Consider the following 56429-nt stretch of genomic DNA (forward strand, 5'->3'; position numbering starts at 1 on the left):
CGAAACCGTACCCAAAACCGACACAGGTGGTCAGGTAGAGAATACCAAGGCGCTTGAGAGAACTCGGGTGAAGGAACTAGGCAAAATGGTGCCGTAACTTCGGGAGAAGGCACGCTGGCGTTAGGTGAAGGTCTTTACGACTGGAGCTGAGGCCAGCCGAAGATACCAGGCCCCTGCGACTGTTTATTAAAAACACAGCACTCTGCAAACACGAAAGTGGACGTATAGGGTGTGACGCCTGCCCGGTGCCGGAAGGTTAATTGATGGGGTTAGCTTAGGCGAAGCTCTTGATCGAAGCCCCGGTAAACGGCGGCCGTAACTATAACGGTCCTAAGGTAGCGAAATTCCTTGTCGGGTAAGTTCCGACCTGCACGAATGGCGTAACGATGGGGGCGCTGTCTCCACCCGAGACTCAGTGAAATTGAAATCGCTGTTAAGATGCAGTGTATCCGCGGCTAGACGGAAAGACCCCGTGAACCTTTACTACAGCTTCACACTGGACTTTGAACTTGTTTGTGTAGGATAGCTGGGAGGCTTAGAAGCGTGGACGCCAGTCCATGTGGAGCCGACCTTGAAATACCAGCCTGGCAAGTTTGAGGTTCTAACTCAGCCCTGTGATCCAGGGCGAGGACCGTGTGTGGTGGGTAGTTTGACTGGGGCGGTCTCCTCCCAAAGAGTAACGGAGGAGCACGAAGGTACCCTAAGCATGGTCGGAAATCATGCGGTTAGTGTAATGGCACAAGGGTGCTTGACTGCGAGACGGACAGGTCGAGCAGGTGCGAAAGCAGGTCATAGTGATCCGGTGGTTCTGTATGGAAGGGCCATCGCTCAACGGATAAAAGGTACTCCGGGGATAACAGGCTGATACCGCCCAAGAGTTCACATCGACGGCGGTGTTTGGCACCTCGATGTCGGCTCATCACATCCTGGGGCTGAAGCCGGTCCCAAGGGTATGGCTGTTCGCCATTTAAAGTGGTACGCGAGCTGGGTTTAGAACGTCGTGAGACAGTTCGGTCCCTATCTGCCGTGGACGTTGGAAAACTGAGAAGAGCTGCTCCTAGTACGAGAGGACCGGAGTGGACGAACCCCTGGTGTACGGGTTGTGATGCCAATCGCATTGCCCGGTAGCTACGTTCGGACGGGATAACCGCTGAAAGCATCTAAGCGGGAAGCCCCCTTCAAGATGAGTTTTCCCTGAGACTTCGAGTCTCCTAAAGGGCCCAGGAAGACGACCTGGTTGATAGGCTGGATGTGTAAGCGCTGTGAGGCGTTGAGCTGACCAGTACTAATGGCCCGTGCGGCTTGGCCATATAACGCCCAAGGGGTGTTGGCGGCTTGAGCAGCAAAGATAGAGCTACAGAAGCGACACTTGGACGATCAGACAGAAGAAAGCTAGTGAGAGAAAGACAGCTAGCTGGATAGAAAGACGAGAAAACCCGTCAATCAGAGCGAATTGGGTGCGTTGTTGAGAGGAGCCGACTAAAAAAGGGCTTCGTTGCAAACAGCAAAAAACAACAGCCACCAACCAGTTTGCTTGACGACCATAGAGCTGTGGAACCACCTGACTCCTTGCCGAACTCAGTCGTGAAACGCAGCCTCGCCGATGGTAGTGTGGGGCTTCCCCATGTGAGAGTAGGTCATCGTCAAGCTTTTAATACCGCCCCGGGCCAGAGATGGTCCGGGGTTTTTTATTGCTCGGAGAACACAAGCACCACGATGACCTGGCCGGCACTCCGGAACTCAACGAGCCGATGTGTCGGACCAACCGTAGCGCCGGCCGACGGAGTGCCGCCCAGATCATCGTCAAGCTTTTATTGCGAACCCCAGGCCAGAAATGGTTTGGGTGGTTCGACACATCGATTTTTTATTGCCCGGAATCCGAGTCGTGAGACGATGACTCGATCACCGGTTCAGATTGACTCGTTTCTGATCCATAAGTTTGGGGTAATGAATCAGTGATCATTTACTTTGGACTGGAATGAGACGGGCAGTCCGTTTGGACCTTCAAGAAAGTAGATCCGTTCGCCGTGAGCCTCCATAGGGCCCTGAGGGTTAAGGCCTTGCTCTTTGGCCTGTGCTGCGAATGCATCTGCGTCATCAACGACCAGTTGCAGCATAGTACCCGCCGGCATGCCTTCTCCTTCAGGCCAAACTTCGATCCAGCTGTCGCCAGCCAGAAAGACGCCACCTTGATCACTTGATGCCATTTCAGATTCAGTCGGCAGGCCAAGGGCGTGGAAGAACTGAAACAGCGCCTTCGATTCAGGGCTGATGGTGCAATACCTTAAGCTGAGTACGTTCACGAGTTGTGCTCCCTACCTGTCTCTCAGTGTTACCTACCTTGTCGGCGCGATCAGCCCCAGGCAATAACGCCCATCAGGCGGTGTGGTAGTAACGTAAAAATCCCCGCGCCCAGTAGTCCCCAATGGGTGCATAGCATAATAGAACGATGGGTTTTGACGCGGTGTTTGCGCGCAGCGATGACACCACACACCAGGCAGATCAGGGTGTAAACGCTGAGGATGTGGATGGGGCCGAAGCCGCCAGGGAACCAAGGCAAAGTGCGCAGCCAAAAGGATGAGATTGCAACGCCGGTCAACAATACAACCCAGCAGTAGCCGGATAACCGGTGAAGCCAACTTCCCTTGCGGGTAGTTAATGCCAGCGTGCCTAAGATGACGGCAATCAGGGCAGCGCAGGCATGGAGTGTGGTCACTGTTGAGACTGGTTGTTGAATCACGAAAAATAACAACTCAATCAATAGCCAGCTGGCGATCGCAGCAGGTAACAGCAACCCGACGTAATGGCTCGACGCGATGCGATTTTGAGCGGTCATAGCGACTCCCTGTTGTTAGTTTCCCTGCGTCTTCAAACAGTCTATTCCGGTGAATGTCGTTGCAGTTGGTTTTCCAGTTCTGCCATACCCGAAGGCACATCCAGCGATTGCCCCAGATCGTTAAAGGTAGAGCCTAAGGCATGCAGAGTTCGAAACAGGTTATGAACCCGGCATTGCTCACCCATCTGGCCGATACGAACGATGGGTGGTCCAAAAGAACCTGCGATCTCAACGCGGTAGTGTTGAGAAATATGATCACAGACCTGCTTTGCATCTAGTCCGACAGGCAACTCAATGCCAACTACCGAGTTCAGCCGTGCTGGCGGTTTAACATAGAGGTTTAATCCGAGTGCCTGGATACCGGCCTGCAATGCCCTGCTGCTCGTGGCATGACGTTCAAAACGCCGCTCCAGTGTTTCTTCGCAGACTAAACGCATAGCCTCATGCAGTGCCAATAGGCCAGAAACCGGGGCGGTATAGTGGTAGGAAGCGCGGTGCCAGAACTGAGTAGCCAGGGTGGCGTCCAGAGTCCAGTGAGTCATAGGCACCGGGCGATCAGAAATACGTGCCCAGGCGCGCTCTGAGAAGGCCACTAAGGAAACGCCGGGGATAGAACTCAAGCCTTTCTGGCCACCCGTAATGACAGCATCAATGTTCCAGTTGTCCATTTCCAGCGGCATGGTCGATAGCGTACAAACCGCATCAACGATGATCAGACAGTCGTATTCGTGTGCCAGTTGGGCGATGCGCGGCAATTCAGTATTGTGGGTGGTGTTAGAGGTTTCCCCCTGAACCAGCGTCATAACCGATGGCCGGAACCGTTCCAACACTTGGCGAATGTTTTCCGGATCGGCGCCCTGCCCATCCGCTATTTCCAGCTCTTCCACTTCACCACCGGCACGGCGGGCCATTTCGGCCAGGCGATGGCTGAAAAAACCGTTACGTACACTGAGCACTCGAGTGCCGGGCCAAACCAGATTAGCTACGGCCATTTCCATCGCTGCTGAACCGGGTCCGGCGACACCCATCAGCCAAGGCGATTCGGTCTGGAAAATATAGCGCCCCATGCGTTTGACCTGGTCGATGATGCGCGCCATCGATTCACCCAGATGATTAATCACAATGCCGTTGGCTGCTGCAACAGGCCCAGGAATGGGAACCGGTCCGGCGCCCATCATCAGCAAAGGTTCTTCGGGCAAAATGCGACTGAGGCTATCGATCTGGGGGACATCTAACATGGTGTTTGACTCACTTTGATACCGCTGGATAACTGCTTTGATACTAGCATGACGCCAACCTTAACCGTCATAGGCGGTCAATTCATTGAAGCGAATCATGGCTTCGAGCTCATCAACATAGGCCTGACCGCGCTGGGAGTAATTGATCAAGGTCGGCGCTAATGCCAAACCGGTAATCGGCTCACCCGCTGCCCGCAATTGCGCGCGGCGTTCACGCAATTCGGCATAGGCATAGTGGGTATTTATATTATTCACGTAGCGACGAACGGATTGTTGAGCTGATGCGAAACGCGCGACTTCATGGTTGGCATCATCATCGCGCGCTTCCGGTACCAGTCCACAGCCGCGTGAATAACACCACTGGCCGAAATAATTGTTACCTTCGCGGGCAAAACGCGATGTGCCCCAGGCGCTTTCATTGGCAGCTTGAGCCAAAGCTAAAGACGGCGGAATAATGTCTACGTGGGTTAACAATACCTGCCAGTGCTCAGCATTATCTGTTTCGAAGTCTTCCAATTCATAACGATGGGCCAGGGCGCTTAACCAGAGTCGCTCAAACCAGGTTGCCCGGTTGGCTTCCACAACAGCCGATAATTTAGTTCGACTGGAGAGAATGGCTTCGTTTTCTGTATCGATCAATTGTTTGAAATAACCGAAAAAAGCGGCCTTGCGTTCATCACCATCAGTGAAGTTGCTGAAGTCCGGCGCCTGCGGTGTGGTGGGATGCGTGCTCAGTCCTGCAGCCAGTGCCAATATCAGCACCAGCAGCAGACCGACGATCGGAAAGTGACGTGTCATACGGCTGCGTACCAGAGAATGTCAGGTCAGTATACCAAGGCTGACATTGCTCGCAGCAGACTTGCTCAGTGGCGCTGCATAACGGCAACGAAAAGCGTATCAGCGTCTTCCTGTGGTGCGCCCAGCAGTCGTTGCTCTGTCAGGGTGAAGTGCGGATGGGCAGCCAGAAAATGAGCCACCCTGTCTTCATTTTCGGCAACCAGCCAACTGCAGGTTGCATAAACCAACCGCCCACCGGTTTTGACGGCGTTACTGGCGTGCGCGAGTAAGGCGTCCTGAGTGTCATTCAGTTCTGCCAGGCGCGCTGAGGTTAATCGCCAGCGCGCATCCGGGCTGCGCCGCCAGGTACCGGCGCCGGTACAGGGTGCGTCTACCAGAACTGCATCGAATGGCGCTTGATCCGGCAAACTGGCAGTGCCATCCAGGACGGCCGTGTTTAAACCGTTCAGGCCCTGCCGGGCAGCCCGTTGCCGGCATTGGTTTAATGCGCCGGGACGAATATCCGTGGCCAGCACCTCGCCGTTGGGTTGTGCTGCATCAAGCAGGGCCAGCGCTTTGCCACCGGCGCCTGCGCAGACATCCCAACAGCGTTCACCAGGCTGTAATGCGACTGCCGCTGCTACTGCCTGACTGGCCTTGTCCTGAATTTCCACCCAACCTGACTGCCAGCTTTGACTGCGTTCCAAACCCGGACGCGCGGTGATTGCCAAGGCCTGATCGCTACGGTTGAGACACTCGAACCCCTCTGTGCGCAAACTCGCTTCGGCTTGGTTCTCGTGACCCCGCGCCAGTCGCAGCCACAGAGGTGGCCGCTGGTTTTGCATTGTCAGCCAAGTGGTTTGGTCGACATCATTCCAGTCACTAGCTCGGGCTCGTTGGACTAACCAGTGATCCCATTCAGACAGCCAGCCGCTTTGTAATTGATTTAAGGTGGCGCGGTCGTCGGCACTGAATGAATCAAGCCAGGCGCGTCGTTGCGGGCCGTCGGTTATTTCTCGTGGCAGTTGATTGTCCGCACCATCGAGTAATACCAGCCAAACCCAGATATCAGCCGGCGCCATTTGTTTGAGTTCCGGCCAGAGTCGGTCAACCGCGGGTTCGCTCGTCTCACCCTGCCAGCGACGCTGCAAATAAACAGGTACGGCGGCCTGGCGACACAAGCGGAAAAAAGCATCGCTGTAGAAGGCTCTGTCTTTGCGCCCAAACTTTGGCTCGGAACGAAAGCGTTCTGCCAGCCAGCGATCTGTGGATGGCCAGTTGGGTTCTTTGAGCAGAGCTTCAGTCAGGCGGAATAGGTGCGACCAACGAAAGCCCGGCCAGGAATGTGCAGTCATAACAGAACCGGATTCAGGCTGGGCGGCGCAGTATAGAGCAGGCGATACCGGCTGCACAGTCAGTCAGGCTCTGGCAAGATGCCTGGATCCTCATGTCTTGGAGCCCACGATCATGACACAGCCATTGGCACTGATTACTGGCGGTACTTCCGGTATCGGCGCGGCCTATGCCGAATTATTGGCCGAAGCGGGTTATGCGCTGATTCTGGTTGGCCGGCGCCAGCGTGAATTGACCGAAGTTTGCAGTCGCCTGACAAGCCAGTTCGGTATCACAGCGGAGCCTGTCTTGGCCGACTTATCTGTGGCTAGCGAACGCCAGGAGCTGGCCCGGCGTATTGCAGCCTTGCCCCGTTTGGATGTGTTGATCAATAACGCCGGGTACAGCCAAGATGGCCGCTACGGTGATGTCAGTTGGCCGCAGCAGCAAGCGTTGCTGGATGTGCATGTGCAGGCGACCTGCGAACTGACCTATGCTGCTTTGCCGTTGTTATTGGCGCAATCCGGTACGCTGATCAATGTATCTTCCGTAGCGTCCTGGTTGCCGACGCCACAGAGCGCGCTTTATGGTCCAACCAAGGCTTTTGTGCGCTCTTTTTCCGAGACACTGGCGCTGGGCTATGGTCGTCAGGGATTGAAAGTACAGGCACTGAGCCCTGGTTTTACCGTGACCGATTTTCACGAAAAGCTGGGCATTGATCCGGATAAATTTTATCGATCAAGAGGCTTAATGCGTGCCTGGAGTGCACGCACCGTGGTGCAAAAATCCTGGCGCGACCTGCACCGTGGCCGCATCGTTAGCATTCCCGGCTGGAACTATCGCCTGATTGTTGTGCTATTGCGTCACCTGCCCATGCGCTGGCTGCACGGGCTTATGAAACGTTCAACCGTGGCGCGTTACGGTGCCGATTAACAAAACAGAATTTATCGCACTAAGCCGCTCTTGTACTGCTGATGTTAAGGCGGCAGGCTTGGTGGTAATTCCACTTAGAAGAACATCATGCACTGGATAATTACTCTGGGCCTGTGGCTCTATGCGGCGGCGCTTATCGGTTTGAGTCTGCGCATTCTGATGCGCCGCCGGAGCGTCGGCGTCACTCTGGCCTGGTTACTGCTGATCTATGCCTTGCCCTTGCTCGGTATCAGTCTCTACGCTTTATTTGGTGAGCGTTATCTGGGTCGCTTAAGAGCGGGTCGCGCCCGTACTCAGTTCCGTTTTTATAATCAGTGGCTGGAAGATGTCAGCATCCGCCAAGATATTTCCGCGCCGATTAACTCGCCGTTACGACCGGTTATGGAACTGACTCGCGGCAGTCTCGGTATCCCGGCACTGGAAGGCAATCACTGGCGAACGCTTGATACTGCCGATGCGGTTTTCGATGCTTTATTGGCGGATATTGAGCAAGCTCAGGAATGGATCTTCATGGAATTTTATATTCTGGAAGATCGTGGGCGAGTGAGCGAAGTTTTAAGTGCGCTGGTTGCTGCTCAGTCACGAGGTGTCGGCGTATATTTACTGCTCGACAGTGTCGGATCGAATAAATTTTTATCCAGTAAAAGATGCCAATCCATCACCGCCTCTGGCATCGCAGTTCTGGATGTTCTGCACGCCAATGTGCTGCGTATGTTTATGCAACGCATGGACCTGCGTCAGCATCGCAAACTGGTCAGCATCGATAATCGCGTTGCTTACAATGGTTCTATGAATCTTGCTGATCCGCGTTGGTTCAAAAAGGATTCTGGTTTTGGTCCCTGGGTGGATTTACAGGTGCGTCTGGAAGGTCCTATTGCGGCGATCATCCAAGGCAGCATGATTTTCGATTGGGAAATGGAAACCGGGGTGCGTTTGGAGCAGGCCTTAAGCTGGCCGCAGCAAACCCAGGCCGGCGGCAGTCTGATGCAGTTCCTGCCAACAGGTCCTGCCTTTGAAGAAGACATTCTGTTGCAGGTATTGGTGACGGCTATTCATAACGCCCGCCAGGAAGTCTTTATCAGCACGCCTTATTTCGTGCCGGAAGAAGCGTTGTTATTGGCGCTGAAATCGGCCGCCCGACGGGGTTTAAAAGTCACCTTGTTGATCCCGCGTCGTATCGACAGTCGCATGGCCCAATATGCGGGCCGGTCGTTTTTCGATGACCTGCTGCACAGTGGCGTGGAAATTCGTCGTTTCACCGGAGGCATGCTGCACACCAAAAGCGTCATTATCGATGATCACCTGGTGCTGGTCGGTTCGGTGAATCTGGATATGCGTTCGCTGTGGTTAAATTTTGAAGCGACTTTGGTGGTGGATGATCCGGATTTCTACGCTGATATGCGTCGTGTGGTTGATCGTTATCTGGCAGTCAGCCATCGCTTGGAATTAAAAGAGTGGCGGAAGCGACGCCTGTACAAAAGGGTGTTGGAAAATCTGGCGCAATTGGCCAGCCCGTTGTTGTAGTTATCCCAGAGTAACAGCGCAGCACTGATTACAGCGGTGCGCGACTGTAGATGCCGAGCAGCATGGCGACAGAGACCAACCCAGTCGCTGGGATCAATACCAGAAAGAACCGTAACGGATGATACAGGCCAGACGCGCCTGCAAGCAGCCCAATACCGCCACCACCACCGATCATCCAGTTGCCGGGCAGATTCACCAAAATAACCAATACCCAGTAAGGATGTGTTGCCAGATAACGCTCGGCAAAACGCAGCAGACGTGAATGCAGGCTATTGTCAGTAGCGGTCTGAAATGCTTCATCCAAGCGATATTGCAGGCGCTGCAATACTGGCCAGTCACGCAGGTTCTGACCGAGTACGAAAGCAATCAGCAAGCCCAGTGGCGTCGCTGCCCAGATAGCGAGAATGCCCGAGGTTCCCAGCGCTGCCATCACCATCCAACCCAGTTCAACAGCGGGCAGAAAAGGGACTGCCAGAGCCAGAGCGTAAATGGCTGCGGTTACAATAATGACCCAGCCAGGCGAGAGTCCGCGCGCTGCCAGCCAATCCATGATCAGGCCTTTGCCGTCGGCAAAAAAAACCAGCCACAGCATGGCTGTCAGTGCGATCAAAGCCAGTATCCGGCGTGTATAAATGATCAGGGAATTGCTCAATAAGGGGGCGCCAGTTGCACATTGGGGTTAGCGGCTATTTCAGTCGTTGCCTTGGCTGGTTCCGCCAGTATCAAGTGCACCCTGGGGGTCAAAGCGCGGGCTTGTTGTAGCGCTGAAGTCAGGCGTTGTAAAAGGCTATGGGGTGGTTCATTGGCGCTCGCCAAGGTTGCACCAACACTGACCTGAACGCGCTCGCTGTGACCGCCCAGATCGAAAGCCAGCCGGACGGATGAGTCATATATTTGTTGAGCCATTTCCGATACCGCTTTTGGTTGAGTGGCAACATCACTGGCAAGCATTAACTGATGCTCAGTGAACCGCCCAATAAAGAGATTGTCGGTGGTCTCGGTACGCAGCCGTTGCACCAGTTTACGAATCAATTGGTCGCCAGCATCCTGCCCCAGGCGACGGCTGAGTTCGGGGTAATCTTCGATGTCTAACAGAAAGACCGAAAATGGTCGGCCTTCATTAAACCAACCAGCCAGTTGTTGCATCAGCCCATGGCGATTGGGTAAACCGGTCAGCGTATCGATCAGCGCTAATCGTTCCAATTGTGCCCGTTGCTGCAATAGGCGATGAATAAAGAAACGGCAGGTAACTGCCATGCACAGTAAGCAAACAACCAGGTCGAGCCATTTAAAATTGTGAATTTGCTGGTCAGAAATAATAAACCAGGGTTCGCTGGGTTCAGGCAGCATAAAACACAGGCTGAGCAAGGCCAGAGTGAGCGTTAACAGACTGATCTGCCATTCGCGTTGTTGCGGTGGCAGCACCATAAAAATCAACGCCGGTATCATAATGAAATAGTATTCGGCTCCTTGGCTTTCAGTAAAACCGTAAATATTGATGATGGTGATATCGAGCAACACCACCAGCGTCATCCACACCGACGCAAACAGGGTTTTGCCAAAATAGAAACCGACGATTCCGAACAGATGCAGGCCCGCGCACACCAGCGGAAAGAGTGCTGCTGTGGGGTTGGTGTCGGTCAGCCGTAACAGTATGGCGTAAAGCAGATAGATCAGCAGAAGCGCCCATAACATGATGCGAGTGGCGAGCTCTTGCAGTTGCGCATCGCTGGGCACTGCCATAGGCCAGGCTTTCACGCTTGAATCTCCCGCTGATGGAAGGAACGCAGATCAATCTTCAGCGGTGAGATTGACCCTAAGGTCTAAAGGTTGTCAAGGCGCCTGGCGGCGCCTTGACGGGTGTCGATCAGTGATCGTGATCGTCGCCGGAATGAACGTGGCCGTGTTCCAGTTCTTCGGCAGAAGCTTCGCGAACTTCTTCAACCTTGCCGGTGAAGCTCAGCGCTTTGCCGGCCAGCGGATGGTTGCCGTCAACCTGGACGGTTTCGTCGGCAACTTCAGTAACGGTGACCTGCAGCGGGCCGTTTTCAGTCTGGGCGGTGAAAACCATGCCTTCTTCGACTTTTTCCACACCCTGGAAAGCTTCTTTGGGCACGGACTGGACCAAGCCTTCCTGGTGTTCGCCATAAGCTTCTTCGGGGGCGACGGTTACGTCGAAGTCGTCACCTTTTTTCAAGCCCGCCAGCGCATTTTCCAGGCCCGGAATGATATTGCGGTGGCCATGCAGATAGACCAGCGGCTCGCGATCTTTGGAGGAATCGACGACGACGCCGTCTTCATCCTTGACTTCATAGTGGATGGAGACAACGCATTGGTCAGCAATGTTCATAGGAAACTCCTGTTGGAGGTGGCCGCGCGTTCGCGGCCCGAGAATTTATGGCCTGATAGGCCTTGTAGGCCCCGACATCGGTCCGGTTGCGGTCCGGGCCAGTGAGGACCATCTCAATATGGATGGTCAAGGAGCACAGATGCGACGGCGTCGAGACAGCTGCAAGAATACCAGTGGCGCGGCGGCCAGAAAAGAATAGAGCCCATCTGAAGCCGTTTGATCAGTGTTAAAGTGCTGAATGCTGATCGATAAAGGCGCGCGTTTGTCGGATGGCGCTGTTCAGATTATCCATCAGCGTCAGCCCACTGGCCTTGCGCGGTTTAAGACTGTGATCACCGTCAGGCAGCCAATGCAGTTCGATATTGTGTGGCAGGTCATAGCTTTCAACCTCAGGGCGATTGCCCAGGGCATCGCGTTCACCCTGACAGATGAGTACCGGGCAACCAATGTCGGGCAGATGGTCAAGGCGTTGCTTTTCGGCTTTGCCGGCTGGATGGAAGGGATAACCATAAACACAAACACCGGCGACTTGCCGCTCAGTGGCGAGCAGGGTGGCCATGCGTCCGCCCATGGATTTACCGCCGATAAATATCGGTTGAGTACCTTGGCTACTCAGGACATCAGCGAAGCTATCCAACAGTTTGGGAGCCCTATCGGGTGGTCGTTTCTTGCCCGTTTCGCGCCGCTGCGCCATATAGGGAAACTCAAACCGAAGCACCTTGATTCCTGCCTGGCCTAAACCTTCGGCCAGCAGATTCATAAAATCAGAATCCATGGCAGCACCTGCGCCATGAGCGAGAATCAAGGTTGGGCCCTGTTCTGGTCCGTTAGTCAGCATGGTTTTTCCTTACACTTTGATGGCTGCATGCTAATGGCTGAACAGATCACTGTGTAGTGAAGTCGATTTCTTTATACTGTGGGCTGATTCATTTCTGGTTCTGTGGCACATGTTTAAACCGATACTTTTTGCCGTTGCGATCGCCCTGCTGGCCGGTTGCAGTGCTGTTTCTATTCAGGATGTTGATCCTGACGATCTGGATATCAAAGTTGAATACCGGCATCAGCCCGGAACGGTTGAAGTCCGCACCGAGATCCGTGCCGGCATGTGGGATCGTCGCGTCGAGGCTGACGGTAACCGTCTTGAAATTCTGACGGCTGGTGGTGAAGTGATAGCGTTGAAGCCAGGAAGTGAAGAGGGTGATTACGGTGCTCAGCTCGAGCCTGATTTTGGTCCTTATCAGTTGGTACTCCCGGGTGTCGCGCAAATGACGTTGCCATTAACAGAAGCAGTGACGCTCAGCGGTCAGGCGCAGGTGGAAGGTCAGGTATTCGATCGCAACGACGAACTGACGCTGGTTGTCGATGGTCAGACCGATAGAGTTCGTGGCTGGTCATTCACTGCCTTTTGCGGCAGCGAAAGCTGGACGCTGGATCTATCCTTGGCGCAGGACGAAACTGAAATACAGCTGCCGCTGGCAACCTTGATGCGGCAGATCAATGCCAAAGCGAAGGCTGACCTCGCCGGCCAGATTCCGGTGACAGTTACGCTTTGGGAAAACTATCAGCCAACCTGGGTAGCGCCCTTTCGTCCCGGTATCGCCAGAGCCGAAGACAGTACCCACTTTACCGTCGATACGGCCAGTTTTCGGGTCAGCGGCAGCTTTAAATTGCAGTTGTCAAACAACCTTGCTATTGGCGTCAGTAACCAGGCTTGGCCGGTGCGTTATTGCCATTGAGGCAGTTTGACGGTTGACTCTTGTTGCAGCCAATCATGCAGTTGATCCAGTGGCATGGGGCGGGCAATTAGATAACCCTGAGCGCGATTGCAGCCCAGCTCGCGGCACAGCGCCAGGGTGTGTTCATCCTCGACCCCTTCAGCCACAATGACGGCACCCAGCGTACGGGCTAATTGCACGATCGCTGTCACGATATGCTGGTCGGTCGGTGAGTTGTTCAGCGCGCGTACAAAGGCGCGGTCAATTTTTATCTCATCGGGTTTGATACGCGACAGATAAGCCAGCGATGAATAGCCGGTGCCAAAGTCGTCAATAGACAGCAGGCAGCCTAAAGCGCGCAGTCGTTCCAGGGTTTCCAGACAGCGATCAGTCTGCTCCATAACCATGGTTTCGGTGATTTCGACTTTTAATCGACGCGGTGACAAACCGATATTATCGAGGCACGAAATCAGATCCCGGCCATCGTCTTCGGCAATTAAATCCAACACCGATAAATTGACCGACAATGGCCAACTCGGTGATTTCGGGTCCGATTGCCAGCGATTAACCTCAGCCAATACATAACGGGTTAACCCTGAAACCCGATTCATCTGCTCGGCCAGTGGAATAAACTCTGCCGGCGATACATCACCAAAGACCGGACTTCTCCAGCGCAATAGAATTTCGCCACCGGTGACTTCACCGCTGTTCAAGTCGATCACCGGCTGTACATGACAGCTGAGTTCCCCAGCCTGCAACGCCTGAGGGAGCGCCTGGGCCAGACCGATTCGGCGCTGGAAAACAGTATCCTGTTCCAGACTGTAGGATTGAAATGACCGCCCCTGTTGATGGCCGCTGACCAGAGCCACATTCAAGCGCCGCAGGATTTCGTCCAGGGCTTCTGGTTGCGTTCCGACATGAAAACAGGCGACCTGGCTTTCCAGTTCAAAATTCTGCCCATCAACTTCCAGCTCCAGATGACTTAACGCCGCCAGCCGGGCTCTAAGGTCAGGTTGCCGCTGTTGATCGACCAGGACCAAAAAACTGTCGTGCGCAAAAACGGCCAGCGATGCCTTAGGGTAACCGGGTAAGTGCTGTACACCGGACAATTGGTTCAGTCCTTGGTTCCAATATTGCATCGCCTGCACGCTGAGCCGTTGCACCAACCCCGGTCCGAGTAACTGCAACAAAGTCCGAAAGCCGTTCAATTGGACCAGCAGTACTACTGGTTCAGTGGCCTCACTACACAACTTTTGCCAGTGTTCGGCCAGCTCCTGATCGATATAAGGGCGTCCGGGCAGACCGGTGGCGGTGTCAGTCAATAATACCAACTGTTGTCGTTTTTCGAGAAAACGCAGTCGTGCGGCGACTGCAAAAGCCATCAGCAATAATTCCAGCACCGCCGATATAAAAAAAGCATTCAGGGCCAAGTCGGATACCGGCCATAGACCTGTGAATGCCAGAGTGCCAACGCTACCGCCAAGGATTTGTACAAAGAGTGCCGCAATGAGCAATCGCGCCGGGCGATAACCAGCACGTTCCTGGCGCCAGGCAAACAGAAAAATAGGTACCACAACCAACAACTGGGCCAGTAAGAACAGCGGCATGACAAAGCGATCTTGCCAAGTGAGGGCGGCAACCACGCCAACCAGTTGAACGACCGGAATACCGTAGCGAAATCGAATGGTTCTGGGTGGTGCTGGCTCGCCCTGACTGAGAAAGGCCAAGGCAAAACGATACAGCAGCAACTGGATGATGAAATTCAGCACCAGGATATGTTGGCTGAACCAGGAAACTGTCCCAGCTGGAAGAAACTGGTAGCCAAATCCTTGCAAGGAACCAACATAAAGAATGAGCAGCGCGTGGAAACTGACTAGCCAGCCCTGAGTGGAATCGAGGCGTCCAAACAACAAAACCAGATTAAAGGCCAGCAAGGTCGCTAACACCGCAAACATGGACCAGTCCGTCGCAAATTGCTGGCGCTGTAATGCCTGCCAACGACTATCTGGGGTAACACGGATTGCCAGAGCAATTGGGGTATCGGATTTTAAGCGGGCCATAAGATAGTAGTAGCCCCGTCCATCCAGTGTTATCTGGCCGTTGAATCGCTCGCCGGTCGTCAGTTGAGGGAAGTTTGGCTGATTTTGTCCCAATGGCAGTTGCTTCAACATTTCGCCTTGGGCATTCAGCAGATAAAGGTCCAACTCGGACAGAATGACGTTCTCGTTAGACAGATAGTAGGTTTGCTCGTCTGCCGCCTGATTCTCGATCTCAAACAACAGCCAGATGGCTTTTCCACTCAGCCCTGGTGGTGCCATCTTATTGCCAGCAGCTGACAAGGCGGGCCAGGCTTGGTCAGGTCCAAGGCTGGGGTCGGCCATCCAGGTTGCATCCGGGTTGGTGAGCCAGCGGCTGGGCATATCCTGTGACCATTGATGACTGGCGCAGACTGGACCTGACAGCATCAAGCCCAATAGCCATATCAATGCCTGTCTATGCCAAGCTGCCATCAATAATCCATGCTCCACAAGAACTTATACGCTCAAACAGCGTGTTTAATATTCAGTCTAGCCCGCTTTCGTCTGGCCTGCCGCTTCGTTGCGGTGTTCGCCCTGATCATTATTTCTAAGGAACATAGCGTCCACGAGAAGGAACGCTGTTTGGCTCGATTCCTCCTGACGCGGGCCGATTACTTCCTAAAGGTTTACAGGATAAACTGCCTATACCGCTGCTCCAGGGATCGAAGCTCGGACATACTCATTCATGTCGCAGCAGGACACTCCCATGACTTGGCTTAGAAATTTGTCGATCGCCAATAAGGTCCGCTTGCCTCTGGCGCTGATCTTGTTGATGACCTTGGTCATGACGGTTGGAGGGATTCAAAGCATGCTGGCGTTAAATGCCAGTTCTGACGCTCTCATCAGTCGTTATCAGCCGGCGCAACTGTCACTGGCTAGCATAAAATCCAATCTCTATCGGGCATTGGTTGCCCAGCGTGATTACATCCAGGGGGGTAACTGGGGTACTCCTCGTGAGCAAATGGATGCTTACCGGAATCAGCAAGAAACCGGTATTGCAATGACCCGTGAAGAAATTGCCCGCTTAGCTGCATTATTGGAGTCAGAAGAAAACCAGCTATTGCTGGATGAGATTCTGACGTCTCTCGATCAATGGGAGTCGCATTCCCAGGAAATATTGGAATTAGCGACAGACGGTCTTGCTTCGGTTGCCTACCAGATCAGCATCACCGACGGCGAAGCGGCATTCTCCGCTGCCAATACCTTGATCGATGACCTGGCGCAACAGGTTAATGCCGAGGCACAAGCCCAAGGTGACAGCGCGATCGCACAAAGTGACAGCACTATTTTCGCTTTTTTGATTCAGCTGTTGCTGGCACTCGTTGTGATTTTGGCCATCGGTATATTACTGCCACGTTCGCTATCGCGACCGATTATCCATTTACGCGACCGGCTCAGTGATTTGGCGTCAGGCGAAGGTGACCTTACGGCTCGTTTGAGTCTGAGTCAGCGCGATGAAGTCGGCCAGTTGGCAGAGCATTTCAATCATTTGATGGAAAAACTGCACCATTCCATGGCTCGGGTGACGCGTGTTAATCGGCAGCTGCTGGACAGCGGTCAAACCATGAACTCGGCCAGTCGCAGCAATATCAATCTGGCGCAGCAGCAAGAAGAATCCATGGATCAGGTCGTCACTGCTGTCGAACAACTGCATGGTTCGGCACGTGAAATTGCCAGCAATGCCGAACGAGGCGCCGTCAGCGCCAATGAAGCCTTGGACAGTGTTCGTGATGGTACGGAGCGGGCAGAACAAGCCAATCAACGTATGCAAACACTGATGCATGGGCTCAATGATGCTTCCAGTGCAACTCACAACCTGGCAGAAGAAGCAGAAAATATCGCCGGGGTTCTGGAGGTTATTAAAGGCATTGCTGAACAAACCAACCTGTTGGCATTGAACGCTGCTATCGAAGCGGCACGCGCGGGCGAACAGGGGCGAGGTTTTGCGGTGGTTGCCGATGAGGTGCGCTCATTAGCCAGTAAAACCCAGCAGTCCACAGAAGATATTCAAGAACGCATTGAACGGCTGCAAAGCGGTGTTAATCAGACGGTGGAATCGATGACTCGGGGCACTGAGCTCGGCCAGGAAACGGTATCGGATGTCAGTGAAACAACTCAGGCATTCCAGAAAATTCAATCCTATATGCAAGAGATCAATGACATCAGCACGCAGATCGCCACCGCTACCGAAGAGCAGAGTCAGGTGGTATCGGGTATCAATGAAAACTTGCAATCCATCGCCGATTACTCGAAAGAAAACACTGGAAATTCTCAGCAAATAGATCGGGCTGCCGACGACCTCACCCGTCAATCGGCAGAGATTCAATCAGTATTGGATGGCTTTAAACTCTAGTGCGGGGTTCTCTGCGTGGCTGAATTGTGTAGTGGGTCAAATTTTCGCCCCTTGTAATGTCGTTAAATAGAGCCACGTCTTAAAGGATGAAAGGTTCGAAACTGATATAGCACAAAGGAGAGACGACGATGCATTTGATTATTTTTCTGTTGATTGGTGCCCTGGCGGGTTGGTTGGCTGGACAAATCACTCAGGGAGCTGGGTTTGGGATTCTCGGTAATATAGTCGTTGGGGTGGTGGGCTCCTTCGTTGGCGGACTGGCGTTCAACTTATTGGGCTTTACCACCTGGAATCTGTTTGGCTCCATCGTTACCGCTACTGTTGGCGCCATCATCCTGTTGTATATTGTTAGGTTGGTCAGTTAATAACCTAAGGTTGACCATTAGATTGATATAAGCAGCCGATGGCTGCTTTTTTTATGTGCACAATATGACAATCGATAATTATCGGTAGCACAAAAAAGGCCCTCCTTTCGCTACCAAGGAATGGAATAGCATTGAAAGTGTGGGCCAATCGCCGCCCCCGGAAGGGGACGGTATGGTTATAGGTTGAGGAACCTTTATCGCTTTCTGTTGGTCTTGCAGTTTAAAAAAATGGCGTCCTTGCCAGGCTTCCATGCCTCATCTTCCTTAGCTGGAGGGCGTGTCCTTAACCAGCGATAAAGAGTATGACGCATCACCGTTTGACTGAGCGTGTAAAAAACCGTGGTATTTTTTAGAAATCTGCTTTTTATTTGCGTTAAAGGTTTGAAAAAAACGCATTTAGTCAGTCCACGGCGGAAAAATTGTCATTTAAACCTCGCGATTGGTAGGTGCTTAGTCAGACATGGCTGACTGTTTTTTGAGCACATCCGGATTGCTCGATCATGTGAAACATCCTGTTCCGGTTAGTCGGGGTTCCGCGCAAGAAAATCACGCACAGCCTGAAGGAAACCAGTCGAGGCTGGCTCCCTTCCCAGTAATGAATGACTATCGCTGCTGAGGCCAACGAACTCTGCGTTGGGGATTTTTGCTGCCAGGTCGAGTCCGTCTTTGACGGGTACCCTTTGATCGTCCCGTGAATGTATGACCAGTGTCGGCACGGTCACCAGCGGTAATAATTCCTGAATATTGATGTGATCGAAAATGGATAAGAACCGGGCGGCGTTTTCAGGTGATGTAGTGGCGCGCTGAAAATCATTAAACCAAGCCACTTCGCTGGCGCTGGCACTGGGAATAAAGGTTGACGAAAAAATCTGCCGGTAAGCTGGATTGTCTCGTGACCAACCCATTTCGGTCAGGGTGACCACGGCCTCGCGCTCGCGCTTAAGTTCAGCGTTGGTGGTCAGTCCGCCACCGCGGGCGTAACCACCAAAGAGAATCAGGTGACTGACACGTTCCGGGTGTGCCACGGCATAAGCGATGGACAACGCAGCACCTTGAGAAATGCCTAATAATACAAAGCGGTCGGCGCCACTGGCATTCACGACTGCTTCCAGGTCTTTTAGAAAAGCGTCGAACGAGAGATCTTCTACCTTCCAGTCGGATAGTCCACAGCCGCGTTCATCATAACGAATGAAGCGGTGATCTGCTGCCAGGTCTCTGAACAACGGACTCCAGATCGGGGCATCCCAGTCGTGTTCCAGGTGATTCAGCCAGTTTGCAGCCTTGACGATGGTAGGACCATTGCCGACTGAGGCGTAAGCAATACGAACGTCATCGTCAGTGGTACAGAATTGAATTTTCTGCCGTGAGTCTAAAGAACTTTCGTCGATGGCCGCTTTGGGGTGGTCGGAGCCTATACCGATGGGGTTACCCGAACGCCTTTTGGGGGACCAGTTAATGCCGGTGGACTGGAATCGTTTGGTAAGCCGGACAGTCAGACTGCTCAGCTCCCGAGTCAGCCCTATGGATTCCAGCAGTGTTATCAACCGTGTGGCCGCCGATGGATTATAAGGCTCCAGCTCCTCCCACAATCTGGCCCAGTACAATTGCATTGATGGCGGCAATTCCGGGTGGCTGGACAGCCGGAACATTACTTTGGCGCGTAGCTGAGCCACGACTCGGCGCTGAGCGGTTAACCAGTGTTGGAATAATTCCTGATCAGGCAGGTCCAGTCCTTCAAGAAAAACTTCCTGCAAGGTGGTGTGCATTGCTTCGAGTTCTTTAGGTGACGTAAAAGGATCATTCGCCTTCATTTCAATGTCGCGAATGTCGATGAGCATGTCGTATGTCAGTAGTGAAACGCGTTCTCTGTCGGCAACGAGTCGGTTTTTACCGCCGGCGTTGACCAGCGGGCGGATTTTGCTCAATGACCAACGCAGGGCACTGCGTGGATCATCAGGCAGCTTCCAAAATATTTCACAAAGACGGTCGCGGCGGTGAGGTCGTGCTGCCACGGCCAGATAGGCTATGAGTGCACGGGTTCGTTTGGATTGCGGCAGCTCCAATGGTTGGCCATCACTGGAGATTGCTAGGTCACCTAAAGTCTTAATGGATAGTGTCATTGTCCAGCTTCCTGATTCATCGAATGTAAATACACCGATCGTCCATCTGGATTTCAAACGCAGATCACGAATTACCACGATCGTTCAAACGCTCGATCAAACGGCGATGAGTTAAATTGTTTTTATCAGCAATGAAGTACGGAAAGGAGGGCTGGAAGACTCATGGGAGAGTGACGGAGCAGACAGTCGCATGGAAGCTCAGTCACAGATGTCATTCTGAACTATTCAAATTATCCAATGCAACGGGTGTGAATGAATTTTTTATAGAAAAGTGACCTAGTAAACGAAATTCGATAACTGACGAGTTATCGATTGCTGTGGTGGGCTCTGGTTGGAGAAAAGCAAAGTCTATCGATCAAGATGGTCCTATAGCTGCATCGCTGTGAGTCGCTTTTATTGATCGGGCTAATGGCGGGTTGAGGCTGACTCTCAGTGGCGGTCGCCTCAATGAAAGCTAGAGCTTCGTTTGGTCATTAGCAACCTCAATCTTGGGTGGTCATTAACAGTCTCTGCGGTATGGAATTTCTGGCGGAAGCAGGTTTAACCTGAGTTGTTTGCTAAGCCTTATTTGGCAAGGTTCCAAGGCTCGCCTTTGTTACTGTCATAGCATCTTTGGTTTTCAGTGACCTCTTCAATGCGATTTTCCACAAAGTCTGCGAGTTGAGTAACCAGGCAGGCACTTTCCCGGCCCAGGTTGGTCAAGCTGTAATCCACGTGGGGTGGCAACACAGGATGCATGGTTCTCTTAACGAATCCGTCTCGCTCCAAATTCTGCAGTGTCTGGGCGAGCATCTTTTCGCTGATACCACCGATTATCCGACGCAGCTCGCTGAATCGATAACTGGGCCGGCCCAGCAATGCCGCTAAAACGATAACGCCCCAACGGCTGGTCAAATGCTGTAGTACTGGTCTGGATGGACACTGGGCGGCAAAGATATCGCCTCTTTCCAGAGTGTTGCTCAGACTGCGCCACGGGTAGTTGTTTTGGGTACTCATCTACTTACCTTTTGGTTGGTACTTACTAAAAGTTAGCTGGTAGTCTAGTCTCAGTGTCACTGGATAACCAGTCTATACGAGGAGATAAAGATGATTGCTGTAACCGGAGCCAGTGGCCAACTGGGCCGCCTAGTGCTTGATCAATTGCTGCAAGCGACCAACCCGCAAAATATCGTCGCTTTGGCCCGTAAACCGGAATCCCTGGCGACTTATGCAGACCAAGGCGTTCAGGTCCGCTATGCCGACTACGACACTCCCTCGTCATTGTCGACTGCACTGAGTGGCGTGGAAAAACTGTTGTTAATATCAGGCAGTGAAGTGGGTAAGCGCGCCGTACAGCATCAGGCGGTGATTGATGCGGCGGCTCAAGCCGGCGTTGCCTTGGTGGCCTATACCAGCATTCTGCATGCTGACCGATCCAGCTTAATGCTGGCGGAGGAGCATCGAGCGACCGAAGCTGCGTTGCAGTCCAGTGGTTTGGCTTACGTTTTATTAAGAAATGGCTGGTACAGCGAAAACTACACGGGCACCGCTGCAATGACGGTGGAGCAAGGCGCACTCTATGGCTGTGCCGGAGAGGGGCGTATTTCCACTGCACCCCGTTCCGACTTTGCTGCTGCTGCGGTTGCGGTACTGACCTCAGCCGAGTCGCCAGCGGGCAAGATTTATGAACTGGCCGGTGATGGCGCTTTTAGTCTGAGCGAGTATGCCGCAGAGTTAGCGCGACAAAGCGGAAAGGCAATTACCTATAACAATATGAGCCAGGAAGATTACCAGGCGTTGTTGATACAAGTTGGGTTACCCGAGGGTCTTGCGGTGATGTTGGCTAACTCAGAAGCAGGAGCAAGCCAAGGCGATCTTTTTGACGAATCGGGGGATTTGAGTCGTTTGATCGGGCGACCAACCATCTCTATTCAGCAAAGCGTTACGACGGCCTTATCTGCATAGCCAGTTCATTGTTTGATTAATACTTTGGCGCATGTTCCCGGTTGCGATGCTTCCTTCGCGGCCGGGAACATGCCGTTTTAGCTGACCCGGCTAGAATCGCTCCGACCTAATGGACTGAGCATCTATAATGGATTGTTGGCAGCTCAGCTTTGGTTGCAAAGCACTCCACCTAATTGTCGGAAAAAAATTTCCGGTACTGCATCAGAGCGCGATCTCTTTGTTTGCTCAGTAGTGGTTTCTTTTGCAGAGTTTGGGGGCCGACTATGGGTTGAGTTATCGCTGTCATCTTCATCAATCTCAGCTTTGGCCAAGGCATTAATATAAGCTGTTTGCTCCCATCGTCCGGAATCAATTCGGTTAAATACAACGGCAGATCCCATATAACTTGACGGTGTCGTTCCGTGTTTTCTTGGGTAGGCAGAGCTGAAGTCATCTTCTGCTATGACAAGGGTATTACCGCCTTTACTGAGGTGAATGGCAAAACCGAAAAATTCCGCAGCGTTGATGTCGCTGGTTTGCAAATAGCGCAGCTGCTCCTCCAGCTCAGTTGATACCGACACCACAGCAGAATCGGTGAAACCCTGCTCATTGAAAGCACGTAGTTTGTATTGAGCGTTGAGGCGACTGTATAAAGGCACTGTCCAGACCAATGATTCCCGGCCGGGTAAGATATAAGACCCGGCTGAGCTGAAGTCGGCTTGATCATCCGTACGTTCTAATAATTGATAGTGACTGGCGCCATCAACATCGCGCCATTGAAAACGCAGGTTGCGAGCCGATGAAAAGCGCAGATTAATTCTGGGCGCAGCAGGTATTAGCAAAGTCGCAGTATTAGTCTGCTGGGCGGTTTTAAGATGATGGTGCTGTTTCCTGTTTATATAAATCAAGGTGACGATAAAGATGGCGAGTAACGCTGTACCTTTCAAAAGCAGGAATAATAAATCTGAGTAACTCATGTTGATAATCTCAATAAAGCTTGAATGCTTATGACAAAGTCAGATGCAGGCGGTGGAGGACAATCGCAAAATCCCTGCAACTGAACCCCCACCAAAGACTTCCTTGTCGCGGGAATCCCTTCCCGGCTCTATCCCCGACTCTTACGGTTGAGCAACGAACCAGACGTTGCCAACGCCGTGACCGTTGGTATCGCCTTCTTTGCGATCGCCAACCCAGGTGTACAGAGGGCGACCTTTGTAGGTCCACTGTTTGCTGCCGTCGTTACGCTCGATAATGTTAAAGTCACCTTCAGCCATAGCTGCTGGACCGGCAGTAAACGCAGGCCAGTTGTCAGCGCAACCGCCGTTGCAGTTGGACACTTCTGGCGCATCGTTGATAAAGGTGTAGAGCGTCATGCCGTCGCGATTGGCCAGAACAGTACCTTCGCTGGTGCTGACTTCTTTGGCGAATTGGTGATGGTCACCGTAAGCGTCGGTTGCGCAACCGGCTACGGTGACGACGGCAAAAGTGATGACTGCTGCAAAAGTAGCGGCTTTCATTATTGCTTCCTTTTTCGTTGATTGTTGAGCGTCTAGAGTCGCTCTTAATAACGGAGTCCCTGGCTGTATACCTATGATCCTCCAACTCCATGAACCACTGGTTTATGACTCTGTTTGGAGGCAGAGAATGTCTCCCGTGGTTTTAACATCCATCCAGACGACCTAACTGATTCGCCTGGATGCATGGGTTTCAATTTTCTCCAAAATTTTCCATGAGTATTGATTAACTACCTGGCCAGCCTCTTTCATGCAGTGCGATCAAGGTGCTCATCAACATCGTCATTGAGTACCCGGTCGAGCAGATAATTAGCCAGCTCATAAGGGTCGGCGTCAGCACAGGGACGACGGTCAACTAAATAGCCATAGCCTTGTTGTACCACTGGCGTGGGTATGCGAATGGCCGCTGTTCTTTGGGTGATACCGCAGCTGAAATGTTGATCGACGTCGAGTTGGCTGTGGTGGTTTTTGGGTTGCTTACATCGGTTGTCGCTGAGCAGGTGCGAGATCATCTGAATAGCATCCAGGCCACAACGCGGATCCCGGGTATAGCGAGTGGAGAAGCTGGTGTGCAGGTGGGTGTAGCGATGTTCAAAGTGATATTGAATGTCGAGACCTGCTTGCTCAGCCAGGCGAGCCAGCAGAAAACGCGCTATCCATAAATCGTCAGAGGCTTTCAGTGCATCGCACGCTTCGCCTTCAATTCCACGAGGGCCAATCTGAAAGCGCCAGCCGTTGTGAGCGGATTCGCAATGCATGCCATAAAATAACAAAGCGGCATCCAGGCAAGCTTGTGCATGTGCCTCAGCCAATTCAGAAGCAACAGCATCTCTTTGGCTAACGGCGCAATAGTTGGGTTTATTGTTGGCCGGAACTGGATGGGCGGTTTCTTTTGGTATGAGGCGATAGGGCTGCTCAAAACCCAACCAAGGGTCCAGGTTGTTGTTGGCATCGTTCAGCAGGGACCGCAATGGTGCTCGCTTGTTCGATATATGTGTACAACCACCCGCGTCCAAGACTTCGCATAATGCTAAATAGTGCCCAGTGCCGCGCAGCGGGTTGGGATACAGGCGGACAGGCGCCAGAAGGCAGTCGTGATCGTGATTATCTGCTTGCGCGGTAAGGGTGCCATCAAAGGTCCAACGCGGTAGATCGGTCGGCAACAGCGCATCGTTCAAAGCCACAATGCGTGTTTTGCTTCTTAAGCCAGGCGATGGCTCAAAACCATCAATCCAGATGTATTCGATGATGCTTAGCTCGCTCATTGGCGATGGTCCTGATCGTTCCGGCCGGTAGGGAAGATTGTGTGGGCAGTCGGAAACGTCGGGGAACCATGGACCGCACCCGTTCTGCGAGCGGCACTATAGGGTACGACCGTTTGAAAAATCGTTTGAAAAACGAGAAAATTTGGCTCTTATCGTGTGAAAATTCGTGGTATTTATGACAAACAGTCAAAAAACTACGACTGGTTCAAATTTTCACCCCATCGCTTAGCCTTGGAAAGGACACCGTGAAACTGACCCTGAAGACCCTGGGTGAACTCAGTATCGCCTGGGATGACCAGTCGGTCGCCTTGCCATCTTCAAAACGAACCCGCGCTTTGCTTGCTTATCTTGCCCTGACGGCCAGACCGCAACGGCGTGATCGCTTGTGCGAAGTTTTCTGGAAGCTACCGGATGACCCCAGAGGAGCCTTGCGCTGGTCGCTCAGTAAAATTCGCCGTCTGGTCAACCAGCCACAGCATGAACGCCTGGTGGCCGACCGTGAGCGGGTCACTTTGTTGACCGACGATATCGAGATAGATGTTCGTACGCTGGGCCGACAACTCGATGAACCAGAGCTCTCGGTCGATTCCTTGACGACCATCGATCAGCGTTTGCGAGAACCGCTGTTGAACGGGCTGGATTTATCGAATCAGGATCTGTTCCAGCAGTGGCTCTACGCTGAGCGCCAGGAAGTGGTATCACTGCGCGCTAACATCGCGGGCCGTCTGGCCAGTCATGCTGATATCGACCCGACAGGGCAGTTGGCCTGGGCCCGCGCCTGGACTCAGTTGGATCCTTATTGCACTCAGGCGGCGCATCGGTTGCTCGAATTATTGCAGGCCTGCGGGGAAGCGGATGCTTTTCGCAAGACCGTGACTCAGCTCGCGCAGCATTTTCGTAATGCCGGAATCGCCTGGTCGCCCAAGCTTTCGGCGGAGCAGGAAATTGAAGGCTCAGATACTGACCGGGGCGCAACTGAACGCGAATTGCTGGCCCGGCAGAAAATTCAGTTCTGTAGCGCTGCGGACGGCGTACGTATTGCCTATGCATCGGTTGGTGAAGGCCCGCCTATCGTTAAAGCGGCGAACTGGTTGAGTCATTTGGAGCACGACTGGGATGCGCCAATCTGGAGTCCCTTGTTTCGTGACCTGGCCAAAAACCATCGTTTTATTCGCTACGACGAGCGAGGCAATGGTCTGTCGGATTGGCTGGTGGGGGAACTGTCTTTTGATGCCTTTGTCGCTGACCTGGAAACGGTTGTCGAAGCCAGCGGTGAGGATCGTTTTGCGCTGATGGGTATATCCCAGGGTGCCGCCGTTTCTATCGCTTATACGGTCAAGTATCCCGCAAGGGTCAGTCACCTTATCCTGTTTGGCGGTTATGCCAGTGGCTGGCGCATTGGCGCAACGCCAAAGGTTCAGCGTGAGCGTGAAGCGGTGATTACCCTGACCGAGGCGGGTTGGGGCCAGGATAACCCGGCCTATCGGCAAATTTTCTCGTCCACCTTTATGCCCAGCGCCAGCGCCCAGGAGTTGGCTTGGTTTAATGAATTTCAGCGTTTGACAACTTCACCGGAAAACGCGGCCCGTTTCTTGTCCGTCTTTGGTGACATTGATGTGCGCGAGCAACTGGCTCAGGTTCAGGTACCGACCTTGGTCATTCATTCATTGGGCGATCAGCGTATTCCCGTCAGTGTGGGTCGAGATATTGCCGCGGCAATTCCCGGGGCAGAGTTTGTTGGCCTGGAAAGTGATGGCCATTTATTGCTGGGGCGAGAGACTGCTTCGCGGGCTTTTGTCGAAGCGGTACGGAGTTTTATTGCCAACCACTAGCGACTTAGCGGCGCCGGATTAAAATCGGTGGTATCGAACCAAAACCCGAGTTGAATATTATGTTTGCCGATACGCCTAAGCCACCTTATTACGCGGTGATATTTTCATCGCAACTGGCGGATGATCATGCCGGTTATCAATCCATGGCAGAACGCATGCTGCACCTGGCTGCGCAACAGCCTGGCTTTCTAGGCGTTGAATCAGCGCGCGATGATATGGGTATTACGGTGTCTTATTGGTCCAGTCTGGAAGCCATTCGAGCCTGGAAGCAGCACGCCGAGCATCGCCAGGCTCAGCAACAGGGTCGTGATCAGTGGTACCAGGATTTTCGGGTTCGGATTGCACGGGTCGAGCGTGAATACTCGCTATAAGCCGTTTAATTTGCCTGCTTTTATTACCTCCTAACAGTGACAGCTCGGTCGCTGTTATCATCGCCGCCTTTTATTCTGCCTGACGTATTTTATCAACCGAAATAGTTGCGGAAACTCAGCGGGCAATTCGTTTAAACCGTCGATTTGAAGTGGACTGCATCTTGTTGAAGGGCATTAAATCCCAGGGAAAATGAATAGCTCGATTTATTATCGGTAATCAATATTTATTTATTCCAAATAGTGAAAGAGTCACCTTTGTGCGACAAATAAAATCCATTCTATCGTTTGAATAACCGTGTGAATTGAATATTTATGGCCATTATCGTTTGAAAAACCGTGGTATTTTCTAAATGTTTGAGTATAAGTCTGGTCTAATCAGTGGTTTGAGCACTTGCGGTGCACAGGAAATAACGTTGTGAAGCTATTCGTCAAAACCCTGGGTGAATTAGAATTAACTGGCACTTGGGACGACCAAATACTAAAACTCCCCTCATCAAAACGAACGCGTGCGCTGTTGGCCTATCTGGCCATGACGGGTCGGCCGCATCGTCGTGAACGCCTGTGTGAGGTGTTCTGGAAATTGCCGGATGATCCCAGAGGTGCGCTGCGCTGGTCACTCAGTAAAATCAGGGGATTGGTTAATTACGGCGATGTGGAACGCCTGGTAGCAGATCGCGAACGCGTATCACTGCTGATGGATGATATCGAAATTGATGTTCGTTCTTTAGCGCTGCAGATCGACATGCCGACTATCTCAACAACCAGGTTGAAAGAAATAAGCCTGCAATTAAAAGAGCCCTTCCTGGATGGTCTGGACCTGGCTGATCAGGAACTCTATCAGCAATGGCTCAGTAGCGAGCGCCTGGCGGTTAAGAAATTACGCATCAAGGTGTTGTCGTTACTGGCTCAACATCCCAGTCTTGATCAGGTGGAGCAACTGCATTGGGCGCGCTCCTGGGAAGCACTCGACAGCTATAACCCCCTGGCTGCCAACCGCTTGCTGGTGTCGCTGGATAACCTGGGTCTGGAACAGGAACGGCTTAACCTGAGTGAGCGTTTTGCCGAGCGCTTTATGAAAGCCGGGATTCCCTGGGATGGCGCAAACGACAGCGATAACGAGCCAGTTGCTGCCCCTTCACCAGCGCACAAATCGGCACGCGATCTAAGCCCCCGTCAGCGGATAAAATTCTGTACTGCAGCCGACGGCGTGCAGTTGGCGCATATGTCGGTGGGTCAGGGCACGCCGGTGGTCAAGGCCGGCAGTTGGATGAGTAGCCTGGCCAAAGACTGGGACACGCCTACCTGGAGTCCGATCTATCGGGCGCTGGAAGAACAACATCAGTTTATTCGTTACGATCAAAGAGGCTGCGGTTTATCGGATCGCCAGCCCGGACCGTTCCAGTACGAGGATTGGGTAACCGATCTGGAAACCGTTGTTGATGCCAATAATCTGGATCGTTTCGCGTTATTTGGGATGTCACAAGGTGCGGCCATTGCGGTCGATTACGCGGCTCGTCATCCCGAGCGGGTCAGTCATTTGGTGCTGTTTGGTGCTTTTCCGGTGGGTTGGCGCCACGGTAAGAAAGGCGCCATCAATACCGCGCGTGAAACACGAGCCATGATTGAGATGGGCATGGTTGGCTGGGAAAAAGACGATCCGGCGATACTGCGACTGTTGTCGGTGCTGTTTATGCCCACGGCAGATGTCAGTGAGATACTCTGGTTCACCAATTACTTGCGCGAAACCACCAGTCGGGAAATCGCGCGCCGCAGCCTCTATTTGATCGGTGATGTCGATGTTACCGAGCAACTGGCCAAGGTGCAGGCGCCGACGCTGGTGGCCCACTCGCTCGGCGATAAAACGATTCCCGTCAGCGCCGGCCGCGATATTGTCACCGCCGTTCCCAACGCCGAGTTTTGCGCTTTGGAAAGTCAAAACCATATCCTGCTGGGGCGCGAGCCTGCGACCCAGGATTTTATCGATATGTTTCTGGACTTTATCAACCGCTAATCGCCGCTGTCGCCAATCAGTCTGCAGCGCCTTGCTCCCATTGCTCATTATCCTGGCGTTTAACGGTTTTGTGATCGTCTTCGTTAGCGCCCATTTTCCAGTAGCTGGAAATATAGAAATGGCTTTTGGGAATGTCGGCGGTTTCCCGGAAATGCTGGCGCAGGGCGCGCATGGAATTGAACTCACAAGCCGTCCACACCGAGGGTGTGCCATCCAACCAGGGCAACTGCTTGACCGCTTCAACCAGTCGTTGTCCGCTGGGGTCGGCGTTCGCTGCAATGATCCAGTGCAGTTCCACGCCGGTTGGATGTTGTAACGGTTGAATGTCGCTGTTATCGGCGACTTCAATCACCACGTGGCCCCGGGCGTCGTCGGGCAACTGTTCCAGATTGACGCTGATCGCCGGCATCGACGTCATATCGCCAACCAGTAAAAACCAATCCGCCTCGAAGTTGACCATTTTCTTCGGACCCGGGCCACGGATATCGATGCGCTCACCGGGCTGTACGGTTTGTGCCCAGTGAGATGCCAGGCCGGCCGGCTCATGTAGCGCAAAATCGACGTCGATTTCATCATCGCGTTGATGGCGGATGGTGTAGGTGCGCATCAACGGCTTGTCGCTGCCTTCGCGCGGGAACAGAAATTTGAAATAGGCGCTGGCCTGGTCGGCTGGAAAGTCGGTGGCTTTCAGCCCGCCGAGGGTGACGCGTTTCATATGAGGGGTAAGGTCAGTGGTGCGGATAACTTCCAGTTGGCGTTGGGCCGGGGCTGGCATGGTTGAATTCTCCTGTGCAGAACGGACCGGCGTGGCATTGGCAATCATGCGTTGCGCCAGTGACATGAAGTGAGTGAGATCGTCCGGACTCAGTGCCTGAGTCAATTGAGTAACCGCCGACTCTTCGGCTAATTGGAGGCGTTCGCGCAGCGCCGTGCCGGTTTCGCTCAGTTGCAATAACTGGCTGCGCCCATCCCGCGGGTTGTGCTGACTTTCGATGAGATCAGCCGCACGCAAGTCACTGAGCGCCCGGGTAATTTGTGCTTTATCAGCACGCATGGCGCAGGCGATTTCCCGAGCCGTACAGCCAGGCTGGTGAGCGATGCCCTTGAGCACGCGAAGGTGAGTCACCGGCCAGTCGATGCCTGCGCTGCGAATGGAGTCGCGCAGTTGCGAACGGTAGGCGTGCATTAACTGGTGCAGGCTTTCACTGAGCCGGGTTGACATTGTTGAGAATGCTTATCAAATCTATTTGCGACGCATTGTGCTCGTTATAGTTGATAGTGTCAACCAGTCTGGGCTGTCTGGTCAGAGCCGATGGCATGCGCCAATATAAGGCTCCCTGACCACGCCGGATAACGTCTGTGTCCAGACCAGAGATTGCCCAGCTCAATGCGGATGCCCTGGCCGACTACCAGGCGATGCTCAGCGTCTTTGCCACCGCCTTCGATGATGCCGAGTCCTATTTGGCACAGCCGCCGGATGTCGATTATCGCCGTCGTTTGTTGAACAACCCGGGCTTTATCGCTCTGGTGGCGAAGCTGGACGATGAGGTTGTCGGTGCCCTGGCCGCCTACGAACTGGTTAAGTTCGAGCAGGCCCGCAGTGAAATTTATCTGTACGATTTGGCAGTGCTCGCTCCTTACCGCCGGCGCGGCGTTGCCACGGCGTTGATCGGTCACTTGCAGCACCTGGCGGCAGAACGTGGCGCCTGGGTGATCTTTGTGCAGGCCGATACTGAAGCGGAAGACATCCCGGCGATTGCGCTGTACGAGCGGCTGGGCCAGCGCGAGTCGGTGTTGCATTTCGACATTCCGCCGCTTCGTGACTGACCCTGTCGGCCATTACCAATAGATAGAAGGAAGACCATGCTGCCCCGGAAGCCTTTGATCGCTGCCCTCGCAATCTTGCTGCTCAGTGCCTGCGCGGTAAACTCACCGCCACCGCCGATTGCGCAAGACGACCCACTGCCGACCGCCAGCCTGGCCGATGTCGGGCTGTCGAACGAATACCTGCAACAGCTCGATGCCGATCTGGCCGAGGTGGAAAATCACCAACTGCACTCGATCCTTGTCGCTCGTCAGGGCCAACTGGTGTACGAGCGTTATTACAACGGCTACAGCGCCGATACCCCTCATGACTTGCGCTCGGTGACCAAGAGCATCACCGCTCTGTTGACCGGCATGGCGGTGGATGATGGTGCCATCCTGAATATCGATCAGCCGATGATGCGCTACCTGGGTGAGGCCTATCCGCAGGTGGACAACAAAGGTGCCATTACTCTGCGTCATCTGCTGACCATGTCATCCGGTCTGGACTGTGATGACCGCGATCGCCAATCCCGAGGCCAGGAAGACCGTATCTATCGTCAGCGCGACTGGGTCGGTTACTTTCTGGCACTGGATGCCGTCGCCCCGCCGGGCCAACTCAGTGCCTACTGTACCGGCGGTGTTATCGCTCTGGGCCGGGTGATGACCGAAGCGACCGGTCAGCCGGTTGATCAATATGCTCAGCAACGCTTGTTTGCACCTTTGGGGATCCGCAATCTGCGCTGGGCGCGTTTTGATGGTGACACTCAGGTGGATACCGGTGGTCATTTGTTGCTCACACCCAGAGCGCTGATCAAGATCGGTCAGCTGATTTTGCAGCAGGGACAATGGCAGGGCGAGCAACTGATCAGTCCGGCCTGGATCAGCGCCGCCACAACGCCACAGGTGCAAGTCGATGGCACGCCATACGGCTACTTATGGTGGCTGCATGAGGTGGACTATGGTTTGCAGCCGGTACGCGTCATTGCCGCACGTGGCAATGGCGGCCAGACGCTCTTTATCGCCCCTCAGTTCGGTCTGGTGGCGGTGCTCACCGCCGGTTATTACAACAACCCAGACGCCTCGGTCGTTGATCGTATTTTCTTTAACGCCATCCTGCCCTCAGTGCCTGAATTAAAAACGGCGGCGCAGCGCACTGTGCCTGAGGTGACTGAATAACCTGCGGTAACCAACGAAGGAGTCGACGGATGAGTTATCGTTCGCGCATAGACATCTGGCTGGTCGTGGTCTTGGCCGGCGCTTTTATTCTCAGTCTGGTCAGCCTGGTTCCGACGCTGGGAGTAACCCTGGCGGTCTTGCTGGAACTGTTGGTGGTGATGGTGCTGGCACTGTTGCTGTGGCCCTGCGAATACCGCTTGGAGCCAGATCGCTTAAGCATCCGTTCCGGACTGCTTAACTGGCGTCTTCGCTACGCGGACATCCTCAGTGCCGAGCCCAGTTTCGACCCCACCGCGGCGCCGGCGTTGTCGTTAAGGCGCGTCAAAATCCGCACCACAGGCCGTACCTTTTTAGTGTCACCTCAGGATCGGGAAGGCTTTATTGCTGCGCTGATGCAACGCGTCAATCAGGCGCGCTAAGCCCCGGTTCAGCCGCGCATTCGTTAAGCCTGGATTGGTCTAGACTGGAACAGGGATAACCCGGATTCCAAGGAGACGGAATGAAGCGCCTTGTGATTTGGCTGACCTGGCTGTGCGTGGCAAGCAGTGTTTTTTGGGCTGCTCACAGCCAGGCGCAAACAACCTCGTCGCTGACGCTGATGTCGATTGCCGGCCTGCCCAGCGCCGAGTTGGCGAACCGTATTATGTCGGCGGCTTACACCAAACTGGGCATATCGATCGATATTGTGCCGCAGCCGGCAAACCGGGCTTTGTCGATGGCGGTCAGCGGTGAAGCCGATGGCGACATGATGCGCATAGCGGCGCTGGATGGTCGTTACTCAAGCCTGGTGCAGGTGCCTTATCCGTTGCTGCACGGAGAGCTTCGTGCCATTACCCAGGATCCAAGTATTACCCACTGGGACCTGGCGGCCTTAGCCGACAAACGCATCGCCATTCGTCGTGGTGTGGTGATCGCCGAACGTGCCACCGCCGGTCTGAGGGTGACCGCCATTGCCGATTCCGCCCAGTTTATTCCCATGCTTGAGCGTAATCGGGTGGACGTTCTGGTGATATCGAATATTGCCGGTATCGATCCACTGGAAAATGCAGACTGGTCGCAATTGATGGTGCTCGATGAGGTGCTGGCGCACTTTACGCTGCACCACTACCTGCACCGACGGCATGCTGAGCTGGCGCAACCCCTGGCTGATATCCTGGCGCAAATGCAGCTCAGTGGTGAAACCGAAGCCATCACCAGCCAATTTCTCAAGGAGATAGGTCAGCGTGAATCCTGGCTGGAAAGCGCTGGCGTGCGCTGAGTGATTGGCTCAACTCCTCTTAACTCTGCCCAACTTCGCTTGTAATTACACGGCTCAAACGGACAATAACGCTCTGCTTCAGAACCGAGGTCAACGCCATGACGCCACACTGCTTGATTCTGCCCGGGTACGGCAGTTCCGGTCCGCAGCACTGGCAAAGTCGATGGCAGCAGGACACAGGCTTTGAGCGCGTCGAGCAACGCGACTGGTTTCATGCCGAGCGTGCGGCCTGGGTGGCCGCGCTGGATGCCGCCGTGGCTCGCAATGCCGATCGACCGCTGTTGTTGGTAGCGCACAGTCTGGGCTGTCTGACCGTTGCTTTCTGGGCCGCGGAGCATCCGTTGACGGACGTCCATGGCGCTTTACTGGTTGCCCCGCCCGACCCCGAGGGCGCTCACTTCCCCAGCACTATTACCGGTTTTGAACAGCCGCCTCAGCAATGGCTGCCATTCCCAACGACGCTGGTGATGAGCACCGACGATCCTTACGCCCAGCCCGAATTTGCTCAGCAGTGCGCCCGCAACTGGGGCAGCCGTCTGGTTAGTCTGGGCGACTGTGGCCATATTAATCACGACAGCGGTCTGGGAGATTGGCCAGAAGGACGGGCTTTGTTACAGGATTTGATCGACCGTTAAGTGGTCGCCTGATCATCGGAAATGGGTAAATTTTGGGCGTGGTGAGAAAAATCTGCTGATTTCTACAACGATTTGCTCAAATTACCACGGTTGTTAAAACGCTTAATTCAGCGCTTGCCTGAGAGCATAGAGCACTCTCAACCTGGCAAAGGATTAAGCCAATGCAACGCCCGTCTTTATTCGCACTCAGCTGTCTTCGTTATTGCTTAGTGGCCGCTCTGGCCTCAGTCATCTGCGGTTGCGATCGATCAGAGTCGGCCATGCCGACCTTACCGACCCTGTCCCCCAGCGCTGCCGAAACAGTGAAGGTGGCGCAATCCAAATCGGCTCATCTATTGACCACGGTAGGCGATGCCTTTGGCACGGCAGTGGCCATCAGTGCCGACGGTCGTACCCTGGCCATCAGTGCGCCGGGAGAAGACAGTGAGGCGCGCGGCGTCGATGGTGACGAATTCAATAACAAAGCCATTAATTCCGGTGCCGTTTATGTCTATTTCAACACCGGCAGCCGATGGGTTCGTCAGGCTTATCTGAAAGCCAAAGACAGCCAATTGGAAGACCTCTTCGGCAGCGCGCTCAGCCTCAGCGCCGACGGCTCTGTGCTGGCCATCGGTGCCTCGCAAACCGATGGCATGGATGAGCAACTACCCATTGGTGCCGGCGTGAATCAGGGCGCGGTCTATCTGTTTCGACGTAAACAGCAGCACTGGTATCAGGAGGCGCAACTGCAAGCGAGCAACGCCGAGAGCTTTGATGCCTTTGGCTCAGTACTGACCGTCAGTGCCGATGGACAGACGCTGGCCGTTGCCGCCTTGGGAGAAGACGGTTCCGGTGACAGCGCCACGGGAGACGACAACCAGCGTCATAATGCCGGTGCGGTCTATTTGTTTCAGTATCAAAATGATCAATGGCAGCAACGCACCATATTGAAGGGGGCTCCAGCGCAGGAAATGGAAGACTTCGGGCACGCCTTAAGCATCAGCGAACATGGCAAATTACTCGCCATTGGCGCCAATCAACACGATGGTTTTGTCACCGAGAATGGGGTGACGAAGCGACTGCGTAACGCCGGCATGGTGTATCTGTTTGCGCAGCAGACTGACGGCTGGCAACTGCAGAGCAAGCTCAGTGCCCGCTATGCTGACGAACGCGATAACTTCGGTACCGCCGTCAGCCTGAATGCGGATGGCACTCGTCTGGCAATCAGCGCTCAGGGCGAGGCTGGCTCACCGGGTGCCGGTGGCGACGGTCAGGACAACAGCGCGACCAACGCCGGCGCCGTCTATCTCTATGAATTACGCAACGGCCAATGGCAACAACAGGCCTATTTGAAAGCGGCCAACGGCGAAAAAAATGATGGCTTCGGGACGCAATTGCAGTTCAGTGCCAACGGCAAGGTCCTGGCGGTGAGTGCGCAATGGGAAGACAGTTCCGGCAACGCGGACAATAACAATGCGCTGCAATCCGGAGCGGTTTATGTGTTTAATCAGTTGAAAGAAAACTGGAAGCAAACGGCTTACCTGAAAGCCGAGGCACCCGCCGCGCTCGATCAATTTGGCAGCGCCCTCAGTCTCAGCGCCGATGGCAACATCCTGGTCATTGGTGCCGCCGCTGAAGACGCCGGCTTGCTGGAGACGGCACCGGGTTATCATCCTGGTGTGGCGCTGAGTTCCGGCGCGGTCTATCTGTTTCACAAGCCGGTCGAGCAATGGCAGCAAGGCGCTTATTTCAAAGCGACCATGGACAGCGACTTAGGCGACAGCGCGATGGCGGCATACCACTGACAGCGGTGGCGATCAGTGCTTGGTCGCCACCGTAAACAGCACCATGGGCGAACTGTCGGGCACCCAATCGGTTTGCAGCTTAAAACCGCTGTTGCTGATGTCCTGCCTCAGTTCGTCCATATCGAACACCTTAACGATGGGCAACAACCCCAGCTTTTGGCCGATTGGCACCAGGTAACGAAACCAGGCCATTTTCTCACCGATGCAGGCGGTGCTGCTGATAAAGCAACCGCCGGGCTTCAAAATACGATGCACTTCCACCAGGGTTTCCTGGCGGTTCGGCAGCAGATGCAAAATACTCATGCCGAGCACCACATCCACGCTGTTGTCGGCCAGGTTTAAATCAAACAGCGTGCCGCAACGGAAGCTCAGGTTGTCGACACCGGCATCGGCCGCCTGCTGACGGGCAATGGCCAGCATACGTTCGGAGATATCGACAGCACGCAGTCGTTTGACGAAGGGCGCATGAGCGACGGCCGTGGTGCCGGTACCGCAACCAAATTCCACCACCTCGCTGTGCGCGGTGAAATACTCGCGGGTCAGCTCGAGCTTGCGCTGGTAATCGGCTTCACTGGGTACCGGCTGCTTATAGTATTTGTTGGCAATGCGGTCCCAAAAACGATGTGCTTCCATATCGATCAACCTCTGGCATGAAGCTGCAGTATTGGAGAAAAAAGCGACGCTCGCCACTGGCCGATGGTCATCGTCGTAAAGGCCGCCCCTTTGGTCGTTATCTTCGCTACACTGGCCTGCGGTCAAAGCTGTTGGAGATCCCGATGATGCACAAAACGTCCTGGTTGGCGCTGAGCCTGACGGCCTTAACGATGAGTGCTACCGCCGCTCAATGTTTTGACCGTTCCGAACAATCGCATCGTTTTGTGGTCGACAGCCATCTGCATTTCCAGCCCTTCAGCGGCCCGTCGCTGCCCCATGAAGAATTGATCGGATACTTGGAGCGCGCCGGCATTCGCTACGCCAATGTCTACGGTATTGGTCAGACTCGCATCCAGGATTGGGGCTGTTTTCATGGCGGCCCGTGCGATTCCGATACCATCATGCCGACGATGAAAAACGATTTTATTAACGCCAAAAACATGGCCGATCATCCATCGCGCAATGTCGGCCTGACCTTGTCGATGACCTTCCCCGACTTACAGCACCCGGAAACCATCGTCGCTCGTATGGACATTCTTGATGCCGAATTCCCCGGCTTTTTTCAATGGATGGGCGAAGCCAATCTGGTTAAACAAGCGCTCTTTGTTTGGGGCCATGAGCCGGCCACTCTGGAAGACATCGACGCCTGGGCGCCCTTTATGGCCCGACTGCGCGAACGCGATATGCCACTGGCGCTGCATTCGGATTTTGGTAACGACCAGGACCCGCTGAAATACCTGCCGTTAATGCAAGCCGTGTTGGAACGCTACCCAGACAACACCATCGTCTGGATGCACCTGGGAATGTCACGCGAGCAACGCGATATGGAGCCGCGTCAGCACACGCGAATTCTCAGTGAGATGATGGATGAATATCCGAATCTGTGGGTCGATATTTCCTGGAGCGTGCTCTACGACTACTATTTTTCCGAGCCAACCCGCCGGCCGTTTTACGTCGATTTTCTCAACCAATATTCGCAACGCGTGTTAACCGGAACCGATATCGTCGCCTCGGAAAATACCGGCTATTCACAATACGAGCGAGCGCTCGACGCCAACAGCTACATCAACCAGTTTCTGGATGACGACGCCTTTCGCAACATAGCCCTGGGGCAGAATTATTTCGACTTAATGAAACTGGATGAAGTGGCGCCGGCTATCTGTACGGAAGAGGATTAGTACAAACAGCCGGGCAAAAGAAGTGCTGATTAATCGCGGAAATTATTGAACTGCAACGGCAGCTCGATGTCCGACCCTTTCAATAAAGCGATGGCTTCTTGGAGGTCGTCGCGTTTCTTACCATTGACCCGAACCTGATCGCCCTGGATCGACGCCTGAACTTTCAGTTTGTTGTCTTTAATCAGCTTAACGATCTTCTTCGCGGTCGGCTGATCGATACCCTGTTTAAAGGTCAGTGTCAGTGAGAATGTCTTGCCCGAATGCACCGGTTCATCATCAATATCGGCACCGGCGGCGCTGACGTTCTGCTTGGTGCAGGCTTTGCGAAACAGGTCTTCTAACTGGCGGACCTGAAAATCGGATTCGGTCTTCAGAGTCACTTCCAGACCGTTCTGTTCAATGCTGGCTTCGACACCGCGGAAGTCGAAGCGGGTGGCCAGTTCGCGGTTGGCGTTGTCGACGGCGTGGCGCAGAGCGACTTCGTCGGTTTCAGATACGATGTCGAAAGACGGCATGGTGTTCTCGCTGTGATTCAGTCAGTTAAGCAGGGCGCATCATAGCATTAAAGCTTATTCAAAATTCAGTCGCGCCCGGGCATTTTGATTACGCAGCGCATCATCGCGGTTGGCGTAAAGCACAATGGCGGCGGGCGTGACCAGCAACGCCTGACCATCGGCCAGGCCAATATAGCCAGCGCGGTGCTCAGTGACAAAGCGCTCACCGGCCGGTGCCAATTGATGCGCCTCATCCAATTCAACCAAGGCGAGCAGGCCGTTACCGAGCGGATCGTCTGGTGAGGCCGCATCTTTATAAAGCGCCAACGCGCCCTGGCTCAACACCAGCACTGGCCCGCCTTTAAGGTGCACGCGCTCGGCCGGCGCGCCGTTATTCAGCGGCCGGCTTTCCAGTTCAGTGACGATGTCCGAAGTGCCATAAAACAACATAGGCTTGGGTCCTGTCGTTCGGGGCGAGTACCATAGGCCCGCCGCCGCCCACTGACAAGCCGAGCAAGAGACAGAAGATCCATGGCTAAGCTGATTTTTCGCCTGCACAACGTCCCCGACGACGAAGCCGATGACGTACGCCAACTGCTCGATGAACACGGCTTCGAAACTTTTGAAACCAGCGCCGGTCGCTGGCGTATTTCCATGCCCGGCATCTGGCTGATCGACGACAGCCGCAAAGCCGAAGCGCGAGCGGTGATCGAGACCTATCAGCAGGAACGTCAGGTGCGGTTGCGTGGGGAGTACGAGGCGGCGCAACAGGCTGGAGAAGTGCCTTCTATCTGGGACCGTTTCAAAGCCAGTCCGCTGGCCTTTGTGGTGATTATTATCGGTTTGTCGGCGGTCGCCCTGGTGTCCACCGTACCGTTCTTTTCCTTATTGCCCGACTGAATCGCCGCCGTTACGGCCAGGCCGCAAAGGTCGTATCGTCGTGAAACTCCTTGGCGCGCATTTCCCGTCGCCAGGTACCCGGAGCAGCGCCGATCTGGCGCTTAAAAAAGCGATTGAAATAAGCCGGGTCGCGAAAGCCCAAACCGTAAGCCACTTCCGCTACCGACAACGGCGAATGCGCCAATCGCTGGCAGGCTTCGCTGAGCAGTTTGCGTTGTATCAGTGTGCTCGGTGACTGGCCGGCATCGCGTTGCGTTGCTGCTTCCAGGCGTCGTTCGGTGACGCCCATGCTGGCGGCATAGTCGCGCACCTTCCAATGCTCGCGAAAGTGCAACTCCACCAATTGCAGAAAACGTTGATAGACCACTGAACGGGTTTCGCCGGTGGCCGGATAAGGCGGTCGGTCACGGTCGAGGCGGTGCAGGTAAGTGAGCAGCGTCGTCAGTTGCGCCGCTACTACGGATCTGGCCCCTAGGTCGCTTTGGTGAAGTTCGGCACGAATGGAGGCGAAACAAGGCTCAATCAGCGTCCAAAAGCCAGTATCTTCGGGTTGCGCCGCATGGACGGTATCGGCCAGTACGCGGTAGGGCAATTCCGGGTCGAGCCGGCCGGTGACGGCGGGGACCAGCCAATCCTCAGAAACCGACAGCAGCATGCCACGACTGCCAGCCGCAAAGCGCGCCTGCACCATCATGCCTGCGGGCAGCCAGGCCAGCGCCGGTGCTTTGAGCGGTAATTTGGCGCCTTTGAACAGGGCCAGCGCCGACCCCGATTGCAGCAGCATGCACTGGGCAAAATGACGCCATTCCTGACGCGGTGCTGTCCAGGTCAGTTCGGAATGGGGTGAGGCGACTTCGACCACGTCCAGATGGCGCTGGATGGGCGCTGACAGCGGGTTGTCGGTCATGATTTCAGCGTCTGCCGTTTAGTAAGTGCAATTATTTGTCGTAAAAGTACCATACAAAAGCATTTTACTGCCCCGGGCTTTTATCTACCGTTAGCGCCAGAACCGACACACAACTACAACAACGGTCGAGGAGCTAGCTATGTACGAAGTCCCCCTGTGGCTGAACGGTCAGCCAAGCAATGCGCAAAACAACCAGACCTACCAAGTCAAAAACCCCATCAATGGCGAAGTCGTCACCACTGCGGCTGCGGCCACGGTCGCCGATGCTCGTGCGGCGGCAGATGCGGCGGCTGCGGCCTTCCCGGTCTGGTCGCAGAAGACACCGGGCGAGCGACGTGCGGTCTTGCTGCTGGCGGCTGACAAGCTGGCCGCTAAAGCCGAGGAAGCCGGCCAGCGCGTTATGCAGGAAATGGGCGCTACTGGCATGTGGGGTGGGTTTAACATTCACCTGGCGTCGTCGATGTTGCGTGAAGCGGCGGCCATGACCACCCAGATCGACGGCTCCATCATTCCGTCGGATGAAGCGGGCATGATGGCCATGGGCATCCGTCAGCCGGTGGGTGTGGTGCTGGGCATTGCGCCCTGGAATGCGCCCATCATTCTCGGTGTGCGTTCGGTGGCGATGCCGCTGGCCTGCGGCAATTCGGTGGTGTTCAAAGCCTCGGAAATCTGTCCGGCGACGCATCAATTGATCGCCGAAGCGCTGACCGAAGCTGGCCTGCCGGAAGGCACCCTGAATATGATCACCAATGCGCCCGAAGACGCGCCGGAGATCGTAAAAAGCTTGATCGAGCACCCGGCGGTGCGCCGTGTGAACTTCACCGGTTCGACGCGCGTTGGCCGTATCATTGCTGGTTTGTGCGCGGAAAACCTCAAGCCGGTGTTGCTCGAACTCGGTGGCAAAGCGCCGATGGTGGTGCTCGATGACGCCGACGTCGATGCCGCCGTTAACGCCGCTGCCTTTGGTGCCTATATGAACCAGGGGCAGATCTGCATGTCGACCGAGCGCTTGATCGTCACACCCGGCATTGCCGATAAACTGGTCGCCAAGCTGGCCGAAAAAGCGCGCACCATTACCGCGGGTAAACCGGAGGCGGGCAATACCATCCTGGGCGCTGTGGTTAATGAGGCGGCCCTGGAACGGCTCAATCGCCTGATCGACGACGCCAGCCGCAAGGGCGCTGAGGTGTTGGCCGGTGGTCGCAGCGATTCGGTGTTAATGGACGCTACCTTGATCGATAACGTCACCTCCTCGATGCAAATCTACAGCGAAGAATCCTTTGGTCCGGTGCTGTCGATCATGCGCGCTCAGGATGAAGAAGACGCCATTCGCATCGCCAACGACAGCCAGTATGGTTTGTCAGCGGCGGTATTCAGTCAGGACTTCAATAAAGCCATGGCCGTGGCGGGCCGCATCGACAGTGGCATCTGCCACATCAACAGCCCCACCGTTCAGGACCAGGCGCAAATGCCTTTCGGCGGCGTTAAGGCCAGCGGTTATGGTCGCTTTGGCAGTAAGGCGGCGATCAATGAATTTACCGAGCTGCGTTGGGTGACCAATCAGTGGGGTGAGCGGCACTATCCGTTCTAAGGCAGCCTCCAACTAGGGCTTATTAAGCTTTAGAAAGTACGGTTCATTAAAAAAGCCAGGCTGATTAACAGCCTGGCTTTTTTTGTTGGGTAAGGTTTGAACTCATTACCTGATGTTGATTAATCGACCTGGAATTTCCGGGCGATCTGATCAATTCGTCCCGCTACTGTTTTCAACTGACTCATCACATCCTGTACTTCGGTTGCCTTGGCTTTCACCTTCTCCGAAGCCTCGGCCACCATGGCGGTGCGAGCCGACATCTCGGTAGTCACAGACGACTGCTCAGTGGCGCTGGTGGCGATCTGGTGGTTCATTTCCACCAGAGCGTTCATCTGTGCGCTGGCATCGTTCACCATACTTTCAATGCGTGACATCGCCGCCAGCGTTTCCTCACGTTGGGTGCGCGACAACTGCATCTTCTCGACGGTTTCCTTGGCCATGCTATTAAGCCGTTCGAGAATGGTGCTGACGTCGTCGGTGCTGGTTTGAGTGCGTTGCGCCAGTTGGCGAACTTCGTCGGCGACCACCGAGAAACCGCGGCCGTGTTCGCCCGCCCGAGCTGCTTCGATAGCAGCGTTCAGCGCCAGCAAATTGGTTTGCTCAGAAATGCCGTTGATCTCATCCAGGGTGCGCGAAATGCTCTGGATTTCCTGGTCCAGACCGTTGATGGATTCCTCCACCGACTGCGACAGCGCATCCAGTTCACCCAGAGTTGCCTGGGTGGCAACCGACTGTTCATTAATGCCCTGCATCTGTTCCTGAGCCGTTTCCGAGCGACTGCGGGTTTCTTCGGAATGATTGGCAATATCCGCAGCAGTGGCTGCCAGTTCTTCAACGGCGGTGGCGTTAGAGTAAACCGATTCGGCCTGATCGTTACTTTCGCGCGCCATGGAGGTGGCCGATTCGGTGCCCTGATCGGACACCTGACTGATGGTGGCAACATCCTGGTTTAACTGACGAATATCATCGCGTAACTGGCCCAGGAAGGTGTTGAAATCCTGCGCCAATTCATTGAATACATCGATGCCACTGCGCGGCAGTTCGGTGGTTAAATCGCCCTGGCCGGATGCCAGTCGTTTGACCGAACCACCCAAGGCATTCAATGCCCGGTAGATGCCGCGCACCAGCAAGGTGATCAGCCCCAGAATCAACAAGGTGCCCGCACCCATGACGATGGCCGAGGTCGCCATCATGTTGTGGCCTTCATCGACAATGGTGTCGCGAATAGCGCCGGTCAGGGATTCCGCCGAGTCGATATAAAACCCGGTGCCGAGCATCAGGTTCCACTGCTCAACCCAGATGGCATAGGAATATTTGGGTTCGGCAATGTCACCGCCCGGACGTGGGAACAGGTAGGTGAAATAGCCGGTCCCGGCTTTGGCTGCGTCGATCAAGCCTTTGATCAGATAGGTGCCGTTGTCGTCCTGGAGGTTGTAGTAGTTATTGCCAATGCCGCCGCCGGGGTGCAGCAGACGGACGCCTTCACCGTCGTAGCCGAAGATATAACCATCACCTTCATCGAAACTGTAATTACCGAGCATGTCCATGGCGGCGTCACGGCCAGCCAAGCCAGGTTGTTCGAGGTAGGGTTGGATCAGGCCTTCAACGGAATCCATGATCGTTTTCAGCCGCTGGCTTTCAATCTCGATCACAGCCTTGTGGATGTGTTCTGCAGTGTGTTCCTGCAAGGTACGGTTACCAAAGTACTGGGTGCCGATGCCTGCTACCGCCAAAGCGATAACCGGTAACACCGCAATACCGTACAACAAAGCTTTCAACGATAGCTTCATGCTGTGGCGCTCCATTAATTTTGTTGTTTTTAGGAGTATGGTCGAGGCGGACAGAAGTGACACCAATCGACCACTGGTAGATTTTAGAGAACACTAATTTACGAGCTTTCAATGGAATAATAGCGCCAATTCCAGCTCGATTTTGTATGAAAAACGTACAATCACATGACTTAATATAGTCAAGAATTGCCCTCTGTGCTCTTAGCTTAAGATCGTACTCAAGTTTTTCCGACATCAGCCTGTCACCGGCCTGTGTTAGGCTGGTGGTTTGCATCGCTTCAGGAATATCCATGCGCATTCTGACCGACACCCATGCCCACACCGTCGCTTCCGATCACGCCTACAGCACGGTGCACGATTACTTCCGCATCGCCCGCGATAAAGGCCTGCAGTTGTTCAGCATTACCGACCACGCCCCGACCATGCCGGACGGCGCGCACTACTGGCATTTCGGCAATATGAAGGTGATTCCACGGGTGGTGGAAAACGTCGCCATGCTGCGCGGCATCGAAGCCAATATTCTCGAGCCCGACGGTGGGGTCGACATTCCGGAAAAACTGCACGGTTTTCTCGATTTCGCCATTGCCAGTTTTCACGAGCCGGTGTTCTCGCCCGCCGATGAAGCCACCAATACCCGCGCCATGATCAACACCATCGCCAGTGGCCATTGTCAGATCATCGGTCACCCCGGCAACCCGAATTATCCGATCGATGTGGAAGAGGTGATTCGCGCCGCTAAAGACAACAATGTGCTGCTGGAGATCAACAATTCTTCCTTCACGCATTCGCGCCTCGGCAGCGAACCACACTGCCGCCATATTCTGGAAATGATCGATCGCCTCGACTGGAAGGTCTCCTTTGGCTCGGATTCGCACGTCGCCTTTACCGTCGGTGAGTTCGATCAGGCCATCGCCCAGGCCGAAGCGGTTGGCTTTCCGGAGTCGCGCATCGTCACTGCCAACGCGCCGCGGTTTTTGAAGTTTCTCGGTGAACACGGCAAAACGGTGACCAAAGAGCTGGCCGTCTGGGCGGCACAGTTCGACCCGGATTGACGCATATTGACAGAACCGTGGTCGCTGCCTAAGGTAGCGCCTCGGTTGCAGACACCGGCCGCTCGCGGGCGTTAACGCTCTGGTGAAGCTCTGCCTTATCCCATGTTCTCCCCCTGCGCATTCTGTTCGCGAAGGTGGTAATGCGAGCCCCATCTCTCCTGTTCACGAAGACAGAATGCCAGCGCGTGGAGTAACTGCCGTGACTGCTTCAAACCCTCCTACCGGTTCGCCCTTTTTACAGGACGACCTGACTTCTCTTTTTGCCCGCACTGCCTTGCCGATCATCGCCATCATGCTGATGAATGGTTTGCTGACCGTGGTCGATGCCTGGTTTCTCGGTGTCTTTGTCGGCGCCAATGCGCTCGGCGCGGTCACCCTGGTGTTCCCGGCTTTTATGCTGATGGTGGCTTTGTCGAGCCTCATCTCTGCTGGCATGTCGAGCCTGTTGGCGCGGCATCTCGGCGCCGGCCGTGCCCAGCAGGCGCAGGGCGTCTTTGTCGCCGCTCAAGGTCTGGCGTTACTGACCAGTGTGTTTCTGATGCTGCTTTTTGTGCTCTGGGGCGCGGCTTTTACCGAGGCCGCCGCCGAAGGCCGGGCAGAGTTAGCGCAGATGGCGTTGACCTATTTGCGCATCATCGTTTTTACCTCGCCCCTGATGTTCAGTCTGGGCGTGCAAGGCGATGCGTTGCGCAACGAAGGTCGCGCCGGCTGGATGGCGCTGATGGGCCTGGTCGTCACTCTCGCCAATATGCTGTTTAACTTCGTGTTGATCGTGGTGTTTGATCTCGGTGTCGCAGGTTCGGCTTATGGCACCGCAGCAGCGCAATGTCTGGCGCTGAGTCTGATTTTCGGTTTGCGCTGGAGTGGTAAAACCCGGTTGCGGCTGCAACTGCGCACCGGCTTCGCGCAAACGGCAGAATTGCTGCGCAGTTGGCGCGATATCCTCACTCTCGGCGCGCCACCAAGCCTGGCGTTTTTCGGTATGGCGCTGATTTCGGCGGCCATCATTACCTCGCTCAATGCTTTTAATACGCCGAACTATGCCGCAACGGTGTCGGCCTACGGCATCGTCACTCGGCTGATGACGCTGTGCTTTATGCCGATGCTGGGGTTGTCGCACGCCTTGCAAACTATCTGTGGCCACAATCATGGTGCCCAGCTGTGGCAGCGCAGTGACGATGGCTTGCGCCTGGGTTTGGGTGTCGCCCTTTGTTACGGCCTGGTGGTGGAATTGACGCTGGTGTTTTTCGCCGAGCCAATCGGCCGCTTGTTTGTTGATGATGCGTTGGTCGTTGCTGAAGTCGGTCGCATTCTGCCGATGATGGTGGCGCTGTATTTTCTGTCCGGTCCGATGTTGATCCTGGGCGCTTATTTCCAATCACTCGGCGATGCTGGGCGTGCCGCTCTGTTCAGTCTGACCCGGCCCTATCTGCTGACCTTGCCGCTATTGCTGCTATTGCCATTGCTGCTCGGTGAACGCGGTATCTGGTTGGCGATGCCGACCGCCGAAGGTTTGATGCTGCTGATTGCGCTGCTGGTGTTGGCGCAGACTGAACGCCGCCTTGGGCTGCGTCGTGGTCTGTTTCAGGCCGGTCGGTCATGAGCGAGCCCTTACCGACGCTGGCGCAGATTAAGGCGCAGGCCAAACGTCTGCGTCAGTTGATGGCCGCTGAGGGTGTGGACATTGGTCACAGCCAGGCGTTGGAATTAATCGCCAAAGATCATGGTTATCGCGATTGGAATACGCTCAGCGCCGAGCTGAAAAACACCCAGCCTCCGGTCGCTGTCGGCGAGTGGGTGAATGGTCACTATCAGGGGCAGCCGTTTCGTGCCGAGGTGCGTTCGGTCGAGATGGAGCGGCTGGGTTATTGGCGGCTGCGTCTGCAATTGGAACAGCCGTTGGATGTGGTGACGTCGCCCCGATTTTCCGCCTTACGGCGTCATCTGATGGCGACCGTCGATGATCGGGGTATCACCTCGGAACGCCTGTCCAGTGGTGAACCCTTGTTGCGTTTGCAGCTACCGGACTGAATCAGCTCAGGCGCTGCACAAACTCCGGCGCCAACCGCAGCACTTCCGGTGCATCGGTGCGCTGACTGGCAATGGAAGTGATCAGATGATCCAGCGCCTGGTTGACCAGTTGTTGCACCGGTTGCGCCAGCGTCGTCAATTGATAGCCGGGCCAGGCGGCTTGAGGCACATCGTCACAACCGATCAAACTGAACTGTTCCGGGCAGGTTTTACCGGCAGCGCGTAACGCGTCCATGGCGCCCAGTGCCAGTGCATCGCAGGCGCAAAACAGGGCGTCGGTGTCGGGGTGATCACGCAATAATTGTTGCGCTGCGCGGTAACCGCTGGCGTAGCTGTAGTCGGGGTTGCTCAGGCACGGAGGTGTTGTCAGCCCTGCTTTTTCCAGCCTGTCGATAAACCCCTGTTGGCGTTCTCGCGAGGCCTGGCCGTCGGCGCGACCACCAATAAAGGCGGGCGCTTTTCTATGCTGGCTAAGCAGGTAGTCGGCGGCGCGTTCGCCCACAGCCCGGTTGTCGGTGAGAATGGCCGACACCCGACCGCGCGGATCTTCGCGACCCAATAAAACCGCTGGCGTGCCCAGCGCCAGGAACGCATTGGTCGCTTCGGGTGAGAGTGAACCGGCAGCGATGATGGCGCCTTCAACCTGATAGGCGATCAGCCGTTCCAGCGCGTCGTCCAGGCTGCCTTGGGCATCCGGCATCACCAGCATGGCAACCCGGCCCTGAGCTTGTAGCGCTTGAGTTAACTGACTGAAAAAGTGCGGTTGGAAAGGGTTATCGAATTCGCCCATCACCACGGCAATCAATCCTGATGACGGCCCTTGTTTCGATTTCACCAGCGAGCGCGCCAGCGCATTGGGCCGGTAGCCCAGCTCACGCGCCACCGTCAGGACCTGCTCGCGGGTTTCCGGGTGAATGCTGGCTTCGGGCGTGAAAGCGCGCGAAACCGCCGAGCGTGACACTCCGGCGCGGCGCGCCACATCGGAGGCGGTGACACTGCGCGGTCTGGGTTTTATTGCAGAGGATTTCATGCCTGACTGTCCTGCTTTTCAATCTGCCAGCGGCCGCCTTTCAAGCGCAAACAATCGCCATCACGCGGCACAAAGATGTCGTCTATCGCGGCGGCTTCGGTGCGGATCCGCGCCTGGTGATCGGTGCCAATATGATAAGGGCACAGCAAGCTGCCGGTTTTCCGTTCCAGTTCCTGACACAAGGGCCAGTCGCCATGATGCGCCAAGCGCGATAACGCCTGGCTGACTTCGCATTCCTGAAACACAATATCGGCATTGGCGAGCAGGCTTTTGTTATGTCGGCTGGGCCGGCCATCGCCACTGTAAAACAGACTGCCCTGAGCGCCACGCAACCAGAGTGAACGGTTGGGCACCGAGTGCCGGCTGGTGGCGGTTGCCATCCGCCAGGGGCCGAGCGCATCGAGTTCGGCGCTGTCGACCCATTGAATGGAAAAGCCCGGGTCGTCATCCGGCCAGTGGCCAAAATAACTGAGGTTTTGCAGCCGTGCCCACTGGGCGCGCTGGGCAACGATCAACAGCGGTCGTTTGCGTTGGCAGTGCTGCCAGTGGTTGATCAGCGTCGTTAATCCCAGGCAATGATCCGGGTGACAGTGGGTGAAGTAGAGTGCTGATATGGCATCCGGGTCGAGCTCGCGTCGCCACAATGCCGGTGGCACTGTCGGCCCGCAATCGATCAGACATTGAAAGCCGTCTTCTTCCAATAAAAGGGATGCATTAACGCCCCTGGATTCGTAAGCGGCGCCCACGCCGATAACGTCGATCTTCATTGATGTTCCTTGTTTTGCCTGCGGACGTGCTTACTGACGGCTTGGCTTCCGGCAGTACGCTGCAAGTACATCCCTGTAAGCTCGACGGCCGCCATCCATGGCGACCGACGCCTGCCGAAAGCCAAGCCGTCAGCAATCACTCGTTTCGTGCCAACATTGTCATCCCGGCCTTGAGCCGGGATCTCGGTTTTCATGCTGTTCTACTGCGGACTCATCGCAAAACCACGCAATAAATGCTTTTGCAGATAACCCGCCAGCACTAAAACCGGCAACGAACTGAGCGTGCCAATCGCCATTAATTGCCCCCAGAAGGTCTGGTTTTCGGTGGTAAAGGTGGCGATGTACAACGGCAAGGTGAACTGGCTCGGCGTCTGGATAAACAGCAAGGCAAACAAAAATTCGTTCCACGCCAGCAGCATGGCGAAGATCAGCGTTGCCACCAGACCGGGTGCTGTCAGCGGCACCACAACGCGCAGTAAGCGTTGCATTAATCCCGCGCCTTCCAGTGATGCCGCTTCTTCCAGATCAATCGGAATCTGGCGTACAAAACTGAGCAGCATCCAGATGCAAAATGGCAGGGTATAGACCTGATAACTGAGCATTAAACCCAGGTGCGAATCGAGCAAATTCAACGCATTCAGAACCCGGTATAACGGAATGGCGACGACAATCGGCGGCAGCGTTTTAATCAATAACACCAGCAACAAAAACGCGTGATCGAGTTTCGCCGGAAAGCGATAACGCACCAGCGCATAGGCCGAAATAAAACCGATACTGAGTGAAACCGCCGTCGTGCCAATGGAGACCACTAAGGTGTTGAATAAACGCCTTAATACGCCTTCATCAAAGAGTTGAATAAAGTGCGCCAACGTCGGCTGGCTGGGCCAGAAAACCAGGCTGGTGCCAATGTATTCGGCGGCTGGTTTGAAGGCGGTGCCGAGCATCCACAGCGTCGGCAAAGTAAAAAATAACACCGCCAAACTGATGCCCAAGGGACGAAGCAAACGACTCATCAATGCGGCCTCCGCATCACTTGCCAGGCATAGGCCAGGCTCAATGCCAGCGCGATGATTAACATCACCACGGCAATCGCACTGGCGGTGCCGAGGTGGAAAAACTTAAAGCCTTGTTTGTAGGCGAGCAGCGATAAGGTTTCGGTGGAATAGGCCGGACCGCCGCCGGTAAGGACGTAGTTTTTATCGAATAATTTAAAGGCGTCGATGGAGCGCAGCAGCAAGGCTAAAAACAGTGGCGCACGCAATAACGGCAGCCTTACATGCCAAAACCGTTGCCAGTCACTGGCGCCTTCTAAGGTGGCGGCTTCTTCGATGTCGGGTGGTATGGCTTGCAAGCCAGCGAGCAATAACAGGAACGCCAGCGGTGTCCATTGCCAGGTGTCGACCAACACGATGGCGGCGAGTGCGGTTTGCGGATCGGACAACCAACTGACCCGGGCAATACCGAGTAAGTCGAAGAAGTTATTCAGCCAGCCGAAGTCGTAATGCAGCCAGGCTTTCCAGATCGAGGAACACACCAGCGTCGATAACATCATCGGATAAATACACAGCGGCAACAGCCAGGCGCGACCACGAAACGGCTGATGAAATAACAGCGCCAGCAGCAAGCCCAAACCTACTTGGGCGATGGATGCAGCGAGCGTAAAAACCACGGTGTTGCGCGTGGCTTGTTGGAAAAACCAGTCGCTGAATAACTCGCGGAAATTGTCGAGGCCGACGAAGTTCATCGGGCCGCCGTATTGGGTGTCTGTGAAGGCCAGCATCAGGCTGTAGCCGATGGGGTAGAGCGTCAGCAAAGCGAGCAGCACCAGCGCCGGTGACAGCAACAGCAAAGGGTGCCAGTGGGATCGGAACATGGGTGGCCTGTTTTTTTAGTTTGGTTCGGTGGGTGCTGTGGGTCGGCCTGAAATCGGCTGGCTGTTTGACGGGTCGGCATGAACCCTTCCCTGGGGCCTAGGCCTCGACATCCATGTCTCGGACTACCCGTCAAACAGCCAACCAATTCCAGACCTTATTCGGTGGCTAAATTTCTTACCGCGACGCCACCATCCGCTCATGCGCTTGCTCGGCCGCTTGTTCCGCGCTCAGGCGGCCCAGCAGTGCCAGTTGCAGGTAATCACCGAGGATGGATTCCAGTTGTTGCCAGTCCTGCACGCGCGGGCGGGCAGTGCCTTGGCGCAATGCGTCCAACTGGTTCGGGTACCAGCGGTATTGGGCGATAACGTCTTCATCCAGATAAACGCTGGTGCGCGTCGGTGGCAGACCTTGTTCCAGGGTCAGTTGACGCTGGAAGTCGGCGCTGGTGAAAAACGTCAGGAAGTCTTCAGCCAGATCGGCGTGTTCGGCGTGCGTAGAAACACCCATCTGCCAAACGCCCAGCATCGGTGTCGATTCATTCACCTGGCCCGGCGGCGGCACGATGTTGACCTGACCAACCACCTGGCTCACGGCCGGGTCGTCCATCGACGGCACCCAGGACGGCCAAACTTCAATCGCCATGGCGGCTTTGCCTTGCTGGATAGCGTCGCGCACTTCGCCGGAGTTATAGACTTCAACGCCAGTCGGGGCGACATCGCGCAGGCTGACAAAGGCTTCGATGGCCTCAACAGTGGCCGGGCTGTTCAGTGAGATGTTGCCATCTTTATCGACGATATGGCCGCCGTAAGCCCACAGCATTGGCAAGAAGCCGGTGACGATGGGGTTGCCCTGAGTGCCGCGGAAAACTACGCCAGCACGATCGTTGGTTTTCAGGTTCTGGGCGGCGCGGAAAACGTCGTCCCAGCTTTGCGGCTGGTCCATCAAATCGGAGCGGTAAGCGAACATGGCGACGTTGCCGACGACCGGCAGCGAATACAGCGGGCCTTGGCCGACCGGGTAACGCGAGATGTCGGTCAGTGACGGAATAAAGTCCTGGCTGACGGCGTCTTCATTCAAAGCGGCGAGCCAGTTATTGCTCATAAATTCCGGCGCCCAGGTGTCGTCGATCATCACCAGGTCGAAGCTGGAATCGCCTTCGCGCATGCCGATCACCAGCTTTTCATAGAGCGAGCCATAAGGCAGTTTCAGCAGTTCGATGTCGGTGCCCGGATGGGCGGCTTCATAAGCATCGACGCCGGCTTGCAGCGCTTCGCCATAGCCGCCGTCACGGCCAGCGATGACCAGATCAGCGGCTTGGGCCACACCGGTCAGCGCCATGGCGCTGGCCAGCAAGGTGGTAGAAAAAGCAGTAATAGGTTTCATGATGTTCTCCGTTGGGAGTCAGTCAGTTTTTAAATTGCACACGTGTGCAACGCTAAGGGCGGGCTGTGACTTTTCGGTAACAGCCCTGTGAAGCTTTGATGAACAAGGGAGCCATAGCTCGGTTCGAGTTATTCACAGACTCCCGGGGGTTTAATACGGCAGCAGGTTAAAGCGTTGGTTAGCGCCGCCGCTGCAATTGGCCAGTTCCGCCTGAGTTCCGTTTTGCTGGCTGTTGCCGGGTACCGCTGCACAACGATTGCCGATACCGACCAGCTCGCCGCTGGTGGTCAGGCGCCATTTTTCGCTGTCGCCACCGTCGCAATCCCACAGATGCAAACCTTTGCCGGCGACCGACTGACCACCGTCGATGTCGAAGCAATATTCCTCGTTACCGACCGCGCGCAGCTGGGTCTCATCGCTGTAGCGGAACACCTGATTGACGCCGTCGTGGCAGTTCCATTGATGGATGTCAGAACCGTCGGCGTAGCTGGCGCCTGCCACGTCCAGACACTGGCCACTGTGCTCAGCCTGCAAGCGGAAACGGTTAGGAATGGAGCGGCGTTCGCCGTTCAATGGAATGCGGTTGCCGTAACTGTCGAGCGTTTCACGGCTGATCATTGAAACGCCGGAAGCCACGGCGATGTAAGCGTTGTGATAGGCATCGAAATGATGGTTATCGGACGACCAGATATTGATCACCTGTCGGTTCAGCGCCGAGGCTTCGACCGTTTTCGACCAATACTTCAGGTTCTCGGTATTGCCGCAGACCACCCAGTTATTGGCCGCGTAGCCGCTGAAATCTTTGGCGCTGCCATAGGCATCGAAGTAGATCGGATCTTCCGCCTGAGGGCAGACCAGAGCTTGCGCCTGATTACCGAACTGCTCGATGTAAGCGCGTTGCGTCTGGTTTTTCTGGCTGATCGGGCCACCGGTCAACATCACCAGAAACTGACCGCGCAAGCTGCCGATGGTCGGCCAGCCGTTGTTCAGAACGCCCAGACGCAAACTGCTGTTGCCGGTGAACTGGCGCAGCTCTTCCGGCGTGAAAATCCGGCTGCCTAAGGTCTGTGACAACTGGCTATTTAATTGACTGCGTGCGCCACTGTCCCAACCAAACAACAGCCCGGCTTTTAAATCGATTTGCAGCGTGATTGGCAAATGGTTCGGGTGGCTGTTGCTCCAGCTGACCAGATCGTTCAGGCAGTCGGCAAAGCTACCGCCAGAACCACCGTTGCAGTTGTTGGCATAGTCGCCATCGGTGCCGTTATGTTTCACCACCAACTGACCGCCGGACTCCCAGACATCCAGCTCCACCACCCGATTGCCGCGGTTGAGCACATCCAGCAGGTTAGAAAACTGAGCGGTTTCATAAGGGTTGTGCGGGCGCGACCAATAAGCCTGGTCGTACGCCAGATTGTCGGACAGACCAGCGGCCGAAGGCACGGCCGCGCTGGCTACGGAGGCAATACAGGAAATCAAACCCAGGCCAAGCCAGGCACGGGCATTGGGGAAAGTCATGGCATCGTCCTCTTTATGCTGTTGTTGTATTCAAAGGTTGTGCACACGTGTGCAAGAGCGAGGATGTCAAAACGCCATGACCATCGACTGACGGCCTAATGAAGCTTTTTTGAACCTTAGAGGATTGGATTTGTTAATCTGCGCGACATCTTTGCGGCGATTCGGCAGGAGCCCGCCTGATGACCTTTAAAGCCATTCCCGTGCTGCGCATCTTCGATGTCGACAAAGCCATGGCGTTTTATCGCGACTTTTTAGGCATGACCGTCGATTGGGAACATCGCCACGAACCCGGCCTGCCGTTGTATTGCCAGGTCTCCAAAGATGACCTGGTGCTGCACCTGAGCGAACACTCCGGTGACTGCTCACCCGGCGCCAAAGTCTTTATCCAGACGGATCAGCTCGACGTTTTATTCAACGACATCAGCCAGCGCGATGACTCCTACAGCAAACCCGCAATTGAAACCGCGCCCTGGGGCGACCGCTGTTTCGAGGTGATCGATCCGTTCGCCAACCGCCTGCTGTTCAACCAGCCGTTGTGCCGGCCGTTATGATAGCGTCAGCCGGTCGGCGCCAGGTGCTGCGCGCGCATCGCTCCCATTACCCGAACCCCATCGGTTTTCAGACCGGGGACGACCTGCTGCTGGGTCAGCGCGATACCGAATACCCGGGCTGGGTATGGACCACCACCGGCGATGGCAACAGCGGCTGGGCACCGCTGGTGCTGATGACGCTCGCCGCCGATGGCCGCCACGCCAGGGCCTGCGCCGACTACAGCGCACGCGAACTGAATACCGAAGTCGGCGAGCGGCTGAGCGTGGCACGGGAGCTGAACGACTGGAGCTGGGTGGTGCGTGAAAACGGTGACGCCGGCTGGGTGCCGACGGCGACACTGGATGAGGTGATGTCTTAACAAAAAAGCCGGCCCGCTGATGGGGCCGGCCGGGGAGTCGTCGGCTAGGGCGAATTAAAATTCAGCCATCTCAGGTCGCGCAAGGCGTTGGGCCGGTACAGCGACAACGGCGACGTCCAACCCTTTTCGCTGACGCCAACCGAGGTCTTTATCGGCTCCGCCGGAGTGACGCTGATGTCCAGACATTCGGCTTCCAATTCGTCTTCGCTCATGGCTGCGGCGCGGTCGCCGCGCAGATAGGCCAGCTTGTTCCACTGATCGTCGCCATCGCGCAGGAACACATAGGCGGAAGCGTTGGTTGCGCCGTCTTTGGCATCGTCCTCGGCGATGATCATAGTACGGCCGCCGGCGCTCTTGTTGATGGAAAAACCGAAGTAGCCGGTTGGGTCGATACCGCCGTTCAGCAGAAACGCCAACTTGGTTTCCAGCCGCTCGCTGACGCTCAGGGCGACGGAGTCGGCCAGGCCGACGTCGTTGTAGGCGCGCAGCACATACTGGCTGTTCAGTCGGCTGTGCAGCGGCGTTTTGACAATCAACTGACCGTTACCGGCAGGCACCGACCGACCGACAGGCCGGTACAGTGAGTTCGGTCCCGGGCGCTCGAGCAACTGATAGTGAGTTGCGCCGCGGACTTCCTGCCATGCAAAATGCAGGCGCCGGGCGGATTTGAAGTGCAGTTCCAGGCTCGGCGCTGTCGGCGGTTGCATCTCATTCGTAGCCTGTTGTTCGTCGTTCCTCTCGCTGCGGTGGCTGTTGAGCAGACGGACGAAAATAGCCAGTAAGCCGAGTACAGCCAGGCTTTTAATAAAGATGCTCAGGGTGTGTGGCAAATCCATGTTGGTCTTCCTTTTTACCGGTTGGTCAACCTCAACAATCGGTTGATCCTGGGTTGTTATTGTTGAGCCGGTGGGCTCGGTTCACGATGGAAAACAGTGTGCGTGGGCACCGTGGAATTAAGTGTTTGAAGAATCGGATCGAGCCGCCTTATATTTGTGAATTAGTTCTCAAATCCGAAATCAGCTACCGATAAATTGCCCCTTTTTGAGCGATTTGAGCGGCTCACCCGGTGTATGGATGGCGACGGACAGGGAGTCCTGTGCCTCTGTTGTGAATCGGCCGCAAGCGGCCCCAAGGAACTGAACGCGTGAAACTATCGATACAAACGCTCACCGAGCTGACGGTATTCAAGGATGACCAACCCCTGCCGTTGCCGGCGTCCAAACGGACCCGCGCCTTACTGGCCTACCTGATCCTCACCGGTCGCATGCAGCGGCGCGACCGCCTGTGCGAGCTGTTCTGGGAGCACGCCGACGATCCCAGAGGCGCGCTGCGCTGGTCGCTCAGCAAGATGCGGCCGCTGGTGAACGAAGTGGGCCATGAGCGACTCTGGGCCGACCGTGAACGGGTGCACCTGAATAACCAGGACATCGACATCGATATCCACAACCTGGCGGATAAAATCGCCGACCCGGAGATATCGATCCAGGCATTGAAGGGCATCGACCGGGCGCTGCAAGAACCCTTGCTGGACGGCATCGACCTGCCGGACCAGCCGCTGTTTCAGCAATGGCTGACGGCCGAGCGGCAGGAGATCAATAAGTTGCGTGGCAAGCTGCTGTCCCGGCTGGCCGCCGATTCGAAACAACCGGTCATCGACCAGCTCGGCTGGGCCAACGCCTGGGAAGCGCTCGAACCGTTCAACACCGAAGCCGCCACCCGCGTGCTGACGCTGCTCGAATTTATGGGTGAAGAGCAACAACTGGCCTGGCGGTCGAACGAGCTGGCCCAGCGTTTTCGCAGGGCCGGCATCGCCTGGTCGGCAAAAGAACGCAGTCAACTGACCGACCAGTCCGAACCGCTGGCATACCGCACCCCCGAGCGTGAATTCCTGGCGCGCCAGAGCATTAAGCTGTGCACCGCCCAGGATGGTGTGCGCCTGGCCTACGCCGACATCGGCTCCGGCTATCCCATCATCAAGGCCGCCAACTGGCTGAGTCACCTGGAACACGACTGGGACGCCCCGATCTGGAGCCCGCTGTTCCGGCGCCTGGCGCTGAACCACTACTTCGTGCGCTACGACGAGCGCGGCAACGGCCTGTCGGACTGGGAGGTTAATGAGCTCAGCTTCGAATCCTTCGTCACCGACCTGGAAACCGTGGTCGAGGCCAGCGGCGTTGACCGCTTTGCGCTGTTGGGCATTTCCCAGGGCGCGGCGGTGTCGATCGCCTATGCGGTCAAATACCCGGAGCGCGTGTCGCACCTAATCCTGTTCGGTGGCTACCCGGCCGGCTGGCGCATCGGTACCAGCGACGAGGAAAAACGCGAGCGCGAAGCCATCATGACGCTGACCAAAACCGGCTGGGGCAAGGACAACCCGGCCTACCGCCATATTTTTTCCTCGACCTTCATGCCCAGTGCCGACGCGGCCGAACTGGCCTGGTTCAACGAATTTCAGCGCCTGACCACTTCGCCGGAGAACGCCGTCCGCTTCCTGTCCGCCTTCGGCGATATCGACGTCCGCCACCTGCTGCCCCAGATCCAGGTGCCGACGCTGGTCATTCACTCCCTGGGCGACCAACGCATTCCCGTCAGTGTCGGCCGCGACCTCGCCGACGCCATACCAAACGCCGAATTCGTCGGTCTGGACAGCGACGGTCATCTATTGCTGGGCCGGGAACCGGCCTCCAAAGACTTTATCGACGCCGTGCGCCACTTCATCGCCACCTACTAGTCACTGGCAAATGGGCTAAGCCCTTGATATGACGGCGAATCTGGACTTGAACCGGTGAATCTGTATACTGCGCGCCATCTGCCAAGCGCTGTAAATTGGCGAGGCAGATAAGCCCGTAGCTTTTATGCCCGAGGGTGCAGCTGGATAGAGCGCTGCCCTCCGGAGGCAGAGGTCTGAGGTTCGATCAAATGCGATAGCATTTGAGGCCGCGTCAGCGCCGCGAAGCGGGTGGTTCCATGCGAGCAGCATGGAACGAGCCCATCCTCTATTGAACAAACCAGAGGATGATGCCCGAGCAAGACAAGGTTTGTTCAAACGTTATCCGCCCGTAGCTTTTATGCCCGCAGGGTGCAGCTGGATAGAGCGCTGCCCTCCGGAGGCAGAGGTCTGAGGTTCGATCAAATGCGATAGCATTTGAGGCCG

The 56429-nt window shown here is 55.3% G+C and carries 53 protein-coding genes and 2 rRNA genes; 26 read left to right on the forward strand and 29 right to left on the reverse strand.

The annotated features are described in order from the left end of the window. Window positions 1-1310 (forward strand): 23S ribosomal RNA (locus tag ABMA60_RS15030); the annotation flags it as partial. A gap of 223 nt (window positions 1311-1533) precedes the next feature. Beyond that, a 5S ribosomal RNA gene (gene rrf, locus ABMA60_RS15035) occupies window positions 1534-1649 on the forward strand. Window positions 1650-1952: 303 nt separating this feature from the next. On the opposite strand, the gene ABMA60_RS15040 is transcribed toward rrf, so the two are convergent. The 5 genes from ABMA60_RS15040 to ABMA60_RS15060 all read right to left on the reverse strand — a co-directional run bounded on the left by ABMA60_RS15040 (window position 1953) and on the right by ABMA60_RS15060 (window position 6206). Continuing rightward, entirely contained in the window at window positions 1953-2303 is a 351-nt protein-coding gene (locus tag ABMA60_RS15040) for a hypothetical protein (RefSeq protein ID WP_392804613.1), read from the reverse strand. 50 nt (window positions 2304-2353) lie between these two features. Continuing rightward, entirely contained in the window at window positions 2354-2836 is a 483-nt protein-coding gene (locus tag ABMA60_RS15045; RefSeq protein ID WP_392804616.1) for a DUF2306 domain-containing protein, read from the reverse strand. A 41-nt stretch (window positions 2837-2877) separates the two neighbouring features. Next, window positions 2878-4074 carry a pyridoxal-phosphate-dependent aminotransferase family protein gene (locus ABMA60_RS15050; RefSeq protein ID WP_392804618.1) on the reverse strand — a complete coding sequence of 399 codons (1197 nt, stop codon included), beginning with the start codon at window positions 4072-4074 and terminating at the stop codon, window positions 2878-2880. Between the two features lie 60 nt (window positions 4075-4134). After that, window positions 4135-4872, reverse strand: a complete 738-nt coding sequence (locus ABMA60_RS15055; RefSeq protein WP_392804620.1) for a glucosaminidase domain-containing protein — start codon at window positions 4870-4872, stop codon at window positions 4135-4137. A 65-nt stretch (window positions 4873-4937) separates the two neighbouring features. Further along, on the reverse strand, window positions 4938-6206 hold the full coding sequence (locus ABMA60_RS15060; protein ID WP_392804622.1) for an RsmB/NOP family class I SAM-dependent RNA methyltransferase: 1269 nt from the start codon (window positions 6204-6206) through the stop codon (window positions 4938-4940). A gap of 112 nt (window positions 6207-6318) precedes the next feature. Between ABMA60_RS15060 and ABMA60_RS15065 the strand changes: the two genes are divergently transcribed. Further along, complete coding sequence (locus ABMA60_RS15065; RefSeq protein WP_392804625.1) at window positions 6319-7116, forward strand: SDR family NAD(P)-dependent oxidoreductase; 798 nt, start codon at window positions 6319-6321, stop codon at window positions 7114-7116. 87 nt (window positions 7117-7203) lie between these two features. Beyond that, window positions 7204-8640 (forward strand): cardiolipin synthase, encoded by a 1437-nt coding sequence (gene cls, locus ABMA60_RS15070; RefSeq protein ID WP_392804628.1) that lies wholly within the window; start codon window positions 7204-7206, stop codon window positions 8638-8640. Window positions 8641-8668: 28 nt separating this feature from the next. Here the strand turns inward: cls and ABMA60_RS15075 are convergent, their stop codons facing one another. From ABMA60_RS15075 to ABMA60_RS15090, 4 genes are all read right to left on the reverse strand, one after another. After that, entirely contained in the window at window positions 8669-9250 is a 582-nt protein-coding gene (locus tag ABMA60_RS15075; protein WP_392804631.1) for a hypothetical protein, read from the reverse strand. A 38-nt stretch (window positions 9251-9288) separates the two neighbouring features. Continuing rightward, the gene (locus tag ABMA60_RS15080; RefSeq protein ID WP_392804634.1) at window positions 9289-10398 is read right to left on the reverse strand and encodes a GGDEF domain-containing protein; all 1110 of its coding nucleotides are present in this window, start codon (window positions 10396-10398) and stop codon (window positions 9289-9291) included. Window positions 10399-10507: 109 nt separating this feature from the next. Further along, complete coding sequence (gene slyD, locus ABMA60_RS15085; protein ID WP_392804637.1) at window positions 10508-10990, reverse strand: peptidylprolyl isomerase; 483 nt, start codon at window positions 10988-10990, stop codon at window positions 10508-10510. A gap of 226 nt (window positions 10991-11216) precedes the next feature. Continuing rightward, window positions 11217-11828, reverse strand: coding sequence for an alpha/beta family hydrolase (locus ABMA60_RS15090; protein ID WP_392804640.1), 612 nt, complete (start codon window positions 11826-11828; stop codon window positions 11217-11219). Window positions 11829-11937: 109 nt separating this feature from the next. On the opposite strand from ABMA60_RS15090, the gene ABMA60_RS15095 reads away from it, so the two are divergent. Beyond that, window positions 11938-12726, forward strand: coding sequence for a hypothetical protein (locus tag ABMA60_RS15095; RefSeq protein ID WP_392804643.1), 789 nt, complete (start codon window positions 11938-11940; stop codon window positions 12724-12726). Here ABMA60_RS15095 and ABMA60_RS15100 read toward each other — a convergent pair. After that, window positions 12714-15125, reverse strand: a complete 2412-nt coding sequence (locus ABMA60_RS15100) for an EAL domain-containing protein (protein WP_392804646.1) — start codon at window positions 15123-15125, stop codon at window positions 12714-12716. The two genes, ABMA60_RS15095 and ABMA60_RS15100, sit on opposite strands and share 13 nt — an antisense overlap. 364 nt (window positions 15126-15489) lie before the next feature. On the opposite strand from ABMA60_RS15100, the gene ABMA60_RS15105 reads away from it, so the two are divergent. Then, window positions 15490-17136, forward strand: a complete 1647-nt coding sequence (locus ABMA60_RS15105; protein ID WP_392804649.1) for a methyl-accepting chemotaxis protein — start codon at window positions 15490-15492, stop codon at window positions 17134-17136. 128 nt (window positions 17137-17264) lie between these two features. After that, window positions 17265-17501 (forward strand): GlsB/YeaQ/YmgE family stress response membrane protein, encoded by a 237-nt coding sequence (locus tag ABMA60_RS15110; protein ID WP_392804651.1) that lies wholly within the window; start codon window positions 17265-17267, stop codon window positions 17499-17501. A 521-nt stretch (window positions 17502-18022) separates the two neighbouring features. Here ABMA60_RS15110 and ABMA60_RS15115 read toward each other — a convergent pair. Both ABMA60_RS15115 and ABMA60_RS15120 read right to left on the reverse strand, forming a co-directional pair. Continuing rightward, window positions 18023-19621, reverse strand: coding sequence for an alpha/beta fold hydrolase (locus ABMA60_RS15115; protein ID WP_392804653.1), 1599 nt, complete (start codon window positions 19619-19621; stop codon window positions 18023-18025). A gap of 564 nt (window positions 19622-20185) precedes the next feature. After that, complete coding sequence (locus ABMA60_RS15120) at window positions 20186-20617, reverse strand: winged helix-turn-helix transcriptional regulator (protein ID WP_392804656.1); 432 nt, start codon at window positions 20615-20617, stop codon at window positions 20186-20188. 90 nt (window positions 20618-20707) lie between these two features. On the opposite strand from ABMA60_RS15120, the gene ABMA60_RS15125 reads away from it, so the two are divergent. Next, window positions 20708-21565 (forward strand): SDR family oxidoreductase, encoded by an 858-nt coding sequence (locus ABMA60_RS15125; RefSeq protein WP_392804658.1) that lies wholly within the window; start codon window positions 20708-20710, stop codon window positions 21563-21565. A 143-nt stretch (window positions 21566-21708) separates the two neighbouring features. On the opposite strand, the gene ABMA60_RS15130 is transcribed toward ABMA60_RS15125, so the two are convergent. From ABMA60_RS15130 to ABMA60_RS15140, 3 genes are all read right to left on the reverse strand, one after another. Next, on the reverse strand, window positions 21709-22521 hold the full coding sequence (locus ABMA60_RS15130) for a hypothetical protein (RefSeq protein WP_392804661.1): 813 nt from the start codon (window positions 22519-22521) through the stop codon (window positions 21709-21711). Between the two features lie 141 nt (window positions 22522-22662). Beyond that, window positions 22663-23061: a hypothetical protein gene (locus ABMA60_RS15135; RefSeq protein ID WP_392804663.1), complete on the reverse strand. Its 399-nt coding sequence runs from the start codon at window positions 23059-23061 to the stop codon at window positions 22663-22665. A gap of 245 nt (window positions 23062-23306) precedes the next feature. Then, entirely contained in the window at window positions 23307-24323 is a 1017-nt protein-coding gene (locus tag ABMA60_RS15140; protein ID WP_392804665.1) for a hypothetical protein, read from the reverse strand. 245 nt (window positions 24324-24568) lie between these two features. Between ABMA60_RS15140 and ABMA60_RS15145 the strand changes: the two genes are divergently transcribed. From ABMA60_RS15145 to ABMA60_RS15155, 3 genes are all read left to right on the forward strand, one after another. Next, window positions 24569-26155 (forward strand): alpha/beta fold hydrolase, encoded by a 1587-nt coding sequence (locus ABMA60_RS15145; protein ID WP_392804668.1) that lies wholly within the window; start codon window positions 24569-24571, stop codon window positions 26153-26155. A 59-nt stretch (window positions 26156-26214) separates the two neighbouring features. After that, window positions 26215-26526: an antibiotic biosynthesis monooxygenase family protein gene (locus ABMA60_RS15150; protein ID WP_392804670.1), complete on the forward strand. Its 312-nt coding sequence runs from the start codon at window positions 26215-26217 to the stop codon at window positions 26524-26526. Window positions 26527-26941: 415 nt separating this feature from the next. Beyond that, window positions 26942-28537, forward strand: a complete 1596-nt coding sequence (locus ABMA60_RS15155) for an alpha/beta fold hydrolase (RefSeq protein WP_392804673.1) — start codon at window positions 26942-26944, stop codon at window positions 28535-28537. Between the two features lie 16 nt (window positions 28538-28553). On the opposite strand, the gene ABMA60_RS15160 is transcribed toward ABMA60_RS15155, so the two are convergent. Beyond that, the gene (locus tag ABMA60_RS15160; protein ID WP_392804676.1) at window positions 28554-29759 is read right to left on the reverse strand and encodes an SIP domain-containing protein; all 1206 of its coding nucleotides are present in this window, start codon (window positions 29757-29759) and stop codon (window positions 28554-28556) included. 137 nt (window positions 29760-29896) lie between these two features. On the opposite strand from ABMA60_RS15160, the gene ABMA60_RS15165 reads away from it, so the two are divergent. From ABMA60_RS15165 to ABMA60_RS15190, 6 genes are all read left to right on the forward strand, one after another. Beyond that, the gene (locus tag ABMA60_RS15165; protein WP_392804679.1) at window positions 29897-30364 is read left to right on the forward strand and encodes an AAC(3)-I family aminoglycoside N-acetyltransferase; all 468 of its coding nucleotides are present in this window, start codon (window positions 29897-29899) and stop codon (window positions 30362-30364) included. A gap of 54 nt (window positions 30365-30418) precedes the next feature. After that, a complete protein-coding gene (locus tag ABMA60_RS15170) occupies window positions 30419-31519 on the forward strand; it encodes a serine hydrolase domain-containing protein (protein WP_392804683.1) in 1101 nt (366 codons plus the stop codon). A gap of 29 nt (window positions 31520-31548) precedes the next feature. Further along, the gene (locus ABMA60_RS15175; RefSeq protein WP_392804686.1) at window positions 31549-31938 is read left to right on the forward strand and encodes a PH domain-containing protein; all 390 of its coding nucleotides are present in this window, start codon (window positions 31549-31551) and stop codon (window positions 31936-31938) included. A gap of 80 nt (window positions 31939-32018) precedes the next feature. After that, the gene (locus tag ABMA60_RS15180; RefSeq protein WP_392804688.1) at window positions 32019-32777 is read left to right on the forward strand and encodes a substrate-binding periplasmic protein; all 759 of its coding nucleotides are present in this window, start codon (window positions 32019-32021) and stop codon (window positions 32775-32777) included. A gap of 98 nt (window positions 32778-32875) precedes the next feature. Continuing rightward, complete coding sequence (locus ABMA60_RS15185; RefSeq protein WP_392804691.1) at window positions 32876-33412, forward strand: RBBP9/YdeN family alpha/beta hydrolase; 537 nt, start codon at window positions 32876-32878, stop codon at window positions 33410-33412. 260 nt (window positions 33413-33672) lie between these two features. Next, window positions 33673-35196, forward strand: a complete 1524-nt coding sequence (locus tag ABMA60_RS15190) for a hypothetical protein (protein ID WP_392804694.1) — start codon at window positions 33673-33675, stop codon at window positions 35194-35196. Window positions 35197-35208: 12 nt separating this feature from the next. Here ABMA60_RS15190 and ABMA60_RS15195 read toward each other — a convergent pair whose 3' ends face one another. Then, window positions 35209-35829 (reverse strand): class I SAM-dependent methyltransferase, encoded by a 621-nt coding sequence (locus ABMA60_RS15195; RefSeq protein WP_392804697.1) that lies wholly within the window; start codon window positions 35827-35829, stop codon window positions 35209-35211. Window positions 35830-35972: 143 nt separating this feature from the next. Between ABMA60_RS15195 and ABMA60_RS15200 the strand changes: the two genes are divergently transcribed. Beyond that, a complete protein-coding gene (locus tag ABMA60_RS15200; protein ID WP_392804700.1) occupies window positions 35973-37028 on the forward strand; it encodes an amidohydrolase family protein in 1056 nt (351 codons plus the stop codon). Window positions 37029-37057: 29 nt separating this feature from the next. Here the strand turns inward: ABMA60_RS15200 and ABMA60_RS15205 are convergent, their stop codons facing one another. Both ABMA60_RS15205 and ABMA60_RS15210 read right to left on the reverse strand, forming a co-directional pair. Next, on the reverse strand, window positions 37058-37543 hold the full coding sequence (locus ABMA60_RS15205) for a YajQ family cyclic di-GMP-binding protein (protein ID WP_392804703.1): 486 nt from the start codon (window positions 37541-37543) through the stop codon (window positions 37058-37060). A 54-nt stretch (window positions 37544-37597) separates the two neighbouring features. After that, complete coding sequence (locus ABMA60_RS15210) at window positions 37598-37972, reverse strand: hypothetical protein (RefSeq protein ID WP_392804705.1); 375 nt, start codon at window positions 37970-37972, stop codon at window positions 37598-37600. Window positions 37973-38053: 81 nt separating this feature from the next. Here ABMA60_RS15210 and ABMA60_RS15215 point away from each other — a divergent pair, with 81 nt between their 5' ends. Further along, window positions 38054-38422: a DUF6164 family protein gene (locus tag ABMA60_RS15215; protein WP_392804708.1), complete on the forward strand. Its 369-nt coding sequence runs from the start codon at window positions 38054-38056 to the stop codon at window positions 38420-38422. A 10-nt stretch (window positions 38423-38432) separates the two neighbouring features. On the opposite strand, the gene ABMA60_RS15220 is transcribed toward ABMA60_RS15215, so the two are convergent. Continuing rightward, window positions 38433-39329 (reverse strand): helix-turn-helix domain-containing protein, encoded by an 897-nt coding sequence (locus ABMA60_RS15220; RefSeq protein WP_392804710.1) that lies wholly within the window; start codon window positions 39327-39329, stop codon window positions 38433-38435. 139 nt (window positions 39330-39468) lie between these two features. Between ABMA60_RS15220 and ABMA60_RS15225 the strand changes: the two genes are divergently transcribed. Beyond that, complete coding sequence (locus ABMA60_RS15225) at window positions 39469-40920, forward strand: aldehyde dehydrogenase (protein WP_392804712.1); 1452 nt, start codon at window positions 39469-39471, stop codon at window positions 40918-40920. 119 nt (window positions 40921-41039) lie between these two features. Here ABMA60_RS15225 and ABMA60_RS15230 read toward each other — a convergent pair whose 3' ends face one another. Together ABMA60_RS15230 and ABMA60_RS15235 are read right to left on the reverse strand one after the other, a co-directional pair. Beyond that, on the reverse strand, window positions 41040-42710 hold the full coding sequence (locus ABMA60_RS15230) for a methyl-accepting chemotaxis protein (protein WP_392804715.1): 1671 nt from the start codon (window positions 42708-42710) through the stop codon (window positions 41040-41042). Then, on the reverse strand, window positions 42616-43002 hold the full coding sequence (locus tag ABMA60_RS15235) for a hypothetical protein (RefSeq protein WP_392804717.1): 387 nt from the start codon (window positions 43000-43002) through the stop codon (window positions 42616-42618). Before ABMA60_RS15235 ends, ABMA60_RS15230 begins: the two co-directional genes overlap by 95 nt. Here ABMA60_RS15235 and ABMA60_RS15240 point away from each other — a divergent pair. The 3 genes from ABMA60_RS15240 (at window position 43001) to ABMA60_RS15250 (ending at window position 45793) form a co-directional block, all read left to right on the forward strand. After that, on the forward strand, window positions 43001-43762 hold the full coding sequence (locus tag ABMA60_RS15240; RefSeq protein ID WP_392804718.1) for a phosphatase: 762 nt from the start codon (window positions 43001-43003) through the stop codon (window positions 43760-43762). The genes ABMA60_RS15235 and ABMA60_RS15240 overlap by 2 nt on opposite strands. Window positions 43763-43961: 199 nt before the next feature. After that, window positions 43962-45365, forward strand: coding sequence for an MATE family efflux transporter (locus ABMA60_RS15245; RefSeq protein ID WP_392804720.1), 1404 nt, complete (start codon window positions 43962-43964; stop codon window positions 45363-45365). After that, window positions 45362-45793, forward strand: a complete 432-nt coding sequence (locus ABMA60_RS15250; RefSeq protein WP_392804724.1) for a glyoxalase superfamily protein — start codon at window positions 45362-45364, stop codon at window positions 45791-45793. The genes ABMA60_RS15245 and ABMA60_RS15250 overlap by 4 nt, the downstream gene beginning before the upstream one ends. A 1-nt stretch (window position 45794) precedes the next feature. Here ABMA60_RS15250 and ABMA60_RS15255 read toward each other — a convergent pair whose 3' ends face one another. The 6 genes from ABMA60_RS15255 to ABMA60_RS15280 all read right to left on the reverse strand — a co-directional run bounded on the left by ABMA60_RS15255 (window position 45795) and on the right by ABMA60_RS15280 (window position 52365). Further along, complete coding sequence (locus ABMA60_RS15255) at window positions 45795-46823, reverse strand: LacI family DNA-binding transcriptional regulator (RefSeq protein WP_392804726.1); 1029 nt, start codon at window positions 46821-46823, stop codon at window positions 45795-45797. Next, window positions 46820-47590 carry an MBL fold metallo-hydrolase gene (locus ABMA60_RS15260; RefSeq protein ID WP_392804729.1) on the reverse strand — a complete coding sequence of 257 codons (771 nt, stop codon included), beginning with the start codon at window positions 47588-47590 and terminating at the stop codon, window positions 46820-46822. Before ABMA60_RS15260 ends, ABMA60_RS15255 begins: the two co-directional genes overlap by 4 nt. Window positions 47591-47790: 200 nt before the next feature. Then, complete coding sequence (locus ABMA60_RS15265; RefSeq protein WP_392804732.1) at window positions 47791-48603, reverse strand: carbohydrate ABC transporter permease; 813 nt, start codon at window positions 48601-48603, stop codon at window positions 47791-47793. Further along, window positions 48603-49463 carry a carbohydrate ABC transporter permease gene (locus tag ABMA60_RS15270; protein ID WP_392804735.1) on the reverse strand — a complete coding sequence of 287 codons (861 nt, stop codon included), beginning with the start codon at window positions 49461-49463 and terminating at the stop codon, window positions 48603-48605. The genes ABMA60_RS15265 and ABMA60_RS15270 overlap by 1 nt, the downstream gene beginning before the upstream one ends. 175 nt (window positions 49464-49638) lie before the next feature. Continuing rightward, on the reverse strand, window positions 49639-50847 hold the full coding sequence (locus ABMA60_RS15275; RefSeq protein ID WP_392804738.1) for an ABC transporter substrate-binding protein: 1209 nt from the start codon (window positions 50845-50847) through the stop codon (window positions 49639-49641). A 150-nt stretch (window positions 50848-50997) separates the two neighbouring features. Next, complete coding sequence (locus ABMA60_RS15280) at window positions 50998-52365, reverse strand: Ca2+-dependent phosphoinositide-specific phospholipase C (RefSeq protein ID WP_392804741.1); 1368 nt, start codon at window positions 52363-52365, stop codon at window positions 50998-51000. 179 nt (window positions 52366-52544) lie between these two features. Here ABMA60_RS15280 and ABMA60_RS15285 point away from each other — a divergent pair, with 179 nt between their 5' ends. Next, complete coding sequence (locus ABMA60_RS15285) at window positions 52545-52916, forward strand: glyoxalase superfamily protein (RefSeq protein ID WP_392804744.1); 372 nt, start codon at window positions 52545-52547, stop codon at window positions 52914-52916. Then, on the forward strand, window positions 52913-53275 hold the full coding sequence (locus ABMA60_RS15290; protein WP_392804746.1) for an SH3 domain-containing protein: 363 nt from the start codon (window positions 52913-52915) through the stop codon (window positions 53273-53275). The genes ABMA60_RS15285 and ABMA60_RS15290 overlap by 4 nt, the downstream gene beginning before the upstream one ends. A gap of 44 nt (window positions 53276-53319) precedes the next feature. Here the strand turns inward: ABMA60_RS15290 and ABMA60_RS15295 are convergent, their stop codons facing one another. After that, window positions 53320-54111 (reverse strand): hypothetical protein, encoded by a 792-nt coding sequence (locus ABMA60_RS15295; RefSeq protein WP_392804749.1) that lies wholly within the window; start codon window positions 54109-54111, stop codon window positions 53320-53322. Window positions 54112-54419: 308 nt separating this feature from the next. Here ABMA60_RS15295 and ABMA60_RS15300 point away from each other — a divergent pair, with 308 nt between their 5' ends. Then, window positions 54420-56006, forward strand: coding sequence for an alpha/beta fold hydrolase (locus ABMA60_RS15300; protein WP_392804752.1), 1587 nt, complete (start codon window positions 54420-54422; stop codon window positions 56004-56006). Window positions 56007-56429: the final 423 nt, after the last annotated feature.

Source organism: Saccharospirillum sp. HFRX-2 (genome assembly GCF_043196805.1).
In the GTDB taxonomy this organism is placed as follows: domain Bacteria; phylum Pseudomonadota; class Gammaproteobacteria; order Pseudomonadales; family Natronospirillaceae; genus Saccharospirillum.

Bases quoted from the DNA above. Each gene is read 5' to 3' on its own strand.
- ABMA60_RS15045 (WP_392804616.1), bottom strand. From the start codon at position 2,836: ATGACCGCTCAAAATCGCATCGCGTCGAGCCATTACGTCGGGTTGCTG.
- ABMA60_RS15050 (WP_392804618.1), bottom strand. From the start codon at position 4,074: ATGTTAGATGTCCCCCAGATCGATAGCCTCAGTCGCATTTTGCCCGAA.
- ABMA60_RS15055 (WP_392804620.1), bottom strand. From the start codon at position 4,872: ATGACACGTCACTTTCCGATCGTCGGTCTGCTGCTGGTGCTGATATTG.
- ABMA60_RS15060 (WP_392804622.1), bottom strand. From the start codon at position 6,206: ATGACTGCACATTCCTGGCCGGGCTTTCGTTGGTCGCACCTATTCCGC.
- ABMA60_RS15065 (WP_392804625.1), top strand. From the start codon at position 6,319: ATGACACAGCCATTGGCACTGATTACTGGCGGTACTTCCGGTATCGGC.
- cls (WP_392804628.1), top strand. From the start codon at position 7,204: ATGCACTGGATAATTACTCTGGGCCTGTGGCTCTATGCGGCGGCGCTT.
- slyD (WP_392804637.1), bottom strand. From the start codon at position 10,990: ATGAACATTGCTGACCAATGCGTTGTCTCCATCCACTATGAAGTCAAG.
- ABMA60_RS15090 (WP_392804640.1), bottom strand. From the start codon at position 11,828: ATGCTGACTAACGGACCAGAACAGGGCCCAACCTTGATTCTCGCTCAT.
- ABMA60_RS15095 (WP_392804643.1), top strand. From the start codon at position 11,938: ATGTTTAAACCGATACTTTTTGCCGTTGCGATCGCCCTGCTGGCCGGT.
- ABMA60_RS15100 (WP_392804646.1), bottom strand. From the start codon at position 15,125: ATGCCCAGCCGCTGGCTCACCAACCCGGATGCAACCTGGATGGCCGAC.
- ABMA60_RS15105 (WP_392804649.1), top strand. From the start codon at position 15,490: ATGACTTGGCTTAGAAATTTGTCGATCGCCAATAAGGTCCGCTTGCCT.
- ABMA60_RS15110 (WP_392804651.1), top strand. From the start codon at position 17,265: ATGCATTTGATTATTTTTCTGTTGATTGGTGCCCTGGCGGGTTGGTTG.
- ABMA60_RS15115 (WP_392804653.1), bottom strand. From the start codon at position 19,621: ATGACACTATCCATTAAGACTTTAGGTGACCTAGCAATCTCCAGTGAT.
- ABMA60_RS15120 (WP_392804656.1), bottom strand. From the start codon at position 20,617: ATGAGTACCCAAAACAACTACCCGTGGCGCAGTCTGAGCAACACTCTG.
- ABMA60_RS15125 (WP_392804658.1), top strand. From the start codon at position 20,708: ATGATTGCTGTAACCGGAGCCAGTGGCCAACTGGGCCGCCTAGTGCTT.
- ABMA60_RS15130 (WP_392804661.1), bottom strand. From the start codon at position 22,521: ATGAGTTACTCAGATTTATTATTCCTGCTTTTGAAAGGTACAGCGTTA.
- ABMA60_RS15135 (WP_392804663.1), bottom strand. From the start codon at position 23,061: ATGAAAGCCGCTACTTTTGCAGCAGTCATCACTTTTGCCGTCGTCACC.
- ABMA60_RS15140 (WP_392804665.1), bottom strand. From the start codon at position 24,323: ATGAGCGAGCTAAGCATCATCGAATACATCTGGATTGATGGTTTTGAG.
- ABMA60_RS15150 (WP_392804670.1), top strand. From the start codon at position 26,215: ATGTTTGCCGATACGCCTAAGCCACCTTATTACGCGGTGATATTTTCA.
- ABMA60_RS15160 (WP_392804676.1), bottom strand. From the start codon at position 29,759: ATGTCAACCCGGCTCAGTGAAAGCCTGCACCAGTTAATGCACGCCTAC.
- ABMA60_RS15175 (WP_392804686.1), top strand. From the start codon at position 31,549: ATGAGTTATCGTTCGCGCATAGACATCTGGCTGGTCGTGGTCTTGGCC.
- ABMA60_RS15180 (WP_392804688.1), top strand. From the start codon at position 32,019: ATGAAGCGCCTTGTGATTTGGCTGACCTGGCTGTGCGTGGCAAGCAGT.
- ABMA60_RS15185 (WP_392804691.1), top strand. From the start codon at position 32,876: ATGACGCCACACTGCTTGATTCTGCCCGGGTACGGCAGTTCCGGTCCG.
- ABMA60_RS15190 (WP_392804694.1), top strand. From the start codon at position 33,673: ATGCCGACCTTACCGACCCTGTCCCCCAGCGCTGCCGAAACAGTGAAG.
- ABMA60_RS15195 (WP_392804697.1), bottom strand. From the start codon at position 35,829: ATGGAAGCACATCGTTTTTGGGACCGCATTGCCAACAAATACTATAAG.
- ABMA60_RS15200 (WP_392804700.1), top strand. From the start codon at position 35,973: ATGATGCACAAAACGTCCTGGTTGGCGCTGAGCCTGACGGCCTTAACG.
- ABMA60_RS15205 (WP_392804703.1), bottom strand. From the start codon at position 37,543: ATGCCGTCTTTCGACATCGTATCTGAAACCGACGAAGTCGCTCTGCGC.
- ABMA60_RS15210 (WP_392804705.1), bottom strand. From the start codon at position 37,972: ATGTTGTTTTATGGCACTTCGGACATCGTCACTGAACTGGAAAGCCGG.
- ABMA60_RS15215 (WP_392804708.1), top strand. From the start codon at position 38,054: ATGGCTAAGCTGATTTTTCGCCTGCACAACGTCCCCGACGACGAAGCC.
- ABMA60_RS15220 (WP_392804710.1), bottom strand. From the start codon at position 39,329: ATGACCGACAACCCGCTGTCAGCGCCCATCCAGCGCCATCTGGACGTG.
- ABMA60_RS15225 (WP_392804712.1), top strand. From the start codon at position 39,469: ATGTACGAAGTCCCCCTGTGGCTGAACGGTCAGCCAAGCAATGCGCAA.
- ABMA60_RS15230 (WP_392804715.1), bottom strand. From the start codon at position 42,710: ATGAAGCTATCGTTGAAAGCTTTGTTGTACGGTATTGCGGTGTTACCG.
- ABMA60_RS15240 (WP_392804718.1), top strand. From the start codon at position 43,001: ATGCGCATTCTGACCGACACCCATGCCCACACCGTCGCTTCCGATCAC.
- ABMA60_RS15235 (WP_392804717.1), bottom strand. From the start codon at position 43,002: ATGGATATTCCTGAAGCGATGCAAACCACCAGCCTAACACAGGCCGGT.
- ABMA60_RS15250 (WP_392804724.1), top strand. From the start codon at position 45,362: ATGAGCGAGCCCTTACCGACGCTGGCGCAGATTAAGGCGCAGGCCAAA.
- ABMA60_RS15255 (WP_392804726.1), bottom strand. From the start codon at position 46,823: ATGAAATCCTCTGCAATAAAACCCAGACCGCGCAGTGTCACCGCCTCC.
- ABMA60_RS15260 (WP_392804729.1), bottom strand. From the start codon at position 47,590: ATGAAGATCGACGTTATCGGCGTGGGCGCCGCTTACGAATCCAGGGGC.
- ABMA60_RS15265 (WP_392804732.1), bottom strand. From the start codon at position 48,603: ATGAGTCGTTTGCTTCGTCCCTTGGGCATCAGTTTGGCGGTGTTATTT.
- ABMA60_RS15270 (WP_392804735.1), bottom strand. From the start codon at position 49,463: ATGTTCCGATCCCACTGGCACCCTTTGCTGTTGCTGTCACCGGCGCTG.
- ABMA60_RS15275 (WP_392804738.1), bottom strand. From the start codon at position 50,847: ATGAAACCTATTACTGCTTTTTCTACCACCTTGCTGGCCAGCGCCATG.
- ABMA60_RS15280 (WP_392804741.1), bottom strand. From the start codon at position 52,365: ATGACTTTCCCCAATGCCCGTGCCTGGCTTGGCCTGGGTTTGATTTCC.
- ABMA60_RS15285 (WP_392804744.1), top strand. From the start codon at position 52,545: ATGACCTTTAAAGCCATTCCCGTGCTGCGCATCTTCGATGTCGACAAA.
- ABMA60_RS15290 (WP_392804746.1), top strand. From the start codon at position 52,913: ATGATAGCGTCAGCCGGTCGGCGCCAGGTGCTGCGCGCGCATCGCTCC.
- ABMA60_RS15295 (WP_392804749.1), bottom strand. From the start codon at position 54,111: ATGGATTTGCCACACACCCTGAGCATCTTTATTAAAAGCCTGGCTGTA.